General features: G+C 51.9%; 50 protein-coding genes and 1 tRNA gene (2 of these 51 only partly in view). 27 read left to right on the top strand and 24 right to left on the bottom strand.

Annotated elements, in window-relative coordinates:
- The 8 genes from ACIKP9_RS01680 to ACIKP9_RS01645 all read left to right on the top strand — a co-directional run.
- Nucleotides 1–743, top strand: the 3' portion of a protein-coding gene (locus tag ACIKP9_RS01680) for a FecR domain-containing protein (RefSeq protein ID WP_400878456.1). 283 nt of this gene lie to the left of the window's left edge; 743 of the gene's 1,026 nt are visible here — the last part of the coding sequence; the start codon falls outside the window, past its left edge; the stop codon is at nt 741–743.
- A gap of 131 nt (nt 744–874) precedes the next feature.
- Nucleotides 875–3,301 (top strand): TonB-dependent siderophore receptor, encoded by a 2,427-nt coding sequence (locus ACIKP9_RS01675; protein ID WP_400878453.1) that lies wholly within the window; start codon nt 875–877, stop codon nt 3,299–3,301.
- A gap of 130 nt (nt 3,302–3,431) precedes the next feature.
- Nucleotides 3,432–3,935 (top strand): sigma-70 family RNA polymerase sigma factor, encoded by a 504-nt coding sequence (locus ACIKP9_RS01670; RefSeq protein WP_400878451.1) that lies wholly within the window; start codon nt 3,432–3,434, stop codon nt 3,933–3,935.
- A gap of 7 nt (nt 3,936–3,942) precedes the next feature.
- Nucleotides 3,943–4,902, top strand: coding sequence for a FecR family protein (locus tag ACIKP9_RS01665; RefSeq protein WP_400878448.1), 960 nt, complete (start codon nt 3,943–3,945; stop codon nt 4,900–4,902).
- Between the two features lie 105 nt (nt 4,903–5,007).
- The gene (locus ACIKP9_RS01660; RefSeq protein WP_400878445.1) at nt 5,008–7,470 is read left to right on the top strand and encodes a TonB-dependent siderophore receptor; all 2,463 of its coding nucleotides are present in this window, start codon (nt 5,008–5,010) and stop codon (nt 7,468–7,470) included.
- 153 nt (nt 7,471–7,623) lie between these two features.
- Nucleotides 7,624–8,121 (top strand): GreA/GreB family elongation factor, encoded by a 498-nt coding sequence (locus ACIKP9_RS01655; protein WP_400878443.1) that lies wholly within the window; start codon nt 7,624–7,626, stop codon nt 8,119–8,121.
- A gap of 12 nt (nt 8,122–8,133) precedes the next feature.
- Nucleotides 8,134–8,739 (top strand): nitroreductase family protein, encoded by a 606-nt coding sequence (locus ACIKP9_RS01650; RefSeq protein WP_400878440.1) that lies wholly within the window; start codon nt 8,134–8,136, stop codon nt 8,737–8,739.
- Nucleotides 8,740–8,782: 43 nt separating this feature from the next.
- Nucleotides 8,783–10,378, top strand: a complete 1,596-nt coding sequence (locus tag ACIKP9_RS01645; RefSeq protein ID WP_400878437.1) for an ABC-F family ATPase — start codon at nt 8,783–8,785, stop codon at nt 10,376–10,378.
- 75 nt (nt 10,379–10,453) lie between these two features.
- On the opposite strand, the gene ACIKP9_RS01640 is transcribed toward ACIKP9_RS01645, so the two are convergent.
- From ACIKP9_RS01640 to yegD, 3 genes are all read right to left on the bottom strand, one after another.
- A complete protein-coding gene (locus ACIKP9_RS01640; RefSeq protein ID WP_400878434.1) occupies nt 10,454–11,551 on the bottom strand; it encodes a response regulator in 1,098 nt (365 codons plus the stop codon).
- 24 nt (nt 11,552–11,575) lie between these two features.
- Nucleotides 11,576–15,931 (bottom strand): response regulator, encoded by a 4,356-nt coding sequence (locus ACIKP9_RS01635; protein WP_400878431.1) that lies wholly within the window; start codon nt 15,929–15,931, stop codon nt 11,576–11,578.
- A 265-nt stretch (nt 15,932–16,196) separates the two neighbouring features.
- The gene (yegD, locus tag ACIKP9_RS01630) at nt 16,197–17,453 is read right to left on the bottom strand and encodes a molecular chaperone (RefSeq protein ID WP_400878428.1); all 1,257 of its coding nucleotides are present in this window, start codon (nt 17,451–17,453) and stop codon (nt 16,197–16,199) included.
- A gap of 215 nt (nt 17,454–17,668) precedes the next feature.
- Between yegD and ACIKP9_RS01625 the strand changes: the two genes are divergently transcribed.
- The 5 genes from ACIKP9_RS01625 (at nt 17,669) to ACIKP9_RS01605 (ending at nt 22,914) form a co-directional block, all read left to right on the top strand.
- Nucleotides 17,669–18,532 carry a DMT family transporter gene (locus tag ACIKP9_RS01625; RefSeq protein WP_400878426.1) on the top strand — a complete coding sequence of 288 codons (864 nt, stop codon included), beginning with the start codon at nt 17,669–17,671 and terminating at the stop codon, nt 18,530–18,532.
- A 77-nt stretch (nt 18,533–18,609) separates the two neighbouring features.
- A tRNA-Ser gene (locus ACIKP9_RS01620) sits at nt 18,610–18,700 on the top strand.
- Nucleotides 18,701–18,895: 195 nt separating this feature from the next.
- Nucleotides 18,896–19,462, top strand: coding sequence for an FxDxF family PEP-CTERM protein (locus ACIKP9_RS01615; RefSeq protein ID WP_400878423.1), 567 nt, complete (start codon nt 18,896–18,898; stop codon nt 19,460–19,462).
- A 176-nt stretch (nt 19,463–19,638) separates the two neighbouring features.
- Nucleotides 19,639–21,057 carry a membrane-bound lytic murein transglycosylase MltF gene (mltF, locus tag ACIKP9_RS01610; protein ID WP_400878420.1) on the top strand — a complete coding sequence of 473 codons (1,419 nt, stop codon included), beginning with the start codon at nt 19,639–19,641 and terminating at the stop codon, nt 21,055–21,057.
- Nucleotides 21,058–21,153: 96 nt separating this feature from the next.
- Entirely contained in the window at nt 21,154–22,914 is a 1,761-nt protein-coding gene (locus ACIKP9_RS01605) for a cation:proton antiporter (RefSeq protein WP_400878418.1), read from the top strand.
- Nucleotides 22,915–22,960: 46 nt separating this feature from the next.
- Here ACIKP9_RS01605 and serS read toward each other — a convergent pair whose 3' ends face one another.
- From serS to ACIKP9_RS01570, 7 genes are all read right to left on the bottom strand, one after another.
- Nucleotides 22,961–24,256 (bottom strand): serine--tRNA ligase, encoded by a 1,296-nt coding sequence (gene serS, locus ACIKP9_RS01600; RefSeq protein ID WP_400878415.1) that lies wholly within the window; start codon nt 24,254–24,256, stop codon nt 22,961–22,963.
- A gap of 51 nt (nt 24,257–24,307) precedes the next feature.
- Complete coding sequence (locus ACIKP9_RS01595) at nt 24,308–25,630, bottom strand: replication-associated recombination protein A (protein WP_400878412.1); 1,323 nt, start codon at nt 25,628–25,630, stop codon at nt 24,308–24,310.
- Between the two features lie 51 nt (nt 25,631–25,681).
- Nucleotides 25,682–26,908: a FecR family protein gene (locus tag ACIKP9_RS01590; protein ID WP_400878410.1), complete on the bottom strand. Its 1,227-nt coding sequence runs from the start codon at nt 26,906–26,908 to the stop codon at nt 25,682–25,684.
- Nucleotides 26,892–28,223, bottom strand: coding sequence for a surface lipoprotein assembly modifier (locus ACIKP9_RS01585; RefSeq protein ID WP_400878407.1), 1,332 nt, complete (start codon nt 28,221–28,223; stop codon nt 26,892–26,894). The genes ACIKP9_RS01590 and ACIKP9_RS01585 overlap by 17 nt, the downstream gene beginning before the upstream one ends.
- Before the next feature lie 39 nt (nt 28,224–28,262).
- Entirely contained in the window at nt 28,263–28,871 is a 609-nt protein-coding gene (lolA, locus tag ACIKP9_RS01580) for an outer membrane lipoprotein chaperone LolA (RefSeq protein WP_400878405.1), read from the bottom strand.
- 16 nt (nt 28,872–28,887) lie between these two features.
- On the bottom strand, nt 28,888–31,185 hold the full coding sequence (locus ACIKP9_RS01575) for a DNA translocase FtsK (protein ID WP_400878402.1): 2,298 nt from the start codon (nt 31,183–31,185) through the stop codon (nt 28,888–28,890).
- A 152-nt stretch (nt 31,186–31,337) separates the two neighbouring features.
- Nucleotides 31,338–31,541, bottom strand: a complete 204-nt coding sequence (locus ACIKP9_RS01570; RefSeq protein WP_400878399.1) for a hypothetical protein — start codon at nt 31,539–31,541, stop codon at nt 31,338–31,340.
- Nucleotides 31,542–31,872: 331 nt separating this feature from the next.
- Here ACIKP9_RS01570 and ACIKP9_RS01565 point away from each other — a divergent pair, with 331 nt between their 5' ends.
- The 6 genes from ACIKP9_RS01565 (at nt 31,873) to ACIKP9_RS01540 (ending at nt 39,568) form a co-directional block, all read left to right on the top strand.
- On the top strand, nt 31,873–32,343 hold the full coding sequence (locus ACIKP9_RS01565) for a Dps family protein (RefSeq protein ID WP_230346910.1): 471 nt from the start codon (nt 31,873–31,875) through the stop codon (nt 32,341–32,343).
- A 44-nt stretch (nt 32,344–32,387) separates the two neighbouring features.
- Nucleotides 32,388–33,338, top strand: coding sequence for a thioredoxin-disulfide reductase (gene trxB, locus ACIKP9_RS01560; protein ID WP_400878395.1), 951 nt, complete (start codon nt 32,388–32,390; stop codon nt 33,336–33,338).
- A gap of 50 nt (nt 33,339–33,388) precedes the next feature.
- Nucleotides 33,389–33,928 (top strand): Smr/MutS family protein, encoded by a 540-nt coding sequence (locus ACIKP9_RS01555; RefSeq protein ID WP_400878392.1) that lies wholly within the window; start codon nt 33,389–33,391, stop codon nt 33,926–33,928.
- Nucleotides 33,929–34,030: 102 nt separating this feature from the next.
- A complete protein-coding gene (locus ACIKP9_RS01550) occupies nt 34,031–35,332 on the top strand; it encodes a TolC family protein (RefSeq protein ID WP_400878389.1) in 1,302 nt (433 codons plus the stop codon).
- A 17-nt stretch (nt 35,333–35,349) separates the two neighbouring features.
- Entirely contained in the window at nt 35,350–36,468 is a 1,119-nt protein-coding gene (locus ACIKP9_RS01545) for an efflux RND transporter periplasmic adaptor subunit (protein WP_400878386.1), read from the top strand.
- A 13-nt stretch (nt 36,469–36,481) separates the two neighbouring features.
- Nucleotides 36,482–39,568, top strand: a complete 3,087-nt coding sequence (locus tag ACIKP9_RS01540; RefSeq protein WP_400878383.1) for an efflux RND transporter permease subunit — start codon at nt 36,482–36,484, stop codon at nt 39,566–39,568.
- A gap of 64 nt (nt 39,569–39,632) precedes the next feature.
- On the opposite strand, the gene ispF is transcribed toward ACIKP9_RS01540, so the two are convergent.
- From ispF to ACIKP9_RS01520, 4 genes are all read right to left on the bottom strand, one after another.
- Complete coding sequence (gene ispF, locus ACIKP9_RS01535; protein ID WP_400878381.1) at nt 39,633–40,115, bottom strand: 2-C-methyl-D-erythritol 2,4-cyclodiphosphate synthase; 483 nt, start codon at nt 40,113–40,115, stop codon at nt 39,633–39,635.
- On the bottom strand, nt 40,112–40,810 hold the full coding sequence (gene ispD, locus ACIKP9_RS01530; protein WP_400878378.1) for a 2-C-methyl-D-erythritol 4-phosphate cytidylyltransferase: 699 nt from the start codon (nt 40,808–40,810) through the stop codon (nt 40,112–40,114). Before ispD ends, ispF begins: the two co-directional genes overlap by 4 nt.
- Before the next feature lie 42 nt (nt 40,811–40,852).
- On the bottom strand, nt 40,853–41,233 hold the full coding sequence (locus ACIKP9_RS01525; RefSeq protein WP_400878375.1) for a YbaN family protein: 381 nt from the start codon (nt 41,231–41,233) through the stop codon (nt 40,853–40,855).
- A 142-nt stretch (nt 41,234–41,375) separates the two neighbouring features.
- Nucleotides 41,376–42,584, bottom strand: coding sequence for an ammonium transporter (locus ACIKP9_RS01520; RefSeq protein ID WP_400878372.1), 1,209 nt, complete (start codon nt 42,582–42,584; stop codon nt 41,376–41,378).
- A 252-nt stretch (nt 42,585–42,836) separates the two neighbouring features.
- Between ACIKP9_RS01520 and pap the strand changes: the two genes are divergently transcribed.
- Complete coding sequence (pap, locus tag ACIKP9_RS01515; RefSeq protein ID WP_400878369.1) at nt 42,837–44,330, top strand: polyphosphate:AMP phosphotransferase; 1,494 nt, start codon at nt 42,837–42,839, stop codon at nt 44,328–44,330.
- Nucleotides 44,331–44,372: 42 nt separating this feature from the next.
- Here the strand turns inward: pap and ACIKP9_RS01510 are convergent, their stop codons facing one another.
- Entirely contained in the window at nt 44,373–45,044 is a 672-nt protein-coding gene (locus ACIKP9_RS01510) for a hypothetical protein (protein ID WP_400878366.1), read from the bottom strand.
- A gap of 296 nt (nt 45,045–45,340) precedes the next feature.
- Between ACIKP9_RS01510 and ACIKP9_RS01505 the strand changes: the two genes are divergently transcribed.
- The 3 genes from ACIKP9_RS01505 (at nt 45,341) to gluQRS (ending at nt 47,806) form a co-directional block, all read left to right on the top strand.
- Complete coding sequence (locus tag ACIKP9_RS01505; RefSeq protein ID WP_400878363.1) at nt 45,341–46,513, top strand: PilT/PilU family type 4a pilus ATPase; 1,173 nt, start codon at nt 45,341–45,343, stop codon at nt 46,511–46,513.
- The gene (locus ACIKP9_RS01500; RefSeq protein WP_230346892.1) at nt 46,513–46,839 is read left to right on the top strand and encodes a DUF3301 domain-containing protein; all 327 of its coding nucleotides are present in this window, start codon (nt 46,513–46,515) and stop codon (nt 46,837–46,839) included. Before ACIKP9_RS01505 ends, ACIKP9_RS01500 begins: the two co-directional genes overlap by 1 nt.
- A 67-nt stretch (nt 46,840–46,906) precedes the next feature.
- A complete protein-coding gene (gene gluQRS / locus ACIKP9_RS01495; protein WP_400878360.1) occupies nt 46,907–47,806 on the top strand; it encodes a tRNA glutamyl-Q(34) synthetase GluQRS in 900 nt (299 codons plus the stop codon).
- A gap of 4 nt (nt 47,807–47,810) precedes the next feature.
- Here the strand turns inward: gluQRS and ACIKP9_RS01490 are convergent, their stop codons facing one another.
- A complete protein-coding gene (locus ACIKP9_RS01490) occupies nt 47,811–49,499 on the bottom strand; it encodes a diguanylate cyclase (RefSeq protein WP_400878357.1) in 1,689 nt (562 codons plus the stop codon).
- A gap of 173 nt (nt 49,500–49,672) precedes the next feature.
- Between ACIKP9_RS01490 and hslO the strand changes: the two genes are divergently transcribed.
- Nucleotides 49,673–50,554 (top strand): Hsp33 family molecular chaperone HslO, encoded by an 882-nt coding sequence (gene hslO / locus ACIKP9_RS01485; RefSeq protein WP_400878354.1) that lies wholly within the window; start codon nt 49,673–49,675, stop codon nt 50,552–50,554.
- Between the two features lie 13 nt (nt 50,555–50,567).
- Here hslO and ACIKP9_RS01480 read toward each other — a convergent pair whose 3' ends face one another.
- The gene (locus ACIKP9_RS01480) at nt 50,568–51,362 is read right to left on the bottom strand and encodes a TrmH family RNA methyltransferase (RefSeq protein ID WP_400878351.1); all 795 of its coding nucleotides are present in this window, start codon (nt 51,360–51,362) and stop codon (nt 50,568–50,570) included.
- A gap of 79 nt (nt 51,363–51,441) precedes the next feature.
- On the opposite strand from ACIKP9_RS01480, the gene rpiA reads away from it, so the two are divergent.
- Genes rpiA through dhaK form a run of 3 tightly spaced genes read left to right on the top strand, consistent with a single transcriptional unit; the run spans nt 51,442 to nt 53,789 of the window.
- Entirely contained in the window at nt 51,442–52,137 is a 696-nt protein-coding gene (gene rpiA / locus ACIKP9_RS01475; protein WP_400878348.1) for a ribose-5-phosphate isomerase RpiA, read from the top strand.
- Nucleotides 52,134–52,772, top strand: coding sequence for a dihydroxyacetone kinase subunit DhaL (gene dhaL / locus ACIKP9_RS01470; protein WP_400878345.1), 639 nt, complete (start codon nt 52,134–52,136; stop codon nt 52,770–52,772). The genes rpiA and dhaL overlap by 4 nt, the downstream gene beginning before the upstream one ends.
- Before the next feature lie 27 nt (nt 52,773–52,799).
- Nucleotides 52,800–53,789, top strand: coding sequence for a dihydroxyacetone kinase subunit DhaK (gene dhaK / locus ACIKP9_RS01465; RefSeq protein WP_400878342.1), 990 nt, complete (start codon nt 52,800–52,802; stop codon nt 53,787–53,789).
- Between the two features lie 145 nt (nt 53,790–53,934).
- Here the strand turns inward: dhaK and ACIKP9_RS01460 are convergent, their stop codons facing one another.
- The 7 genes from ACIKP9_RS01460 to ACIKP9_RS01430 form a co-directional block, all read right to left on the bottom strand.
- Nucleotides 53,935–54,387, bottom strand: coding sequence for a GIY-YIG nuclease family protein (locus ACIKP9_RS01460; protein ID WP_400878339.1), 453 nt, complete (start codon nt 54,385–54,387; stop codon nt 53,935–53,937).
- Nucleotides 54,388–54,427: 40 nt separating this feature from the next.
- Nucleotides 54,428–55,162: an SEL1-like repeat protein gene (locus ACIKP9_RS01455; protein ID WP_400878337.1), complete on the bottom strand. Its 735-nt coding sequence runs from the start codon at nt 55,160–55,162 to the stop codon at nt 54,428–54,430.
- Nucleotides 55,163–55,297: 135 nt separating this feature from the next.
- Nucleotides 55,298–55,636, bottom strand: a complete 339-nt coding sequence (locus ACIKP9_RS01450) for a tRNA-binding protein (RefSeq protein WP_400878334.1) — start codon at nt 55,634–55,636, stop codon at nt 55,298–55,300.
- Between the two features lie 4 nt (nt 55,637–55,640).
- A complete protein-coding gene (locus tag ACIKP9_RS01445) occupies nt 55,641–55,979 on the bottom strand; it encodes a zinc ribbon domain-containing protein YjdM (RefSeq protein ID WP_400878331.1) in 339 nt (112 codons plus the stop codon).
- A 209-nt stretch (nt 55,980–56,188) separates the two neighbouring features.
- Complete coding sequence (locus tag ACIKP9_RS01440; protein WP_400878328.1) at nt 56,189–56,710, bottom strand: GNAT family N-acetyltransferase; 522 nt, start codon at nt 56,708–56,710, stop codon at nt 56,189–56,191.
- 30 nt (nt 56,711–56,740) lie between these two features.
- The gene (locus ACIKP9_RS01435) at nt 56,741–57,358 is read right to left on the bottom strand and encodes a LysE family translocator (RefSeq protein WP_400878325.1); all 618 of its coding nucleotides are present in this window, start codon (nt 57,356–57,358) and stop codon (nt 56,741–56,743) included.
- Between the two features lie 21 nt (nt 57,359–57,379).
- A protein-coding gene (locus tag ACIKP9_RS01430; RefSeq protein ID WP_400878323.1) for a hypothetical protein crosses the window boundary here: on the bottom strand, nt 57,380–57,671 show its 3' portion. It continues 2 nt past the right edge of the window; only the last 292 of its 294 coding nucleotides appear in the window; the start codon is cut by the window's right edge — 1 of its three bases falls inside, at nt 57,671; its stop codon occupies nt 57,380–57,382.

Raw genomic sequence — 57,671 nt, 5'->3', positions numbered from 1 at the left:
GGAAAACATTACAACTGCTGTCTCTTGCCGGTTTCATCATGGGCAGCGGTTGGGGTGTTCGTAGCTATAGCCCTTGGCAGCGGCTAGTAGCAGATGCGAGCACCCGTGTAGGTGAACAACAATCACTGCAACTCGCAGATGGTACCGCCTTGATGCTCAACACAGACACTGCAGTGCGTATTGATATGACAGGCCAGAAACGCGTCATCAGCCTGCTACGTGGTGAAATCATGGTGACCACGGGCCAAGATGCCAGCTATCCCAATAAACGCCCATTCCTGGTGTATACACCTTTTGGCAAGCTTGAAGCCCTAGGCACTCGTTTTATCGTGCGGCTCACCAACGATGCTGCCCTCGTAACGGTGCAAGAGCATGCTGTCGCACTCTATCCCACTGTTGGCAGTTCCCATATCGTGCAAGCAGGAGAAAGCCAATGGTTACGCGAACATGTGGCAGAACCTTTCATATCGCAAGGCTTTGATGCAGGTAGTTGGGCAGATGGAGTGATCTCAGGAAAAAATATCCGCCTGGTTGACCTGATTGCAGAATTGGCGCGCTACCGCCATGGTTATATTGAATGTAATGATCAGGTAGCTGAGCTACGGGTATCGGGCTTATTCCATCTCAAGGATACAGACCAGACACTAAAATTCCTTGCCCATACCCAACCCATCGCACTCACTTACCGCACCCGCTTCTGGGTCAGTGTGGGGCCTGCACAGACTCATTCCACCCAGCCATAAAAATTTTTCAAAGAAATTGAGGGGATTGGCAATCTCAATCGGCCTACCAGATAGAAGCATTTCATGACTCACTATCTTGTAGAAAGATTCCCATGACTCACAAACACCATTCCCGCAAAGCAGAGCCAACATTGACCAGAACTAAACTGGCGCTTGCCATGCAGAGCGCCATGATTGGCATCACCATTGGCATGACCGCCCTTCCTGGAGTCACTTGGGCTGCCACATCCCAGGAAGCACAAGCAAGCAATACCAATACTCAGGAATACGACATTGCTGCCGGTGCCCTAGACACGGCACTGAACCAGTTTGCCAGAGTCGCTGACATCAACCTCAGCTATGAAGCAACCCTGCTCGAAAAACTCAGCTCAGTTGGTCTCAAAGGCCGCTATACCGTTTCGTCTGGCCTGGCTGCGCTACTGAGTGGTAGCGGCCTCGAGGCCGTACCTCAGACAGGTAGGGGCTACGTCCTACGCAAAGCAACTGTCGTCTCAGGTGAAGCGCAAGGCAAGACCTTACCCACTGTGAACGTAAAAGCCAGCCGGGAGATATCCAGCAGCACTTTGCCTGCTGAATATGCTGGCGGCCAAGTCGCCCGAGGAGGCAAGATAGGCCTACTGGGCAATAAGGACAATCTGGATACTCCGTTCAGCGTCACCCAATACACTGCCAAGCTGATCGAAGACCAGCAAGCACAGAATATTGGTGATGTACTGATCAATGACCCATCCATCCGCAATACGTATTCGCGAGGCTCTGGGCGAGATGAATTCAACATCCGCGGATTTACATTGTTTAACTACGATGCCATGTTCAATGGCCTCTATGGCGTTGCACCACGCGATTCCAGCTCATTGATTGGTATTGAACGGGTTGAGGTCCTGAGAGGCCCTAATGCTTTACTCAACGGCATGGCGCCTGCAGGCTCGGTCGGTGGCGCTATCAATCTTGTGCCTAAACGTGCTGGCGAAACCCCGCTCAATCGTCTCACGGTTTCTTTTATCGACGACAGCCAACTGGCTACACATATTGACGTAGCCCGGCGCTTTGGGTCAGAGCAGCAGTTGGGTTTACGCGTCAATGCCATTACCAGTTCTGGCGATACCCCTGTTGATCACTCCAAAGAAAAACTGGATGCTTTTGCTATCGGTGTCGATTTCAGGAATGAGCAATTGCGCATCGAAGCTGACCTGAATTACCAAAACCGTTTGACGTATGCACGTAGTGGCCTGCTATTCCCTGATACCGGCGTCCAGATTGGCGCTGCACCTGATGCAAAAAGCAATTACCTTCCAAAATGGAGCTACTGGAAAAGTAATCAGTTGTCAGGTGCTACGCGCATGGAGTTTGATCTGACACCAGATTTGATGCTCTATGGCGCATTGGGTGGTTCGCAATATGACTTTAGCAGCCTGCAAACCAGCTGGCTGATGTTAAACGAGCAAGGAGATATCGGGGCACGGCCATCACGCACCAAGCAATATGTCCATACCATCACCGCTGAAGCGGGTGTAAAAGGCAAGTTCACCACGGGCAATGTCTCTCATGAAGCAGTATTGAGTGCTAGTAGCTACGCCATGGAATTTGGCTCATTACTGGTCAGATCAAGTACGATTTTTTCCAATATTTACTCGCCTGCGACCTCTATAGAACCGACTCTTGCACTCGGCGGAAACATTCCCAAAGGCGGTGAATCCAGGCTACGCAGCATTGCCTTGGCTGATACGGCTTCCATGCTGGATAACAAACTTCAACTCACATTAGGTGTACGCCACCAGCAAGTGATTGCTTCCAGCTTCGATGATGCTTCGGGTGCTCGATTGGATCATTATGATCAATCTGACCTGACACCAACGGTTGCTGTCACGATCAAGCCAAGCAATCAACTATCTTTCTATGGCAATTACATTGAAGCCCTGAATCAAGGAGCAGTCGCGCCTCCTGGCACGACCAATGCTGGTCAAATGTTTGGCCCGGCAGCATCCAAGCAACGTGAAGCTGGCGTTAAATATGACTTCGGTCGCTTTGCAACCACACTCAGCGCTTTTGAGATCGAGCGCCCTAGCGGCTTTACCAACCCCTCTACCTTGAGATTTGGCATGAATGGTATACAACGCAATCGAGGAATTGAGCTCATCACCCAAGGTGAAGCAATTGATCATGTACGTATACTTGGTGGCTTTGCCTGGACGCAAGGAAAATTGAATAAAACAGAAAATGGCACCGATGACGGCAACACCGCACCTGCTGTGCCCAAGCTGCAATTCAACCTTGCCGGGGAATGGGATACCGTCTTCCTGCCCGGCCTAACCCTGACAGCACGTATGCTGCACACCAGCCCACAATACGTAGATACAGCCAACACGCAAAAAATTCCCACCTGGAACCGCTACGATCTGGGTGCACGCTATGCATTTGTTGCTGGTAAAACCCCCATCACAATCAGGGGCACTGTAGAAAACGTGTTCGACAAGAACTACTGGCTATCAGCAGCACGTGAAGGCTTGACCGTTGGCGCGCCACGCACAGTCCTGCTCTCCGTTTCTGCCGATTTCTAATCTCAACATCCATCAAGCCAGGGCGCTACACCACAGCACGTAGCGCCCATTCGCATTCTCCTCATCTATACAAAATCCCATCAAAACAATAAAATGAGAAATATTCTCAGTTTTATTCCAGCTCCTATCCATGTCTGCCACCCAGCCGCCAGAGCAGTTGTTTCATCATATCTATCGCGAGCATCATGGCTGGCTGTTAGGCTGGCTACGCCGTAAAGTGAAGCAAAACGAGCAGGCAGCGGATTTGGCGCAAGATACCTTCCTCAGTATCCTCAATGCCAACAATGTGCAAGACATCCTGGAGCCGCGCCCTTTCCTTGCCACAATTGCAAGGCGGCTAGTCGCCAATTACCACAGGCGGCAGGTAATCGAAGAGGCTTATATTGAAGCTCTCGCTGCCCTGCCAGAGGCCCAGGCACCATCTCCTGAGCAACGTGCGCAGGCACTGGAATTACTGCAACAGATTGACCATGCCTTGAATGGCCTGCCGATCAAAGCCAGGCAGGCTTTCCTGCTTGCCCACCTGGAAGGCCTATCCTATGCAGAGATTGCTACAGAGCTTGGCGTATCCATCAGCTCGGTCAAGCAATACCTGACTCGTGCAAACCAGCAGTGCTTTTTCTCGATGTTGTAAATTGCACATGCCTTCTGCGCGTTTTTCACCAGAGGTTTCCAAGGCAGCGGCAGAATGGCTGACACTCAGCATGGATGCCACCTTCAGCACACAAGATGCTGAGCGCTTGCAGCAATGGCGTCAGGCTGCTCCTGAACATGAGCAGGCTTGGCAACATATCGAGAATATCAGCGCCTCCCTGCACGGCATCAATGCGCGGGCAGCCTACAACACCCTCTCCACACTACATACCCCAACCCGACGCTCCACCCTGAAAATACTCGGCTGGTTAAGCCTTGCTACAGGCAGCGGCATACTGGCAAGCAGGACAGAACCATGGCAATTGCACATGGCAGATTACAGCACCGGCACAGGAGAGCAGAAAGAGATTTCCCTGCCCGATGGCACCCAGATCGTGCTGAATACACGCAGTGCCATTGACATTAACTTTACGGCGCACAACCGCATTGTCACCTTATTGACGGGGGAAGTGCTGGTGACCACTGGGCATACCGCACACGAAACCAGGCCTTTCCAGCTGGTCACCATACACGGCAACATTCAGCCTCTGGGCACACGCTTCAACGTCAGGCTGTCACACGATGCAACCCATACCACCGTGCTAGAAGGCAACGTGCGGATTACCTCACAGACAGGCGAACAACAGTTGATCCGTGCGGGTCAACAAGCGAGCTTTACCGCTCATCAAGCACTCCCCGCCTCTACAGCGCCAGCCCAAACCGACGCTTGGCGCAGAGGCTTGCTATTTGCCAATGGCATGCGCCTAAAAGACCTCGCACAGGAGCTGGCACGCTATCGTCCAGGCCTCATCTATTGCGATGAAGCGATATCGGATTTGAGAATCTCGGGCGTATTCACATTGAATGACACCACCCAAGCACTCAATGCCCTGCCAAACTCACTCCCAGTGCATATCATTTATCGCACCCGATATTGGGTAAGGATTGCGGAATTTAAAGGTAGCTAAGCTTGTATGTGATAATTCGCCACACATTTCAAAAAAATACTGCCCGATTCTCATTCTCAAGTGACCTCCCTGATGTAAGCCATCAAAACATGATCAGGGAACCATATGAATCACCACCATTATCGACAACGCACACTATACGTCGCGCTTTTTCTCGTATTCAGCGCCACGACTGCTATCCCCGCACTAGCAGCAGATGTTTCCGAGGCCTCACAAGTCAAGGTTAAGCAATATGACATTCCCGCAGGCGAGCTAGCGACGGCATTGCAAATCCTGGCAAGCGAAGCCGGTGTTACCATCACATTCACGCCAGAACAAACCTTAGGTAAGCAAGCGCATGCCTTAAGGGGACACTACAGCATCGACCAGGCATTTGATGTATTGCTGGTCGGTAGCGGACTTGCCATCAAGAAAAACTATCCCAACCAATACTCGTTAGTACAATCAGGCAGGGCAATGCCCACTCAATCGGACACACTGCCCGAAGTCCGAGTCACGGCCCAAGCAGAATCTGCCAGCTCTATACCTGAAACCTACGCAGGCGGACAGGTGGCCAAGGGCGCACGTCTAGGCATGCTCGGTAACCAAGATATTTTCGACACGCCCTTCAATATCACCGCTTATACCTCCGATCTCATCCGCAACCAGCAAGCCACCAGCCTCGTCGATGTGGTCGCAAACGACCCCTCGGTCCGAGTCACTACCAACGGCCTCACCAGCGCGGCAGGCCAAGGCGATGGCTTCATGATTCGCGGTTTGCGCAGTTATAGCTCGGATGTGTTGTTCGACGGCGTTGCAGGCATCGCCATGATCAATACCATGCCGGTAGAAACCTTGGAGCGAGTGGAGATACTTAAAGGCCCAGCTGCCATGTTAAGCGGCATGGGGCAACGAGGCGGCGTAGGTGGCACGATCAACATCGTGCCCAAGCGTGCGGAAGACACGCCATTAAACCGGCTCACACTTTCGTATCAATCAGATCGACATTATGGCACTCATGTCGATATAGGGCGCCGCTTTGGCGAAATGAAAAAATGGGGAGTGCGCTTTAACGGTATATATCGTGATGGGGAAACGGCAGTGGGCGGTCAATCCCGCGAGTTTTCGGTAGCAACATTGGGCGTAGACTTTCGCGACGAAAACTTACGCGCCTCTATGGATATGGGTTTCCAGAACACAAAAACTCATGCACCAACAGGTGCTGGGGGACTCTACCTGGCCTCGATTTCGAGCCTTAAAGCACCTAATGCAGAAAAACAGATTTCGCAGGATTGGGAATATACCAAAAACAAAGGCGAGTATCTGCTCCTCAAAGCAGAATACGATGTATCTAATGATTGGACAATCTATGGTGGATTAGGAGCTAACTGGAACAAATATCAATGGCTATCCTCTGATATTGCTGTCACAAGTCCAACTGGTGATGCACAGGTCAACCTTTACTACTACCCTGGTTACAGTAATCGAAAAAGCATCCAGGCGGGCATCAGAGGTACTTTGAAGACTGGCACGTTACAGCACCAACTCAATGCCCAGTTTTCTACATTAAGGCAAGAAAGTGGCTATAGTTTTGGCGATGAATATGGCTATGGATATGGCTTCATGAGCTGGTCTACCAATATCTATGCTCCAATCACGGTCAGCAAGCCATCATTAGAAGGATTTTCCTCCAACGTCTCGAAAACTGACACCCTGGAGCTACCCACCTTTGCCTTATCCGACACGGTATCTTTCCTTGATGACCGCGTCACAACCATCATAGGTGTGCGTCACCAACAGGTAAAAGCTAATGGCTATGACCTAGTCAGCAGTGCGAGAACACAGCATTACGACGAAAGCGCCATCACCCCAAGCTTAGCAGTAGTATTCAAGCCTCAAGACAATCTATCGCTATATGCAAGCTACATAGAAGGCTTGAGCCAGGGCCCGACTGCATCTGGCAACGTTACCAATCGTAACGAGCTTTTCCCTCCAATTAAAAGCAAACAACTAGAAACAGGCGTAAAACTGGATTTAGGCAAACTGGGACTGACTGCCAGCCTTTTTCAGATTACGCAGCCCAACGGCATCAATGTAGCCAATAGCATCGGAAACCCCACTTTTAAAGTGGATGGCGAACAACGCAACCGCGGCCTGGAATTGAATATTTTCGGTGAAGTCTTACCTCATGTCAGGCTGTTAGGTGGCGCTGCCTGGACAGATGCCATGCTGACAAAAACTGAAAATGGTACAAATAACGGACACGATGCTCCCGGTGTGCCTCGCCGCCAGGCTAACCTTAGTGTGGAATGGGATCCTACCTTACTGCCCGGCCTTACCTTGTCAGGACGCATGCTTGCCACTAGCCGACAATACATTGATGCAGAGAACCAAGCTAGTATCCCAGGATGGACAAGGTGGGATATAGGTGTTCGCTATACAACACAATCTTGGGGACATCCCGTCACTTTACGCGGAAATATCGAAAATCTCTTTGGCCGCGATTACTGGGCATCAACCATTGATGGCAGTTGGTTGATTCAGGGCTTGCCCCGCACGTTGCTGCTCTCCGCTACAATCGATTTCTAATCCCGACCACGGTACCATGCCTAGCTCAGCGAGGCACGGTACCGCCTATATACTTTCCGGCACACAGAAAGCAAGATTTTACCCCTCCTTGGTATCAAGCACTGAATCACGCGTTACTTGAGTTATAATTCAAGGTTTTATGGGTCATGCGCCATGAGCCGTGGATTTGTGAAAGAGGATGACTTGGAGCACGCTGGCACTGACCTGCCAGAGCGCCCGATCAGCCCACATCCCAATTATGTCACGCCCCATGGTTTCAAACAGTTGCAGCAACAAGCCAATGAGCTTGAACAGGAACGCCTACCTCTAGTCACACGCAAGGAAGACCCGGTAGCTCAGCAAAGACTGGCCATGATAGACCGTGACCTACGCTATGTGCAGACCCGCATTGAATCCGCGATCGTGGTCGATCCATCAGCGCAACCGGTTGGCACAGTGCTATTTGGAGCCAATGTCGAGGTAGAGGATGAACATGGCGACAGTCACAGCTTCATGATTGTGGGGGAGGACGAGGCCGATATCAGCAGCAACCGCGTGAGCTGGGTATCTCCGCTCGCAAACGCGTTGATCGGTCAGAAAGTCGGCGATAGCGTCGTCTGGCACCGACCAGTCGGTGACCTGGAACTGGAAATTATTGCAATTGATTATTGAGGAATATGTACCATGAATGTGATTGAAGCTATTGAAAGCCGCCGTTCGGTCAAAGCTTATGATGCCAGCCACACCATGTCCGAGGCGGAGATTGAAAAGCTGATGTCATTGGCGCTTCTCTCGCCCACTGCATTCAACATCCAAAACTGGCGCTTCGTACTGGTGCAAGACCCAGAGCTGCGTAAACAGGTGCGCGCTGCCAGCTGGGATCAGGCACAGGTGACCGATGCCTCTCTATTAGTTGTCTTGGTGGCGGATCTCAAGGCCTGGGAAAAGGAACCACGCCGTTATTGGCGCAATGCCGACCAGCCAGTGCAGGATTACTTGGTCAACGCTATCGACAATTACTACCGCGGCAAGGATCAGGTGCAACGCGACGAAGGCATGCGCTCCTGCGGCATGGCAGCGACCACGTTGATGTTGGCAGCCAAGGAACTGGGCTATGACTCCTGCCCAATGGATGGCTTTGATTTCGATGCCGTGGCCAAGTTGCTCAACCTGCCTGCCGATCATACGCCAGCGATGTTTGTCGCTATCGGCAAGGGCATTCAGCCGCCAAAACCTCGCGGAGGCCAGCTGGCACTGGATGAAGTGGTCATCCGCAATACATTCAAGTAACACCATCAAACGCAGAACATTGTAGGCTTTTTAGGAAAACACCGTGTTAATCAGTAACAACATCACTATGCAGTTTGGCGCCAAGCCATTATTTGAGAACGTATCGGTCAAGTTTGGTGAAGGTAACCGTTACGGCCTGATCGGCGCCAACGGCTGTGGCAAATCCACTTACATGAAAATCCTGGCAGGTGTACTAGAGCCCACCTCTGGCAACATCTCCCTCGATAACAATGAGCGCATGGCTTTCCTGCGCCAAGATCAGTTTGCCTATGAAGATCAACGCGTCATCGACGTGGTGATGATGGGCCATGAACAAATGTGGAAGGCCAATGTAGAGAAAAATGAAATCTACATGAACCCTGAAGCCACAGAAGAAGACTACATGCGCGCCGCCGAACTGGAAGGCGTGTATGCAGAATATGATGGTTATACCGCGGAAGCACGCGCAGGCGAACTTTTGCTGGGTGTAGGTATCCCGATTGAGCAACACAATGGCCTCATGAGCGCAGTAGCACCAGGCTGGAAGTTGCGGGTATTGCTGGTACAAGCGCTGTTCGCCAACCCTGACATCCTGTTGCTGGATGAACCGACCAACAACCTGGACATTAACACCATCCGCTGGCTGGAAGATGTGCTGAATAATCGTGATTGCACCATGATCATCATTTCACACGATAGACACTTCCTGAATCAGGTCTGTACACACACCGCGGATATGGATTTTGGCAAGCTGACGGTCTACCCTGGCAACTACGATGATTACATGGAAGCTTCGGCCCAGGCCCGTGCACAACAAGCGAAGGATAATGCCAAGGCCAAGCAGCAAATTGCCGACCTGCAAGAGTTCGTGCGCCGCTTCTCCGCCAATGCCTCCAAGGCGAAGCAGGCAACCAGCCGCGCCAAGCAGATCGACAAGATCAAGATTGAAGAATTCAAGCCTTCAAGCCGTCAATATCCGTTCATCCGCTTCGAATATGATGAGCGCGACAAGCTGCACCGCAACGCTGTGGAGCTGAAAAAAGTCAGCCATGGTTTTGATCGCCAATTATTCAACGACGTGGAATTGATTTTTGAAGCCGGTGAAAAGGTCGCGATCATCGGGGAAAACGGCATTGGTAAAACCACGTTCCTGCGTTGCCTGGCGGGTGACTTGGTACCCAATCATGGTGAAATCAAGTGGACGGATAAGGCCAAGCTGGGTTATTTCGCGCAGGATCACGAATACGAGTTTGAGAAAGACCTCAACCTGTTCGACTGGATGTCGCAATTCACGCAACAAGGCGATGACGATCAATCCGTACGTAGCATGTTGGGACGCTTGCTGTTCTCCGGCGAGGATACCAAAAAGTCTGTCAAGGTATTATCCGGTGGTGAAAAAGGCCGCATGCTGTATGGTCAATTAATGCTGGCACGCAGTAACGTGCTGCTGATGGATGAACCCACCAACCACATGGATATGGAATCCATCGAAGCACTGAATACTGCGCTGGATAAATACAAAGGCACGCTATTCTTTGTCAGCCATGACCGCGAATTCGTCAGCTCGCTGGCTACCCGCATCATTGAAATCAAGGCCGATGGCATTATCGATTTCAGTGGCAATTATGAAGATTACCTCACCAGCCAAGGCGTTGAATAATCAGGCCTGAATATTCTGTCTAAATAAAAAAAGGATTGCATCTGCAATCCTTTTTTTATGCTCATCACTGCCTATTCACTTGGGTTTAGTGTATCGATCATGATATTGCTCAGCAATATGCTGGAACTGATCTTTCACAGCAAGAAATGCATCGACAATATCAGGATCGAAATGCGTTCCGCGCCCATCAACAATGGTTTGCACCGCCACATCATGCTCGAATGCCTGTTTATATACCCGTTCACTGATCAAGGCATCGTAGACATCAGCCAGTGCCATCAAGCGTGCCGAAACAGGGATATCTTCACCACGCAGCCCATCCGGATACCCTGAACCATCCCAGTGCTCATGGTGCCACATGGCGATCTCGCGCGCATATTGCAGGAAGTTGTTTTCACGCCCGATCAGCTTTTCTGCCTCAATCAAGGCATTGGCACCCAATTGCGCATGCTTTTTCATGATCTCGTACTCTTCCGCCGTCAATGGCCCTGGCTTGAGCAGGATATGATCGGGAATACCCACCTTGCCAATGTCGTGCAATGGGGCAGATTTGTATAGCAACGCAATCACCGGGGTTGTCAGTTGTGCAGAAAATCGCGGGTGATCGCGCAGCTTTTCCGCCAATAACCGCACATAGTTCTGCGTACGGCGAATATGGTTGCCAGTCTCGTTATCGCGTGTTTCTGCCAGCGATGCCAACGCATAAATGGTCACATCCTGGATCAGTGCGATCTCGCGCGTGCGTTGCTCCACCTGGTACTCCAGGAAACGGCGCTGATCCTTGAGAAAAAGATGCGTCTGGATACGGGCTAATACGATAGGGGGACTGATAGGCTTGACGATGTAATCCACTGCGCCGACATCAAAACCACGTTGTTCATCTTCCATGTGAATTTTGGCGGTCAGAAAAATCACAGGAATATTTTCTGTCACCGGATTAGCCTTGAGCTGTCGGCAGACTTCATAACCGTCAATATCCGGCATCATGATATCGAGTAAGATCAAGTCAGGCTGTGACTGCATCTGCGCTACATTGAGGCCATCCACCCCGCTGGTGGAGACTTTGACTTGATAAAACTCACGCAGCAAGGCATTAATCACCGAGAGATTTTCCGGGGTATCGTCAATGACCAGGATCGTTTGTTTGCTTTTTGTATCCGGTGTATTGTGCATCGCCGTGATTCCTAGGATATTTTTCTAATGAGAAGTTGTTACCAATAATGGCTGCACCAACAGTAAAGCCGCATCAAATTGATAAACGCTGACAAACTCAATCAACCTGCCATATTGCTGCGCAGTCAACATCGACCTTAACTCCGCTGACTGCTGAGTAAGAAAATCCTGCACACTGGCATCTCTTGCTTCCAGATATTGACTTAACTGCTGTAGCAATCGCTGCCGCTCCTGCTGCGTAAGTTGAATCGCCGAGGTTTCGGCAACCGGATGTGCCAATACGTTCGTCACCGCTGCTATTGCCTCCGTCAACGCTACATCAAGCTGCTCCAGTACTAGCCTATCATCCCTTTCTTCGACCAACACCTGCTCAAGTTCTGCAGCCACATCAGCCAAGCCTTGCGCCCCCAAGTTGGCGGCCACACCTTTCAAGTTATGTACCAGCCGGATGGCATCAGCTTGACGATGCTCCAGCAAAGTATTGCGTATCTGCTCCACTGCGCCTTGCTGGCTCTGGCTAAATTGCATTAACAAACGGCGATACAGCTCTTGGTTACCCGCAACACGCCGTAATGCATCCGAAACATTAAATCCTTGAATTTCCAGCACTGTATATTCCCCTGCAATCGATGATGCATTTTCAGCCGCAGACTCATGTTTGACATGAATACAGGCGAGAGCCTGATAGAGCATATCTGGATCAATCGGTTTGGTGATATGGGCTACCATGCCAAGCTCTATGCAGCGCTGGCGCTCTTCCATGGTGGCATGTGCCGTCATCGCCAATATCGGCAAATGATCGAAACTTGAATTGGCTCGAATCTGGCGTGTTGCCTCATATCCATCCATGATCGGCATCTGTAAGTCCATCAATACAGCATCATAATGCACACCTGGCTCACCAAGCTTATCTAGTGCAATCTGACCATGCTCAGCAATCTCGACGATAGCCCCCACAGCCCGCAGTAGTTCAGCAGCAATCTGCTGATTGATTTCATTATCCTCGACTACCAACAAGCGCATGCCTGTGAGGTCATAATGCTCGCCTTGAGGCACATATTCCCAGTTTTCTACGGGTTTACTGTAGATACTGACCAATGTATCAATCAGGGTGGATTGGCTCACAGGCTTGATGAGAAAGCCTTCCAGCTTCAAATCCTCGCACTCCTTGATGATTTCATCACGCCCATAGGCTGTCACCATGATAATGGCAGGCATTTTGCTCAAGCTAGTGTCGTGCCTGATCAGGCGGGCAGCCTCCAGCCCACTCAGGCCGGGCATTTTCCAATCCATCAACACTAGGTCCACAGGCAAGACATGTTGCATATCCCTGACTGTCGCCACGGCCTCCATGCCTGAATTGGCATGGCTGATCTTGCAAGGCAGGAAGCTCAATTGGCTGGCGAGAATGCTCCTGGCCGTGAGGTTATCATCTACCACCAACACATGCAGGTCATTGAGTTCATTGGTCAGGATATAAGGCCTGGCTGGCTGTCCATTGCCGAACCAGGCAGTAAAAGTAAAGGTAGAGCCTTGCCCGGGCATGCTGGTTACCCAAATATCCCCTTGCATCATGCCAACCAGCCGTTTGCATATCGTCAGGCCCAAGCCAGTACCACCGTATTTACGCGTAGTGGAACCATCGGCCTGCACAAATGGCTGGAATAGGCGCGAACAGGTTTCCTCATCCATGCCAATCCCGGAATCGATCACGAAAAACTGCAACTTGATCTGTTGATCATTGGAATCCAGTAGCTGGCAGCGAATGATGACTTCACCGTCGTGGGTAAACTTGATGGCATTGCTGACCAGGTTAAGTAAAACCTGCCCCAAACGTAACGGATCACCGACCAAATTTCGTGGTACATCATCCGCTACATCAAACAACAACTCTAAGCTGGCATCACTCGCAGAATGTGCCAAGGTATTGGTGACACTACTCAATACCTGGTCAAGCGAGAATTCCACCTGCTCAAGATCCATCTTGCCTGACTCGATCTTGCTGAAATCCAGGATGTCATTGATGACAGACAGTAATGAAATGCCTGCGCTGTGGATTTTGGTAACGTAATCACGCTGCCTTGGGTCCAACTCAGTTTTCAAGGCCAAATGTGCCAAACCAATGACTGCATTCATGGGAGTACGGATTTCATGGCTCATATTGGCCAGGAACATCGACTTAGCCAAGGTCGCCTCTTCTGCCATGTCGCGTGCCAGACGCAACTGCTCATCGATTAGGCGTTTTTCCGTAATGTCCTCAAACTGCCACACGCTATGATGCTCAGGATCGTGAATATCCACGGCATGCCCAAAAATCCGGCACCACAATTTGCTATCATCCTTGCGGGTGAATTGATGTTCACCGATATAAGTCTCACCGTGGCGCAACATGTCGTAACTTTTGCCTACCAGGGCAAAATCCTCATCGCTCGAGAACCACTCCCGGGTTGAATGTCCGAGTAACTCACCCGGCTCATAGCCCAACATCACCTCAAATTTGCGGTTGCACTGGATAACGCGACGATTCCTCAACTCCAAGATACCCAATGGAGCAGAATCAAACAAAGCTTTTTGCTGGTCAATGGCAAGGCTCAGCGCCTGCTGAGCTTCACGCTGCGCGGTAATATCAACAATAGATCCGACCAAGCCACCTATCGTCCCATCCGGCAATTTGAAGCCGCTTACCCAATACAGCACCTGATGCATTTTGCCATCGGCAAACCGTAATGACAGGGCTTTATGCACCGTGGCACCCGTCGCGATTACATGCTCATCTTCATCCTGGTAAGCCAGGCGATCCTCATATGGCAAATACTCCATTTCTAGTACTGTCTTGCCAATCATGTGGTCTCGGGAAATACCAAACTCATGCTCATAAGCACGGTTACACCCAAGAAAGCGGCTATCACTGCCCTTGAAGAACAAGGGGCTGGGAATATTATCAATCAGTTGCTGCAAGAACAGGCTTTGTGACCTGATTTCCGCCTCGATGCGTTTGTGTTCAGTCACATCCTCGAGAAAACCGTTATATACCAACTCCCTTAGCAGGGTATGCCTGGGAATGGCACGAGCACGTATCCATCGAAACTTGTCGCCTACTTGCAAGCGGAACTCGCCCTCCCACAACTGCTTATTATCCTTGGCGTGACGCAATGCTAGTAATAAGTCCTGTTTGTCCTCTAGCACGACATGCGCAAAAGCCTCCTGCCAATTCGCCAATATCTGCTGCTCTTTCACCTCAAGCAGTTGGCAGGCGCTGGCGTTCACAAAAGTGAAACGCGCTGGCGTACCATTGCCGGCATGTATCTGGAAAACTCCCACAGGTAAATTGCCTGTCAGGCTATCCAACTGCTCTTGCGACAGTTTGACAGCACGCTGCTCACCCAACATGCGATACAGCAGACCTGCAAGCAACAAGGAGATCAAGATGCCCATCCCAACAATCGCCACTAGCGACCACGCATGTTGATCAGACAATCCTGCATGCGGATGTACCACCAAAGTGCCAGAAAAATTGGCAACATTGAATGGCAGACTGACATCGAATACGCCTGGCTCATAAGCTTGTTTGGGGTCAAGCTGAAGCAAGCTACTATTCTGGCCAATGACTTGCAGGACAGGCAACCGCATACCTGCATGGTCAAGCAGGATGACATCCAGGCCCAGCTTTTCAGCCTGCTGCTCCACCGTATGCAGTAATTGCTGTAGAGACAAGCGACCAGCCACATAGCCAGTAAGGGAAGCCATATTGCGCTCACCCCCTGAAAACACAGGCACAGTGACCATGATCTGGCGAGTATCCATCTGGGTCACCATCACCGTATGCCCATTAGCCACGCCCTGCTCAAGCACCTCAAAATCAGGCATTCCAGCAGTATCTACCCCTAATAAGGAAGGATTGGCCGTTTCCTCAAAAGACATCTCACTATAGAAAATAGGGAAATACTCGGCGCGAACATGGGCGGGAACAAAAGCACCATTGCTAGACTGCTCCAGCAAGCGGAAACCTATCAGCCCATCCTGCGTAGCCGCATCTACCAAGCCTGGTATATCGGCAGCTTTGACCCGAGGCCTCCACTGTAGCTCAGTGAGCATATGACTATGATGGAGCGCCTGCACGGCAAACTCGGCAAACTCTTTGCGACTGACAGATTGACTAGCATTGAATAACCATCCCGTGGCCTGCACAAAGTCTATGGCATGCTGGATTTCAGACTGGATGGAATGCTGGAGTTCTTGACTAGCTGTGTGTACTAGCTCGAACTGACGGGACTGTAGGCTGCTGTTATAAAACTGAGCACGAGCGATGATTGCCGTAACGACCACACCGAGGATAAATACACCTGCGGCCCATGACCACCCATATTTTTTCTTCCCCATAAGCACTTTCGTTCAGTGTAATTGTTATGAAGCATGGGATGCGGGCAAGCCCCCCATGGCTTCTTCGACAATGCTTCTACTGGTACTTAAAGACTAGGCAATCGGATCTCCCCAAATATCCGTGCCCAACGCTCAGATCAGACAACCTATACGATATTCAAGCTGCCGCCTCATTGTGCCAAACGAGTATCCGCAACTTGCAGCAACATATTAGGCCATACCACATATCAATACTCTATATGATTCAACGGGGTGTCATCAAGAACTAAGCAAAATGACGGCTGGCAAATACACTCAAGCCACAGGCAACACTGCCGTGCATATTGCCGGAAACAAATGGCACCTGATCGCCAACCACCTCACGGATCAATTGCTGAATGACCGGCGATACTGCAGACCCCCCGGTGAGATAAATCTTGTCGATACGGGTATCACTCGCCTGGCGCGCGTCATCAATCACCTGACGAATTTTCTCGGTAGAGCGCACAATGGCCTCACGAAAATCCTCGCGTGTCACCTGCACCTGCAAACCATCCTCGACATACGCCAAGTCAAGTGCATCCAACTCAGCAGAAGACAAAGCAATCTTGGTCAATTCTGCACTGCGCACCAAATGGCTACTGAGCTTATCCAGCCATACCTTGTAAAGCCGTTCTCTGGCGACATCTGCCTTGGCATGTATCGGCATTTCAAACCGGGAATAAAATGCCTGCTGGCTCGGGATGCTATTCACGGCAATCGCATCAAATGCCTTGTTATGCAGCTCATCAGTCCCTCGCCCGAACAAAGGCATGATGCTGTACCAACCCAAATTGATATCCAGGTCTACCCCACCAATCCGGTTGCCTGAATAAGCCAGCAGGTCATCGCTACGCTCGCGCTTATCACGATAAGAAGGGCCCACCTTGACCACGGAACAATCGGTCGTGCCGCCACCAACATCCACCACCAACAACACTTCGTCCTGATCAAGCCCCTGCTCATAATCCAGTGCAGCTGCCAAGGGCTCATACATAAATACTATTTCGTCCAAACCAGCTTCGGCAGCAGCATGTTGCATAATCGCCAAGGCTTGCTGATCACCCTGCTCACCACGAATACCGTGATATCGAATCGGTCGCCCAATCACAGCCTGGCGTAAATCATGCCCGTAAAACTGCCTAGCCTGTTCCAGGATATGCGTCATCATCTTGGCAATGATGACCTCAAAAAAGTCCATCTGGTCTTTATTGAGATCGCTCCCTAAAAACACCTTAGGCGACTTCATGAACAAGCCATCCCCAGGATGACGAATATAAGCATCAATCGCCTCGGTGCCATATACCAAGCCCTGCGCATTACCCAACTGTTGGCGAATAGTACGCGACTCGATATCCTCGTTGAGTTCATGCTCGGGAAATGCACGATAAATAGCAGATGGGAGATACACACTCCCCGGTTCAAGCATGGCTTGCACCACCTTGCCAGCCTTGACTACGCCAAGGGATGAGTTCGAAGTGCCATAATCTATTCCACAATGCATCTTTACTACCTGCTGAATGGGCCGAAGCCGTTGAACAAAAGACGAGATTATACGCGTAGCGCTCGCGCATACAGCAGCCAATCCGTCAGGCAACAATCGGCAAAGTAACCTCTTCTGCCATTTGTATTTCATTCAGCAAGCACATCAATGCAAATAAGCCGCGTGATACACTCCTCGCCAATCTTAATTTCGCAGCACACTCGACGCTTCACCACATGACCCAGGACACAAAAGCACAATTTCTTCAAGGCGTCCTTTACATTTGTGGTGCGATTTTCCTCTTCGCAGGCAGCGATGCTCTCTCAAAATACCTGGCCGGATTCTATGCTGTCGTCATGGTGATCTGGGTACGGTATGTCATTCATAGCGGCCTCATGCTTAGCGTGCTATTACCCCGCCATGGCCTCTCTATCTTTAAGACCTGTCGCCCTGGCTTACAGCTATTACGTGGGCTCTGCATGGTTGGCACCAACATGCTGTTCATTTCCGCGCTGCGCTATATACCGCTGGCAGAAGGCACAGCCATTATCTATCTGACACCGTTAATCGTCACCGTACTTTCAGGACCATTGCTAGGCGAGAGAGTCAGGCCATTACAATGGTTTGCTGTTTCCCTGGGTTTTATTGGTGTGTTGGTGATCTTACGGCCTGGAGGTGTGCTATTCACACCTGTTAGCCTGCTGGCAGTAGGTGCGGCTTTCAGTTTCAGCTTCTATCAACTGATCACCCGTAAACTCAATGCGACGGATAGCTCCGCCACCACCAACCTGCTCAGCGGGCTAGTCGGCAGTGCAGCGCTCACCTTTGTTGCCCCATTTTTCTGGCAAACACCCAGCGCATTCCATGCTTTGTTACTGCTGGGATTAGGGATATCAGCATTGCTGAGCCACCTCCTGATGACAGAAGCCTACCACCATGCCAACCCAGCCACTTTAGCCCCGTTCACCTATGGTCAATTGATTTTCGCCGGGCTGATCGGCTACATCATGTTCGGTCACATACCCGACCTCTATGGTTTTCTGGGCATCGCCATCATTTGCGCAAGCGGGATACTGACATTGTCTCAACGGCGCCATTGATCCAGCTAGCAGGATCAATGAGTGCGGAACCCGATAGTTTTACTTAGGCAAGCCCGTAAGCTATAATCCGCGCTCCCGGAGAGGTGGCAGAGCTGGTTGAATGTACCTGACTCGAAATCAGGCATACGTGAAAGCGTATCGAGGGTTCGAATCCCTCCCTCTCCGCCAGTCGCATGCCCGCTTTTTCCAGCTATATCCCTTTTTGTGACAATACATTACAACCTTTAGTCCAATCAGACTATTTAGTCCATTTGCACTATTGAGTGCAATTCATAGATCAAGGAGTATGTGTCTCACAAGCTGACTATAACTTCAATAAACGCTTGATCTTGTGTTTACACTCAACTTTTATAGGGGTTTATCATGTTAGTTACGACTTTCAAAAAAGGTGCTGTTGCACTGGCTTTTGGTTTGACTTCTTTGGCGGCAACAAGCGCTTTTGCTGCGCCGATTGTTCTTCCTGTTACAGATGGCACGGTCCACTTTGGTAATGACTTCTCTGCTGAGGGTAGTTTTACTGATGTATTCCAATTTACACTCACAGACTTTACCGATGTTTCGGGCACAGCAAGTTCGACATATTTGACTCTGGGCAACGTAAGCGTTTTCCAAGGTGTTGATCTTACTAGCGTCGTTTTGGCTAGCTCCGATGCTGTTCATACCTACCTCACACAATCGTTTGCAGGTGGTAGCGTAACAACCGAAACATATACGTTTTCACTGGCAGGCTTAAGTGCTGGCACTTATAACCTGACCATTTCTGGTGTTGCTGGCCTTACTTCCAACGAGTTAGCACAAGCCTCCTACGGTGGCAACATCACCTTCACCGCAGCCGTTCCAGAACCATCCACCTACGGCATGCTGGCTCTGGGTCTTGGCCTGGTTGGTTTTGCTGCTCGTGGTCGCAAGAACGCAAGCAAGTTCGCTTAATAGTATTTGGTTCGATTCAAGGCTGCGGAAACCGCAGCCTTTTTTACGCCTGCCGTTCACCCAACACACGTTTGCAACACTTTTGTGATTGCTATCCCATTGTTTTCAATCACACATCAAGAACTAAACGTTGCTCATACTGGACAAAGACAGCAATCTTTAGGAAACTTGATCGAATGCGTTCACTCGTTATCTTTTTATTAGTGCTGTTGCTGATGGGTTGTAAGGAAGCACCCAAACCGCTTGCAGACCCGCGCCAAACCAAGGAAATCATTGTGGTTACCCACAATGGCCCTAGCACTTACTATTACAGTGGCAATAATCAATATGCCGGGCTTGAGCACGACTTGGTCCGCAATTTTGTGCGGGAGCTTGGCCCGGAATATAGTGTGAAGTTTCTGGTCGTTCATAATATCTCCCAGGTCATCCCTGCCCTGCTCAAGCACAAAGCACATTTTGCTGCTGCCGACCTCACTATTACGAGCACTCGCGAACACTTAGTCAGCTTCACCAAGCCTTACCATCAGGTACAGCAACAAATTGTCTTCAATACCGAACTGTCCAAGGCCCCCACTAAAGTCAAGGATTTGTTCGGCAAGCAAATTACTGTTTCTTCTGGCACCAGTTATTCGGAACGTCTGCAACGCTTAAGGGAAAAAGAGCCTCAGCTTCATTGGACCGAAACCTCTCATGCCAACTCTGATGAGCTAATGGCACAAGTGGCAGAGGGAGAACTAGATTACACGGTTGCCGATGGACACTTGATCTCACTGGTACAAAACTATTATCCCAACCTTGGTGCAAGCCTGAGATTGGGTAAGCCAGAACAGGTCGCATGGGCTTTTCCCAAGACCGGCGATAAATGGCTTTACGACAAGGCCAATGCTTTTTTTGCCCGTATTAGCCAAGATGGCACCTTACGCAACCTCATTGATCGCTACTATGGTCATGCTGACCGTTTGAAACCGGTAGATGTCACGGCCTTCATGCAGCGTTCCGAAACGCTTTTGCCTCAATACAAGCGCTATTTTTATGAAGCACAAGAGCTAACAGGGCTGGATTGGCGTTTGGTGGCAGCCATTGCCTATCAGGAGTCGCATTGGGATAGATTTAACACCTCGCCCACCAATGTGCGCGGCATGATGATGTTGACAGAAGATACCGCTGATCGGCTAGGTGTGACTGACCGACTGGATGCGCGTCAAAGTATCGTCGCCGGGGCACGATATGTGCTTATGCTCAAGGACTTAATCCCGGATACGGTACATGAGCCGGACCGTACCTGGATGGCGCTTGCTGCTTACAACATTGGTTATGCACATTTGCAGGATGCTCGAATACTGGCCAAGCGGCTGAAGCTGAACCCTGATCGGTGGGTGGATGTGAAAAAGGCCTTACCCTTGCTGGGCAAGGAGGAGCATTTCTCCACCCTGAAATATGGGTTTGCGCGTGGTGGCGCACCTGTTGTCTTTGTCGAGTCTGTGCGTACGTATCACAAAATACTTGCACGACGCGAACCAAGGCACACGCCGATATTCCCTAGCTTTGAAGTCGCCGGGCTGAATGGCATCGCCAACGCCCCTAGCCAAGAATAAGCAGCCTTATCAATCGCTATCCTGCCATTGCCGCAGCCAGGATCGTTATAAAATAGAGGCCTGAACCAGCCTCAAGAATAAAGAAAACATACATTTATGCACGCTGCCGCCTTCATACAGGACCTGGCTGTCATCATGCTGGTGGCAGGCATGGTCACCATCATTTTCCACCGCATGAAACAACCGGTGGTGCTGGGCTATATCCTTGCAGGCCTGATCCTTGGGCCTCATACGCCACCATTTTCCATGGTGCAAGACAACCATACGATTGAAATCCTGGCGGAGCTTGGGATTGTGTTCCTGATGTTTTCACTCGGCCTGGAGTTCAGCCTGCGAAAATTACGGGCAGTTGGTGCAACCGCCGTCGTAGCCGCACTGGTGGAAATTGTGGTGATGGTCTGGCTGGGCTACGAAATCGGCACTTATTTTGGCTGGAAGCCCATGGATGCCATCTTCCTGGGGGCTATGCTTGCCATTTCCTCCACCACCATCATCGTCAAGGCGCTCGATGAGCTCAACATGAAGCATGAGCGCTTTGCCCAAATGATCTTCGGCGTGCTGATCGTCGAAGATATATTAGGCATCGGCATCATCGCCCTGCTCTCTGGCATTGCTGCCACGGGGCATGTCTCTACTCTGGATGCGGCCATCACCATCTCCAACCTCACATTGTTCATGGTCGTTGCCTTGGTACTAGGCATCATATTGGTGCCAAAATTGCTGGAATACGTTGCCAGTTTCAAGCGCGATGAAATGCTGCTGATCACCATCCTCGGCTTATGTTTTGGCTTTTGCCTGCTGGTGATCAAGCTCGATTACAGCGTAGCCCTCGGTGCCTTCATGATAGGTGCAATCATGGCAGAATCGCGCCGGATTCGTGCGATCGAGCGGTTGATCATGCCGATTCGCGATATGTTCAGCGCTATCTTCTTTGTCGCTATTGGCCTGATGCTGGATCCCGCCATCATCATGCAACATGCAAAACCAGTGATGGTGGTCATCTTGGTCATCATTTTCGGCAAGATATTCGCCTGCACGCTGGGCGCCATGGCGGCTGGTAATGATGGCCGCACCTCATTGCGCGTAGGCATGGGCTTATCGCAGATCGGCGAGTTTTCCTTCATCATCGCGTCTCTAGGGCTGACGCTTGGCGTCACCAGTTCATTTCTCTATCCCATCGCCGTCGCAGCTTCCGTGATCACCACGCTCACCACACCTTATCTCATCAAGGCAGCTGATCCACTTTCCGGTATCTTGGCCCGCAACATGCCAAGCAAGATATCGCAATTCTTCCGGCTGTATAGCGACTGGCTAGCCTCGAATGACCATGCGCCCGATAGCGATAAAGCCATCCTGGCTGGCATTTACCGCAAGTTGCTACTGCAAGTATTCGTCAACCTGTGCATGGTAAGTGCCTTATTCCTGGCAGCAGCTTGGGTGGTCAATGTGTACTTGGTGGGCCTGCCATCGCCCATGCGTGACATCATGTGGCAACAGGCTGTTATCTGGGGTAGCACTTTACTGCTGGCAACGCCTTTCCTCATTGCTGCATTCAGGAAGCTACAATCGCTGGGCTTGCTGCTGGCAGACCACACGACACAAGGCATGACGGGCAATGATTGCGGTCGCGTGCAGCGCTTTATTGCCAAGACGGTCAATGTCTTGGCAGGGGCGGGCATGATATTGTTGATTCTGGCATTGGGGCACAGCATCATGCCACCGCTGGATGTTTGGGTAATTGTCTTATTGGTAGTCGCCGGGTTGATCACCCTGCTGTGGCGCTGGTTCGTGGTGCTGCACTATCGCATGCAAATTGCCTTGATCGAGACACTGAACCAGGAAAAAGAAGATCACTGAACTGCCACACACATACCGTGTGCGGCAGACTACAGCAACAGCGATATTACTTGGCGCTGATCACTTGCAGGCCACCCATATAAGGGCGCAGCACTTCCGGCACACTCACGCTGCCATCTGCTTGCTGATTGTTCTCCAGCACTGCCACCAGGGTACGTCCGACAGCAAGGCCAGAACCATTCAAGGTATGCACCAGTTCTGGCTTGCCAGCTTCGTTACGGAAGCGTGCTTGCAGGCGGCGTGCCTGGAAAGCCTCGCAATTGGAGATAGAAGAAATCTCGCGATAAGTATTTTGGGCAGGTAACCAGACTTCCAGATCATAAGTCTTGGCAGCACCAAAACCCATATCGCCAGTACATAGCAGCACAACACGGTAAGGCAAGCCAAGCGCCTGCAATACATGCTCTGCATGCCCGACCATTTCTTCCAGAGCGACATAGCTCTGCTCGGGATGAGCAATCTGTACCATCTCCACTTTGTCGAACTGGTGCTGGCGTATCATGCCGCGTGTATCACGACCATAGGAGCCAGCCTCAGAGCGGAAGCACGGCGTATGCGCAGTCAGCTTGATCGGCAAGCTATCCAGCGCCACGATCTCATCACGCACAGTGTTGGTCAGCGTCACCTCAGAGGTCGGGATCAGGTAAAGCGCTTCGTTGCTTTCCCCTTCCTGCCCACCCTTCTGCGCGGCAAACAAATCTTCCTCGAACTTGGGCAATTGACCGGTACCACGCAGGGTATCGGCATTAACGATATAAGGCGTGTAGCATTCGGTATAGCCGTGCTTGTCTGTTTGCGTATCCAGCATGAACTGCGCTAGCGCACGGTGCAGGCGAGCAATCTGGCCACGCATCAGGGTAAAACGCGCACCGGCCAGTTTTGCGCCGGTATCAAAATCCAGGCCCAGCGGCGTACCAACGTCGGTATGATCTTTGATCTCGAAATCGAAGCTGCGCGGCATACCTACGCGGCGCACCTCAACATTGTCTTCTTCAGATTTGCCTACAGGCACGCTTTCATGCGGCAGGTTAGGTACATTCAGCAACAATTGCTGCAACTCTGCCTGAATCGCGGCCAGTCGTTCCTCATCCGCTTTCAACTGTGCGCCCAGGCCTGCGACCTCGGCCATGATAGGTGCCACATCCTCACCCTTGGATTTGGCAATGCCGATCTGCTTGGAAGTGGCATTGCGCTTGGCCTGCAAATCCTGGGTGCGGGTTTGCACGGTCTTGCGCTCGTTCTCCAGCGCAGTAAAAGCATTGGTATCAAGAGCAAAGCCACGAATGGCAAGACGTGTCACGACGTTATCAAGATCATTGCGTAACTGCTGGATGTCTAACATGAAAATTCCTGGATGTGATTGCAAATGTGCTAATGCACGTTGAATATGAAATTATTTTTTCCGCTGTCTGGCGCGGGCTTCGTCATCCAGCGCTCTCAGATGTGCCATTTTTTCGCTGATTTTACCTTCAAGCCCGCGTGGCGTGGGCACATAAAACTGAATTGCCTCAAGATCGTCGGGAAAGTAGTCCTCGCCTGCGGCATAAGCCCCTGGCTCATTATGGGCATATCGGTACTCCTTGCCATAATCCAGCTGCTTCATCAGCTTGGTCGGCGCATTGCGCAAATGTAGCGGGACCGGGCGTGATTTATCACTCGCCACAAACGCCTTGGCCTGGTTATAGGCCATGTAACCAGCATTGCTCTTTGCAGCAACAGCCAGATAAATAACCGCTTGCCCAAGGGCCAGCTCACCTTCAGGGCTACCCAGGCGCTCATAGGTTAAGGCTGCATCGTTCGCTATTTGCATGGCGCGTGGATCAGCAAGCCCGATATCTTCCCAAGCCATACGAATGATTCTTCTGGATAAATAGCGAGGATCAGCGCCTCCATCCAGCATTCTTGTCAGCCAGTACAATGCCGCATCTGGATTAGAGCCGCGCACAGATTTGTGCAAGGCGGAAATCTGGTCGTAGAACGCCTCACCACCTTTATCAAAGCGGCGCAACTTGCTCGCCATGGTCGATTGCAGGAACTCAGCATTGATTTCCGTCACGCCAGCCGCAATGGCGGCATTGAACAAGCCCTCGGCAAAATTCAGCAAGCGCCTGGCATCACCATCGGCATAGCCCAGCACTTGCTCCACAACCTCATCGCTCAATGGAATATCAAGCTGCATTTCCTGCTTGCCACGCTCCAACAGCTGCTTGAGTTCATCTTCGGATAAGGCATTGAGCACAAACACCTGCGCTCGGCTTAACAAAGCACTGTTGACCTCGAATGAAGGGTTTTCCGTGGTCGCCCCAATAAACGTGATCAAGCCACTTTCGACAAACGGCAGAAAAGCATCCTGCTGGCCTTTGTTGAAGCGATGCACCTCATCGACAAACAAGATGGTTTTACGGCCTGACTGCTGCAATGTATGCTCAGCACGCTCCACTGCCTCGCGAATATCCTTGATGCCAGCCAGCACCGCGGATAAAGGAATAAACTCGGCATCGGCAGTATTCGCAATCAACCTCGCCAGCGTGGTTTTTCCCACGCCTGGCGGCCCCCACAGGATCATGGAAGGCAACTTGCCAGAGGTAAAAGCCAGCCGTAGTGGCTTGCCCTCGCCCAGCAGGTGCTTTTGCCCAACCACTTCATCCAGTGATTTAGGACGCAAGCGCTCCGCAAGCGGTGCTTGAGGGGTGATGGGTTCAAATAGTCCGGTCACGATGTGGCTTTCGATAGCGCAATCAGCATCATTTTGAGTAATTCAACATACTTAACGCTCAATGAGGCCGCCCTCAACTCGCTGCAATTCTAGAGATTGATTATTGACTGAGAATGACCTTGAAGGACCAAATACTGGCCCATTTTCGATAACACTAAATTTAATATCTGCATCAGCTAGTTGATGACCATGCAGTTGGCCTTGATTCAGTATTAAATTACAAGGGCTACTACACCCCCGTCCTGACATTAATCCACTCGCCGCTGCAAGACTACCATCACGCCCCAGACTGGTTGTAGCACCGCCTGCTAAAGACACGCTCTCGCCGCTCAACGTCAAGCCAAATGTGGCACTATATTGGGCAAAATTCACGCTCAATGAGCCTGTTGCTTGCAGCATGCCAGCAGAGCTTTCTACTTGAAGAGATGTCCCCGACCACTGCCCCTGCACTCCCGCAAGGTTGTACGCACTGATCAGGCGCTCAGTCGGGTCACCGCCCCAGAGGCAATTACCCCCCAGCCCACCAAGACACGGTCCTCCGCTAATACTCTTGTTATCTCCAAGCACAAACCCTTGGGTTTCTGCCTGTTCGCGTTGTTGATGTTGTTGCGCATCTTCAGGCGTAGCGCCACTCGGGCCTGCCGCCGCCAGCAAGGGCTGTTGCTCGCTATAAGTGGGGCGTATCATTTCCCCGACCTCACCCGCCTGCCCCTTGTAGAGCACCAGGTTGCCCACGTTGTTTTCCATGAATACCGCACCATCGCCTACTTTTACCAATAGTCGTTGCGCGTCGTTAAGCGATGCCGTGAACTCGGTACCACGTATGCCGATGGTAGCTACCGGTGTATCCATGCGGTAATTGGGCTTGTTGGCATGGCCGATCACACCAGTAATCGCACGCAAGCCGCCCTTGATCAGGTGAAAAATGCCGCGCTCGCTGCCGTCTGCCTGACCGTTGAAATGGTATTCCTCAACCCTGAAGCTGGTATTGGGTTGCAAGGAAATATAACCACCGTCGATAAATTTCACCTGCATGCGCCCATCTACGGTTTGCAGGGTTTCACCAGCATCAAACTCGCTGCCCTTGCTGGCAAGCCTGGCTGTACCAGAGGCATCCAAGATCTGGGCATCACCTGCAACAAATTCGACCTTGCCAGCGGCTGCCATCGCCAATGCTGGCATCAGCAGGGAAAAGACTACTAACTTCAATGTCATGCGATACAACTGAATATCTGGACGATACATCACGCCCTCCTTGGCTTTACCAATTGAAATCATGACGTACACTCACTGACAACATATAGCGATCAAAATCATTGATCTTGGTATTTGAATCGTTGCGGATATAGCTCATCTGCGGCCTGATCAACCAGTTGCCGCCCACCAGATAGCGTAAGCCCAGGTTGATATCGTATTGATTATCTTCGCGGGCCTTGAGGAAAAATGGGTCTTCATCATCATGGTAGCGATGCTCGTAACTGAATATGCCATAAGCGACTAGCGATGGCTTGAGCGTCAACTGCCCACCTACTCTTGCGCCATAGAGATCGTTGCTGAGAAAATCGTAGCCAGAAGACCTCACCTTTTCACGGCCAGCATAAGCGCTGGTAAACAGCACCGGCGTTTTATCCCCGGAAAATACGTGCGCCCAGCCGCCACCGAGCACATAGCGATTGGCATCGCGAATCTCGTTATCCGGATAACTGATACGAGACACCTGGGCAAACAGGTTGATCTGGTCCTGGTTGCTGATATCGCGCTGCCACTGCGCGTTAACACCATAAGCGCGCCTGAAACGCTTATCGTCAACCCAAATATTGGCATCTTGCACTGCCATTGTGAAAGTGTCGACAAAGCGCCGATAACGTAAGCCAGCATTCGCATCCAGCGAGCCTATGTCGAATGCTCTTTCTTGATGATTCAAGCGTTGCGATGCATTCAGGCCAGCAAAAGCGGACAAGCCTGTAGTCACAGGCGTACTCACCGACACACCGCCGGCCAGCGTCATGAAATTATCCGAGTTCGCACGGGAAGCTCGCGACAATACCAAATCCAGGTTATTGGCGATGCCTGGCACTGCCACTGAAGCCGCAGTTGTCGCACTGTTGACATTGCTGTCATGCCCCACAGTACCTTCGAGATACGCCGAGTAACTCGTCGTCAGCCCTTGCGCCTTGTCGATAGCGCTCATATACCGATTGATGACTTTGCTGATATCCTCAGGCGGCTGCTGGTTCAATACATTCCTGAATTCAGCACGGGCAGCATCTTGCTCACCGAGCAGGAAATAGGCACGGGCAATGTGCGCACGGGCATGAGCATTATCTGGCTGCAAAGCAAGTACACGTTCCAGCGCAAACACGCCTCGCGTGACATGCCCGCTATCAATGGCAGCCACGCCAAACAACATGTCGTACTCAGGATTACCGGAATGCGCTGATTCCACCGGCTCCAACAATCCATAGGCCGCGGCATAATCGCGCTGGCTGATCAGTTGGCTGGCTTTGTGCAGCAGATCGGCATCCTGCGCCAAGGCAACACTTTCGCCCATCAATAGCCAAGCGGCTCCGACAACGGCCGCCTTGTACAGCATGGTTTTGCTACTGACTATAGACGCTTGAAACACGCTGAATTACTCGCCAACAACATCAGCCCCAGCAGGAGCGACAAACTTGAAACTATCATTGGCAATCGATGGATTACGCTGCAACTTGCTGAACTGAATGCTGGTGGTATGACCAAAACTGTCGTGTAGCTCCATCTTTTGCAGCTCGTCGCCCTTGAAGCCCAGCAAGACCTTATCAAAACCGCTTTCCTCGGCCTTGGGCACGGCCTGTGCCCACTCCAGGCCATCAGAACGACTCACGGTAGTCAGGGTAAAATTACGTTCTGCATCTTGAGCGCCCGCCAATAATGAAGCTGGGCTAGAACCAATTGCCTTGCTCATGACTCGCACTGTCACCTGATTGAGGTCAGGATCAAACAGCCAGACCTTTTCGCCGTCGCCCACAATCTGCTGCACATAAGGCTTGTCGTAATCCCAACGGAACTTGCCCGGGCGCTGCAACTGCATATTGCCCTCGACCTCCTGCACCTTGTTACCCTGTGCATCGGTCACCACCTGGTGAAAATGCGCACGCATGGCACTGGTCGCCTTGAAAAAAGCCTTGAGGGATGCAACGCCATCTGCATGGGCCAAAAACGGCATCACCATCAGCAATGCCCCTGCCATCAATCTCATCTTGTATCTTTCGTGCTTAATCATGATTATTCGGCGCAATCACTTCGCGATTGCCATTGCTTTGCATCGCAGAGACCAGCCCAGCCCGCTCCATTTCCTCAATCAGCCGCGCAGCGCGGTTGTAACCAATACGCAACTGGCGCTGCACCGATGAAATAGAGGCACGACGCGACTTGAGCACGATAGCCACGGCTTCATCATAGAGCGGGTCAGTTTCCCCACCGCTCTCGCCAAGCTCTCCGGCCTCGCTGCCATCTTCGCTACCACCCGTCAGGATGCCTTCAATATAATTTGGCTCACCCTGTTGCTTGAGGTGCTCGACAACGCGATGCACTTCCTGATCAGAAACAAAAGCACCGTGTACACGTTGTGGATCGCTGGTTCCCGGCGGTTGGTAAAGCATATCGCCTTGGCCGAGCAAAGCTTCGGCACCCATCTGATCCAGAATGGTACGTGAGTCAATCTTGCTTGATACCTGGAATGCCACGCGGGTGGGAATATTAGCCTTGATTAAGCCAGTGATGACATCCACGGAAGGTCGCTGGGTCGCCACCACCAAGTGAATGCCGCAAGCGCGGGCCTTTTGCGCCAAGCGTGCAATTGGCTCTTCCACCTTTTTGCCCACTACCATCATGAGATCAGCCAACTCGTCAATCACCACCACGATCAATGGCAATTCGTCCAATGGCTCAGGCTCGTCCGGCGTCAAGCTGAAAGGATGCGGGATGGATGTCCCCTCTTTTTCCGCATCACGGATCTTCTGGTTATATCCGGCAAGATTACGCACACCCAGCATGGACATCAGCTTGTAGCGACGCTCCATCTCGGCCACACTCCAATTGAGCGCATTGCCTGCCTGGCGCATATCAGTAATCACCGGTGCCAGCAGGTGCGGGATCGCATCGTAAACCGACAACTCCAGCATCTTGGGGTCGATGAGGATCAGGCGCACTTTGCTAGGCTCGGCTTTGTACACTAAGCTCAATATCATGGCATTGATCGCCACGGATTTACCTGAGCCTGTCGTACCCGCAACCAGCACGTGAGGCATCTTGGCCAGATCCGCCACTACTGGCTTGCCGGAAATATCCTTGCCCATGGCAATCGCCAGCGGCGAAGTCACGTCTGCGTAAACCTGCGAGCCAAGAATTTCGGAGAGATAGACAATCTGGCGCTTGGGATTGGGTATTTCCAGGCCCATATAAGTCTTGCCGGGGATCGTCTCCACCACCCGCACACTGACCACGGACAAGGCACGCGCCAAATCCTTGGAAAGGTTGGCCACCTGGCTACCTTTAACTCCCGCTGCTGGGTCAATTTCATAACGTGTAATCACAGGGCCAGGTAATGCCGTCACCACCTTGACTTCAATGCCGAAATCCATGAGCTTGCGCTCAATCAGGCGCGATGTGAATTCCAGGGTTTCGGCAGATTGCACTTCCACCACGCCATTTGGCTCATCCAGCAAATGCAAGGGTGGCAAAGGCGAATCAGGCAAGGTCTCGAACAATGGGGTCTGCTTTTCGCGTTGCACCCGCTCACTCTTCACAATCTCGAAAGTCTGCGGCACCTCAATTTGCACCGGAGGTCGATCTTCAGTGCGCTTGCGTTCGCTCACGACAAATTCAGTCCGTTCCTGCTCAGCTTTTTTGCCGAGCTTGCGATCCTGGTAATCCTGCCAGCGCTGGATAACGTAGTGATAGCTAAACTCCAGGCCAGCACCAAATTTTTCCGCAATCGCGATCCATGACCAGCCCGTAAATAAGCTGAAACCCACAGCCAACAGCAATAACAACACCAGTGTGGAACCTGCAAATCCCAGGATAGCTTGTAAGCCAGCATCGACCAGTGATCCCAGCATACCGCCAGCTGCCATTGGCAACTCCACCGCCATGGTATGAAAATGCCCAGCCTCTAATGCAGCAGAAGACAGCAACAACATGGCAAAGCCAGCAAGGTTAAGCCAGATCAATGGCTTACGCTCAGCCTCTACAACCTCGAGGCGCAAGTAAACCAGCCACATGGCATAAAATGCCAGCACAACCCACCACCAGGCAGAGAAACCAAATAAATACAATAAGATATCGGACAACCACGCACCTAGCGCACCACCAGCATTTTGCGTGATATCGCCATCACTAGTGCTATGCGACCATGAAGGATCGGTGCTGTGATAGGTGAATAAAATCAGGGCGAGATAGAGACCAACGACGACAAGCACCAACCACCAGGCTTCCTTGACAATACCAGGGGTGGGTTCAGGTTCGGATTGACGGCGGCTATTGAGCGGCGTGCTTTTTTTCTGGAAAAACAAGATGATTCAGTACCCGGCACAAAATTAAGCTGACCTGATTATATCAGCATCAATCCTGTTTCGGTCTGGCGTACTGATGAGTAGCTGGCAGTGATGCACCCACAGTGACCGAAGCCTGCTTTAGCCACTGTTAGGGATACGAACAAAAGACTTCAGACACAATCACAAAATGCATCAATATTTTTCACCAGCGCACGTCGATTACCTGCGCGACTGATACGATCAAATGCCGCTTCTCTTTCTGCAACATTTTCTGCGGGAACATAATCGGAGTGATGCAAGCGAGTAGCCACGGTATCCATGTGCTGAATGACAGGCGTAGGGCTAGGCTGTGAACGAGCTGCTAATGCCAACATAATGTAAATTTCCTTTTGGGAGATAAAAACGACTTGAACGAAATTGTGTTTCGCTCACTGCGTTGGATGCCATCAGCGTCAGATAGTTCCTACAGCGACCCCAAGGCAGATACTGATTGACTTTAGTTGCCTCAGGCACTCAGCAGATGATTAATCCAGCTTATCAGCCACATCAACACAATCAATTTGCACTCACCTGTGGCGACGCCTACACTAGCGAAACTAAGAATTGCAATGATTGTCTGCTAGAAAACAGGCTTAAGCTCATCCACAACCTTTCCGCATGAAAAAGCTTGCGGATCGCATTTCACCTCAAATAAAGGAGAACAAGATGGTAGACATTGGCATCAGTGAAAAAGACCGCAAGAAGATTGCAGAGGGACTTTCCCGCTTTCTTGCAGATACTTACACCCTGTATCTCAAGACACATTATTTCCACTGGAACGTCACTGGCCCGCAATTCCGTACCCTGCACTTGATGTTCGAGGAACAATACAATGAACTGTGGACGGCTGTGGACCAAATCGCGGAACGCATCCGCTCGCTAGATTTCCCAGCACCAGGCACTTATAAGGAGTTCAGCAAGTTGACTTCGATTGCTGAAACAGACGGTGTGCCTCATGCCCAGGATATGATCAAGGAACTGGTTGCAGGCCATGAAGCTGTCGTGCGTACTGCACGCTCGGTGTTCCCTACCGCAGAAAAAGCCTCGGATGAAGCCACGGCAGATCTGCTGACCCAGCGCCTGCAAATTCATGAAAAAACTGCATGGATGTTGCGCAGCCTGCTGGAAAAACCCTAACATTCTGACTTTCTGAAATATCGCACTCTAGGAGTACTCACCGTATGGCAACAAAACATGCTCGCTTGCTGATTCTGGGTTCCGGCCCGGCAGGCTATTCTGCGGCTGTCTATGCAGCTCGTGCCAACCTGAAGCCTGTGCTGATCACCGGCATCGCCCAGGGTGGCCAGCTCATGACCACAACTGAGGTAGATAACTGGCCTGCCGATGCTGACGGTGTGCAGGGCCCAGAGTTGATGGCACGTTTCCAGAAGCATGCTGAGCGCTTCAACACGGAAATGATCTTCGATCATATCCACACGACCCATCTCACCGAAAAGCCAATCCGCCTGGTGGGCGATTCTGGCGAATACACCTGTGATGCATTGATCATCGCCACAGGTGCATCTGCCAAGTACCTTGGCTTGCCTTCGGAAGAAGCTTTTGCCGGCAAGGGCGTATCTGCCTGCGCAACGTGCGATGGCTTTTTCTATCGCAACCAGGAAGTCGCCGTGATCGGTGGCGGCAATACTGCCGTGGAAGAAGCCTTATACCTGGCCAATATTGCCAGCAAGGTAACCCTGGTACACCGCCGCGACAAGTTCAAGGCAGAAGCGATCCTGGTGGACAAGCTCATGGACCGCGTGAAGGAAGGCCGTATTGTGCTGGAAACCTTCCAGACCCTGGATGAAGTGCTAGGTGATGACTCTGGCGTAACAGGCATGCGCCTCAAGGATGCCAACAACGGCAGCACTAAGGAAATCGCCCTCAAGGGTGTATTCATCGCGATTGGCCACAAGCCCAATACCGATATCTTTGAAGGCCAGTTGGACATGGAAGGCGGCTATATCGTGACCAAGGCTGGGCGTGAAGGTAATTTCACCGCTACCAGCGTACCTGGCGTTTTTGCGGCTGGCGATGTGCAAGATCATATCTATCGCCAAGCCGTGACTAGCGCGGGTACAGGTTGCATGGCAGCGCTGGATGCCGAGCGTTACCTGGACCAATTGTCCTAAATCCCACCCCCGCAGGGCCTCCCTGCGGGCTTCTTTTCTGGTTGCAGTAGATGGCAGATCACGACGACAAGGACGAAGAGAACCGGCTGTTCCTTGATGCAGTCAAGGATGTACGTCCGCTCAAGCCCAGCCGACTGTATCACCAAGCGCCCAATCCCCAACCTATCCCCAAACAGTTTCTGCGTGATGAACGCCAGGCACTGGCTGATTCCTTGAGTGATGGCTATATCCCCGCTCACGAGCTGGAAAGTGGAGAAGAGCTACTCTACTTGCGCGACGGCCACTCTCCCGACATCCTGAGCAAATTGCGCCGTGGGCACTGGGTAGTGCAAGCAGCCATTGATTTGCATGGCATGGTCAGCGACGAAGCCAGGCTCTATGTTGCAGAGTTTCTTGCGCACTGCAAAAAGCGTGGCATCCGCTGTGTGCGCATCATTCATGGCAAGGGCCTGAGCTCACGCAACCGCGAGCCTGTGCTCAAGCATAAACTTCGCAATTGGTTAATGCAGAAAGACGAAGTCATTGCTTATGCACAGGCGCGACAGCAAGATGGTGGCAGTGGTGCTGTTATCGTGTTACTCAAAGCTTGAGAGGCAATAAAATAAAGTTCTTCCGACTGTAAACTAAAGTAGTTATCTCACGTTAGTATGCTTCGCACCGCGTGGTGCTTGTCTGAAAGAGAGAATAACAATATGCAGTTGCGTCATTTGACGTGTGTCGGCATGGTGCTACTAGGGTTGAGCACCCCGACCATCATCCAGGCTGCAGACACCGATGATCTGGGTGCCCTCACGCTGGCAAAAGCAAGTGAGCTATTTAACCGGAACAATCGCGAAGTATTACTCTCCAAACGAGGGGTAGATGGTGCCAAAGCCGACACCCTCACCGCCGCACAACGCCCCAACCCCACCTTCTCCCTTAACTCCAATAATTTCAAGCTCAGCGGCAGCAATGGCGACGGCGGCATCAATGATCGCACGTTGGATACCATCGCCCGCATTGAGCAACCGATTGAGCGCGGAAACAAGCGCGCCCTGCGTATGGCGGTTGCAGACAATGCCTTGCAAGCCAGTGAACTGGATTTACGCGACAGCCTGCGTCAGCAAAAGCGTTCTCTTCATGGTGCCTATTACGATCTGCTTCTGGCACAAGAAACCGAGCGTATCCTGCTGGAAAACCAGGCCTTGTTCGACAATATGCTCAAGGCCGCTGAATTGCGCCTGAAGGCGGGAGATATCGCTGCCACCGATGCCGCACGCATCAGGATTGATGTGCTGCGCGCACAAAACGATCTGCGCCAGGCGCGTGCCGACAAGGAAAAAGCCCAGGTCGACCTTGGTTACTTGATGGGTAAGGAGCAGGAGGCACAACGTATTATCATCGGCGAAACTTGGCCCAGCACCGCTTCCATACTCGCAGAGCTTAATGCCGAGAGCCTAGATCAACGCCCGGATATCCAGGCTGCCATGACGCGCATCCAGATGGCCAATGAAAACCGCAAGCTGGCACAAGCCCAAACCGTACGCGACATCACCATCGGCATGCAGTACGAACACTACCCCAGCATGGGCGGCGGTGGCGGCGGCAATAATAACGGGCGCAATACCATAGGTGCTGGCTTCAGCATCCCCTTGTTTACTGGCTACCAATACCAGGGCGAGATTGCCCGTGCCGAGGTGGATTACACCACCGCCATTGAGGCAGAAGAACGCATACGCGCCAATGCTGCCAGCGAAGTCCAGCGTGCCCGCGCTGATCTTGATGCAGCGATCGAAAAAGTAAACCGCTACGACCAAAACATGATGCAGGAAGCGGAAAAAACGGCACAGGCAGCAGAATTTGCCTATCAGCATGGTGCCATGGGAGTGACCGACCTGCTGGATGCACGCCGTGTATTGCGTGCCTTGCAGCTAGATGCAGCGACCGCACATGCAGACTTTGCCAAATCACTTGCCAACTGGCACGCCGCCTTGAATAGCAACACGACTGAATAATCACGAAAGACTGAAGCATGCAGAAAAAACTTATCTTTGTGTTGCTATCCATTGCCTTCGCCAGCAACACCGCCCTGGCTGCTGAACCTGCTACCCCTGCCAAAGCACCGGTCAAACCTTCTGATGAAATCATCCTTGCCCAGGATGCTCCACAACTAGCCAGCCTCAAGATCGAGACCGTCAGCGAAATCATCGCCCCTGCTGCATCGCCCTTGAATGGCAAGATCATTTTCAACGAGAACTACACCGCCAGGATCAGCTCTCCGGTTGCTGGTCGCGCCCTCAAGATCAGCGCCGAAATCGGCGATAGCGTCAAAGCCGGGCAAACCCTCTTGACCATGGATTCGCCAGACCTTGGCAGCGCGCTCGCGGATGCCCGCAAGGCGCAAGCAGAACTGGCCCTAAAAAAGCAGGCTTATGATCGTAGCCGCATGCTGCTTGATGGCGGCGTGATCCCTAAAAAGGAGTTGGAAGCCAGCAAGGCCGACCTTGACGAGGCGGCTGCAGAAGCCAGCCGTGCCAATGCCCGCATCAATAATCTCGGTGCCAGCCGCAACAGCAGCGAAAGCTATACCGTTCGCGCCCCCTTGGCTGGCATCATTGTAGACAGGCAAGTGAATCCAGGTGGCGAAATCCGCCCGGATGCCGCCAATCCATTATTCATCATTACTGATCCCAATCATCTCTGGGCCAGTATAGACCTGCCGGAACGTGACCTCGGCAAGGTCAGCATCGGCCAGCCGGTTTCAGTAGAGGTTGACGCCTACCCAGGCGAAACATTCACCGGCAAGGTGTTATCCATCGGCGGCATGATAGACCCCACTACACGCCGCATCCCGATTCGTTGCGCCATTGAAAGCAAGGGCAGGCTCAAGCCAGAAATGTATGCCCGCATTACACCGCTCAGCCTGGACCAGCGTAAAGTCATCCGCATCCCCAATAGCGCACTGATTACCGAAGGCCTATACAGTTACGTGTTCGTGGAAACCAGCCCCGGCCATATCAAGAAACGCCGAGTCACGCTGGATGTACAAGGACGTGATTTTGCCACCGTCAAGCAAGGCCTGGTCAAGAACGAGCGTTTGGTGACCTCTGGCGCCATCCTGCTGAATTCCGAACTCGCTGCAGGTAAATAAGGGCCACAACATCATGTTGGAAAAACTGATTACCTTCTCGCTGCAACAGCGCGTCTTCGTGCTACTTGGCACCCTGGCCCTGATCATTTCCGGCTATTTTGCCGTGGATAATATGCCGATCGAGGCGTTTCCCGATGTTGAGGATGTGCACGTTGGCATCGTGACGCAAGTGCCTGGCCTGGCGCCAGAAGAAGTCGAACGCGTCGTCACCTTGCCTATCGAACATGAGATGAGCGGTGTGCCGCACCTCACCCAGATGCGCTCAGTCTCTATCACAGGCCTCTCCGTCATCACCCTCACCTTCTCCGAGAAAACCGACGACTACTTTGCCCGCCAACAAGTGCTGGAACACCTGCAAAGCGCTGACTTGCCCCCAGATTACCAGCCAACACTGGCTCCCCTCTCCACCGCCGTAGGCGAAATTTTCCGTTACTTGGTTGAAGCGCCGAAGGACATGCCGCAACGCGAGATCCGCGCCATCCAGGATTGGCAGATCCGCCCCATGCTACGCACCGTGCCTGGCGTGGCTGACATCACCAGTTTTGGTGGCAGTGTGAAGGAGTATCAGGTCAGGCTTGATCCCTACCTGCTAAAGAAATTCGACATCACCGTCGATCAGGTCAACCAGGCACTGAGCGGCAACAGCAGTAATGTCGGTGGTGGCCTCATGCACCGCGGCGATGAAGATCTGGTCGTGCGTGGCATCGGCTTGTACAAAAGCCTGGACGACATTGCCAATACCGTCATCGACTCACGCGGCGGCAAGCCTATCCTGGTCAGCGATATTGGCCAGGTAGTGATCGGTGACCGCACCCGCTCAGGCATTGTCGCCTTCAATGAAAAGGATGACGTGGTAGAAGGCATCGTCATCATGAACAAGGGCCAAAACCCGGCCCGAGTAATTGATGCGCTGCGCGAGAAAGTCACCGAAATCAATAGCAAACTGCCGCCTGGCGTCAGCATTGCGCCTTTCTATGATCGCACAACCCTGATTGAGCATACCGTGCACACGGTAACGGAAAACCTCATTGTCGGTGCACTGCTGGTCGTCACCATTCTCATCGTCTTCCTGCGCAACTGGCGTGCTGCACTTATCGTAGCCTCGGTTATTCCCTTGTCGCTATTGTTTGCCTTTGTGGTCATGAATATCCGCGGCGTTTCTGCCAACCTGATCTCACTCGGCGCTGTGGACTTCGGCATCATTATTGATAGTGCCGTGGTACTGGTTGAGGCCCTGATGGTGAGGCTTGCCACCACGCAAGTCGACAAGATGCCACAACAGGCAACCTATGGCTGGCGGCTGCACACCTTGCGCCAGACTGCCGTGGAAATGGGCCGCCCCATCCTCTTTTCCAAGGCGATTATCATCCTGGCCTTCCTGCCGATCTTCACTTTTCAGCGAGTGGAAGGCAAGATTTTCTCGCCTATGGCCTTTACGCTCAGCTTTGCCTTGCTGGGCGCTATCCTGCTCACACTCACCCTGGTGCCTGCCTTGCTCTCTTACACCATGCGGCGCGAGGACATGGCGGAAAAACACAGCGGCTGGATGCATAAGCTGCAAGAAGGCTATCGCAACCTATTATTAAAAACCACCGGCATCCGCTGGCCCCTGACCGCTGCCTCTATCGCACTGTTGGTCGTATCCCTATTACTGGCACCCAAGCTTGGCTCAGAGTTCTTGCCCAAGCTAGACGAAGGCAATATCTGGCTTACGATCAGCTTACCGCCATCGACCAGCCTGCTGAAAACCAAGGAAGTCGAGCAGCATGTGCGCGGCATTCTGCAAAGCTATCCTGAAGTACGCCTGGTCGTGAGCCATGTGGGCCGACCCGATGACGGCACAGACCCCAAGGGACCCAACAATATCGAAATCCTCGCTGACTTGAAGCCACATGACGAATGGCGCTTCAAGAACAAAGAAGCCCTGATCGAGAGCATTTCAGCCAAGATACACACGATTCCCGGCATCCCCACCAACTTCTCCCAAGTGATTCAAGACAGTGTGGAAGAAGCGTTATCCGGCGTGAAGGGAGAAATCTCGGTGAAGATATTCGGCTCTGATCTTGCCATCCTTGAGGACAAGGCCGACCAAGTGGTTGATGTGCTCAACAGCATACAGGGTGCCACAGATGTTGCCGCCATCCGCATTTCCGGCAACTCCGAACTTGACATCACCCTGGATAGAGCCAAGCTCGCGCGCTACGGCATGAGCGTCAATGATGTGAATGCCACCGTCCAGACCGCACTGGCTGGCAATGCTGCCAACACGTTTTATGACGGCGATCGCCGCTTTGATGTCACCTTGCGGCTCGACAGGCAATACCGTGATGGTGTGGATGATATTGCCGAGCTTCCGGTGGCCTTGCCAGATAATGCTGGCACCATCCCGCTGGGCGAGATTGCCGATATCAGCATCAAGCAAGGCGCATCACGCGTCAGCCGCGAAGGCGTTTCCCGCATCGTCGCCATCAAGGCCAACCTGATGAACCGCGATCAAGGCAGCTTCCTTGCCGAGGCCATGGACAAGGTCAAGCAGCAGGTGAAATTGCCGCCCGGCTACAGCATCACCTGGGGCGGCCAGTTCGAGAACCAACAACGCGCCATGAAACGCCTGCAAGTGATCGTGCCGCTGTCGCTGATGCTGATTTTCGTCTTGTTGTTCATGGCATTCAAGTCCGTGAAAAACGCTCTGCTGGTGCTACTCATGATCCCTTTCACCCTGATCGGCGGCCTCGCTGCGCTAGGGCTGGCGGGGTTGCACTTATCTGTCTCTGCTGCCGTTGGCTTTATTGCCCTTGCAGGGGTATCGGTACAGAACGGCGTAATCATGGTCGAGCAGATCAAACACTTGATGCGCGAAGGGTATGCCATGAAAAAGGCCGTCATTGAAGGCGCTGTGGCACGTCTCAGGCCCATCATGATGACCGCCCTGATGGCCGGCTTGGGCCTGCTACCTGCAGCACTCTCCCACAGCATAGGCTCGGAAACCCAACGGCCGTTTGCCGTCGTGATCGTCGGCGGCCTGGTCTCCGCCACACTATTCACCTTACTGTTACTGCCTTTGCTCTACCCCTATTTCTCTGAAGAGCGTAGGGATTAAGCCATTCTCAGCAATAAAAAAAGCCCATGGTGTCTACCATGGGCTTTTTTATAAAGTGAATCACTCAAATCTGGTACTTCTGGATCAAACATACCGCCTGCGCTGCAATGCCCTCGCCCCTGCCGGTAAAGCCTAGCTTTTCACTGGTTGTCGCCTTCACATTCACGCAATCAGCGGGGATATCACAGTCATCTGCAATATGTTGCACCATCTGCGCAATATGGGGCGCCATCTTCGGCGCTTCGGCAATAATGGTGGCATCAATATTCACGACGTTGTAATGCCTGGCCTTGAGCAAGGCAACCACATGGCGCAGCAATACGCGTGAATCCGCACCCTTGAAATTATCATCGGTATCAGGGAAATGCTTGCCGATGTCACCCAGCGCAGCGGCCCCGAGCAAGGCATCGCTGATCGCATGCAACAACACATCTGCATCAGAATGGCCTTTCAGGCCCTTGGTAAAAGGAATATCCACCCCGCCAATAATGCACGGACGCCCCTCCACCAATTGATGCACATCAAACCCGTTTCCTATCCTGATCATGTATTGCTCCTTGCATCTGCAAGCAGGATCGCCTCGGCCAACTGCAAATCCTGCGGGTAAGTAATCTTGAGGTTGCGTAACTCGCCTGGCACCAGCTTGGGGCTAAACCCAAGCGCCTCTACGGCTTGCGCCTCATCTGTCGGCACACCACCAGCTTGCTGTAGCGCCTGTTTCAATAAGGCATAGCGAAACATCTGCGGTGTTTGCGCCTGCCACAAGCCATCGCGTGGCTCTGTCTTGGCCACACGTTGCCCAGCATCCGCACGCTTGAGCGTATCCGCCAACGGGATTGCCAACAGACCACCTACAGCATCCTCCTGCAAGCTGTCCAGCAGGCGATCCAGCATTACCATGCTCAAGCCAGGCCGAGCGGCATCATGCACCAATATCCAGTCATCCTCTGCCACCTGGCCTGCAATCGCTTCCAGGCCGTTCAACACCGTAGCGGCACGGGTGGCCCCACCCAGCGCATGCACCACCACTTTGCTGCCGTGATCCACCTCATGTTGTGACCACAAGGCATCGTCTGGCGCGATCACCACATGCACTGAAGTAATACGGGACGCAGACGCAAACAAGGACAAGGCATGATGGATAAGTGGCTTGCCGTTCAAGGGTAAGTATTGCTTGGGCAATGTACCCCCCATACGACTGCCAGAGCCAGCGGCGGGGATCAGGACATGAAATTTCAACATGGGCGGCATTCTAGCATGGGCGAATCACGCTGCCGCAGCAGGCTATTTGCAAGGTACCGGCTCAGGCCGCAATGACAGCCAAAGCGCCACTGTCGCCATGGTGAGGCTGACACCCCACTTTGCCCATAATGGTGCAGGCGAAAACCACAACCCAGTGGCACTGCATGACATCATGAAAATGGCAATACACTTGGCCTTGCGCGACACCGCACCGCGCTCGCGCCAGTCACGAATATGGTGACCATACTTGGGATGATTGAGCAGATAATGCTCCAGCGCAGGCCATCCATGCCCGCCCGCCCATGCGGCCACCAAGACAAAAGGCACAGTGGGCATGATGGGCAAAAAGGCCCCTATCACACCCAATATCAGCGAAATAATGGCCAACAAACGCCATAACAAAATCTTGGTTTGCCTAAGCATACAACACCTGAAATCGACAACAATCCGAAGATACCACGGCGGCCAGTCAAAAGCCCAGCCTCGTCTACGCAAGAGCGCCTACCTCACATAAAAAAGCCCTGCTCAAGGGCAGGACTTTTCTAGTCACACATCCTTGGCCTGACTATTCATCCTGCCCGGCTGCGAGGTTAGGCGTCGCTGCAATTTTGTGGATGGACAAGTCCGCGCCATCATATTCCTGCTCGGCATCCAGCCGCAAACCAACCACCAGCTTGAGTGTGCCATACACAATCAATCCACCAGCCAGCGCAACCACCACCCCCAGTGCAGTGCCTAACACCTGTGATACCAGGCTGACGCCACCCATACCACCCAGCGCAGTGGCTCCAAAGATGCCAGCGGCGATACCGCCCCAGGCACCACAAATACCGTGCAAGGGCCATACACCCAGCACATCATCAATCTTCCAGCGATTTTGTGTCAGGGTAAAAGTCCAGACAAATACAGCACCGGCAACGAGGCCAATCACTAAGGCTCCAAGCGGATTAACCACATCAGAGCCAGCACAGATAGCGACCAAGCCAGCCAAAGGGCCATTGTGCACAAAGCCGGGGTCATTCTTGCCTGCCAGCAAGGCGGCCAGGGTGCCACCCACCATCGCCATCAGTGAATTGAGCGCCACCAGGCCAGTGACCGCATCTACAGTCTGGGCAGACATGACATTGAAGCCAAACCAGCCCACAGTCAGTATCCAGGCGCCAAGCGCAAGAAAAGGGATGCTGGAGGGTGGGAAAGCGTGCAATTTTCCATCCTTGCTGTAACGCCCAATACGCGGCCCAAGTAACAATACGGCGGCCAAGGCAATCCAGCCACCCATGGCATGGACAACTACAGAGCCAGCAAAATCATGATAGGAAGCACCGAAAGCGGCTTCCAGCCAATCCTGAAAACCGAAATGTCCGTTCCATGCAATACCTTCGAAAAAGGGATAAACCAGTCCGACAATGGCAAAGGTTGCTGCCAACTGGGGATTGAACCTAGCTCGTTCGGCAATACCACCCGAAATAATGGCGGGAATAGCCGCTGCAAAAGTCAGCAGGAAAAAGAACTTGACCAACTCATAGCCATGGTGGGCAGAAAGTGCTTCGGCACCCTGCATAAACCCAACACCATAAGCCACACTGTAACCAATGAAAAAATAAGCAATGGTAGACACTGCAAAATCCACCATGATCTTGACCAGCGCATTGACCTGATTCTTGCGGCGCACAGTGCCCACTTCAAGGAAGGCAAAACCAGCATGCATAGCAAGCACCATAATAGCGCCTAGCAATATAAAAAATACGTCGTTTCCTGACTGCATCGTCTCCATCTTATCTCCTAGATTCATCATGCTATTTTTATAGTGCGGTATTTTTAGCAAAAACCAGGCCAACAAATAACCAATTGTTTATTAACAACTTACCCATCAACACAACCACACATCGCACCAAATTAAAACCATCAATCGTGCATTGCACCAATAAAGTGCAATTTTGAATTCACAACTTCCAGTTTTGACACCTATCATTAATTTATGCACCATGAACCGGTCCCAACAGGCTTCTAACCAGAAAGTGACCACATGTTTGAATCAGCCGAGCTTGGCCATAGCATCCCTGATGATCTCTACAAAAAAGAGCTTCCTGCTCTGCGTGAAGCCTTGCTTGACCTTCAGTTCGACTTGGCTGAGGCCAAGGCTTTCCCCGTGCTGATTCTGATTGGTGGTGTGGATGGCGCTGGGAAGGGAGAAACGGCTAACCTGCTCAATGAGTGGATGGATCCACGTCTGATACACACTTGTGCATTTGGTCCGGCAACGGAGGATGAAGCTGAACGCCCGCATATGTGGCGCTTCTGGCGGGAATTACCCCCCAAGGGCAAAATCGGGATTTTCTTCGGTTCATGGTATACCGCGCCGATTTTGGAAAATCTGGCAGGTGGAAAGTTGCGTAAAAAGCTGGATAGCCATCTCAGCGATATTGTACGTTTCGAGCGCATGCTCACCGATGAGGGCGCACTTATCATTAAACTCTGGTTCCACCTTTCCAAAAAACAGCAGAAAAACCGCATTGCCGAATTGGAAGCCAATCCCAAGACTCGCTGGCGCGTCACGGAGCAAGATAAGCAACATCTGAAGCACTATGACGAGTTCCGCACGCTTACTGGCCATATCCTGCGTGAAACCAGCACAGCCAACGCGCCCTGGATGGTGATTGAGGGGTTTGACCCCAACTATCGTAGCCTGACTACAGGAAAATACTTGCTCGACATCATCCGCGCCCGGCTTGATAGCAAAGCCCCCCCGCTACGCAAGGCAGCCGCGCCTGCCCTGGCTCTCAAGCCCGTGGATGATCTCAACGTACTCAACACGCTGGATTTGAGCAAATCCCTGGACAAGGATGACTACGAAGACCAGCTGGAGGAATATCAAGGCAAACTTAACCTGCTCACCCGGCACGAAAAATTCAACCAGCTTTCAGTAATTATTGCTTCTGAAGGTGTGGATGCCGCCGGCAAAGGTGGCGCCATTCGCCGCGTCACCCAGGCGCTTGATGCACGCACCTATAGCATCATCCCTATTTCGGCTCCATCAGATGAAGAAAATGCGCAACCTTATCTCTGGCGCTTCTGGCGACAATTACCGCGCCGTGGGCGCGTGACGATTTTTGACCGTACCTGGTATGGCCGAGTGTTGGTGGAACGAGTAGAAGGTTTTTGCAGCACTCAAGACTGGATGCGTGCTTACGCAGAAATCAATGATTTCGAGGAGCAATTGCTTAACCACGATATCGTGCTAGTGAAATTCTGGCTGCATATAGACCAGAAAGAGCAATTAGCCCGTTTCAAGGCAAGGGAAAACACCGCGTTCAAGCGCTACAAAATCACCGACGAAGATTGGCGCAATCGTGAGAAATGGGACGACTATCAACGAGCAGTCTGCGACATGATAGACCGCACCAGCACAGAGCGGGCACCCTGGACATTGGTAGAATCTAATGACAAGAAATACGCACGCATCAAGATACTCAAGACGATTTTCGAACAGCTAGAGCGCAAGCTTGAAGCGCTGAAGTAGCGTAACCTCAGTAAGGCGAACAGCTATCCAGCATTTACATCCTCAGGCGATATTTTCTGCCCGTTCAATCTGGATGTGCTGGATGGCATCTGGGTCACCGATCCAGAAGTAATAAAACTCCCGCACCACGGCCAGGAATAAGCGCTGGGTAGGCTTCATGGTAAAAACACCTACCGTGGCATCCACCGCATGCCGGTAAACTTTATGGTCGCGCTCTGGTGCGTCGCGTAGCTTGAGTAGGAGTAGTTTCACTAAGCGCAATCGAGTATCGACCAATGCCTGGTCAGCGCCCTCCTGACGCAATGCATGGCTATAAGCCTTGAGTGGCCAAGTATCCGCTACACCAAACTTCTCGTTATCCAGGCGTTGCCACAAGGTTTTGAGATCGTGCTCGACGGGCTGCCACTTCGTTGGGTTAAGCTCAAACTCATGCCCTGCATTCAAGGCAGCAATCGCCTTGATATCCTGATTCCAGAAATGGTAGTACTCGCGTACCACGGAGAGGAAAAATGGCCATTGCTCGCGCTCTACTTCGGTCAACAGCTGCTCAACGGCTTCGCGGTAGACTAGGCCATCTACTGCTTGCCCGGTAATCGCGGGAATCAATGCGAGTAGCCAATGCTCTCGCTCTTTAAGCCCTTCATCATCAACGCCCTTATTCTTGAGCAACCTGAGATAGGCGGTCATGGCTTCGCGTTCGCGGATATCATTCATGGGCTTGGTACAACTCGCTTACGGTCAATTCAGAAAACAGCTCCCAATCGGGATACCATCGCAGTGTAAGCATATTAGCGGCATCCTCCAAATGAAATTTAGGGACTTGATAGTAGGAATACATGACCTCATATCACATCTTATTCCAGTCTTGCTTGCCAATCACCTGCCCAAGAGAAGAAACCACATAGGATGACACTACGTTACCAGCCCAGCCATACATAATGACAGCAACGTTTAACCTCATTTAATATGGCACCTGCCCTTTAAACCTAGCATCACGGATTGGATTTGGCATGAATCAGGAACAAGCCCTGGCCTATATGCATACATTGCTACGCTCGATGCTGGAGAAAAAAGCGTCCGATCTGTTTATTTCCGCAGACTTTCCCCCGGCGATGAAAATAGACGGCAAGATGACGCCAGTCACCCAACAGAAGCTGACAGGCGAACACACCAAAGCGTTTGCCTATGCGCTGATGAACGACAAACAACGCCTAGAGTTCGAGCAAAGCAAAGAGTGTAACTTTGCCATCTGGCCCAAGGAGATAGGCCGTTTTCGCGTCAACGTCTTTATCCAGCAAGAAAAAGTCGGCATGGTATTGCGCACGATCACCACGCAAATCCCACGCTTTGATGATCTGGGCCTACCGCCGGTACTCAAGGAAGTGATCTCGGCCAAGCGTGGCTTGGTGATCTTGGTGGGTGGTACCGGTTCCGGTAAATCCACCACGCTTGCCGCCTTGATCGATTACCGCAATGAAAACAGCCATGGCCATATCATCACCGTGGAAGACCCAGTGGAATATGTCCACGCCAGCAAGAACTGCCTGATCACGCACCGCGAAGTCGGGCGTGACACCAATGATTGGTTTAGCGCACTCAAGAACACCTTGCGCCAGGCGCCTGACGTGATCCTTATCGGCGAAATCCGTGACCGTGAAACCATGGAATTCGCCCTGGCCTTTGCCGAAACTGGCCATCTATGCATGGCGACACTCCATGCGAACAGCGCCAACCAGGCCATAGACCGCATCATCAACTTTTTCCCAGAAGAGCGTCATGCCCAGCTGCACATGGATTTATCGCTTAATTTGCGTGGCTTTATCTCGCAGCGACTAGTCCCCAAGAAAGGCGGAGGACGCTGTGCTGCGATTGAGATTCTGCTCAACTCACCGCTAGTGGCCGACCTCATCCTCAAGGGCGAGACCGGCATGGTAAAGGATGCCATGGCAAAATCGGTCGAGCTGGGCATGCAGACCTTTGATCAAGCCTTGTTTACCTTGTGTGAAGAAGGCCGCATTACCGAAGACGATGCATTACGCAACGCTGACTCCTATAACGAGCTACGCCTGCGCTTCAAGTTGCATGGCAAACACGCCGCTGCCGAAGATAACAACGCACGTGTGGATGCACTATCACTGCATGAAGAAGAACCCGAAGAAGAACCTGACCCACTGACACCATAATGGAACTCTATTTACTCATCATTGCCATCATCGGCGCCTGGTACTGGATAGACAGCATTTCCAGCCGTGAACAAGCCATTGCCTGTGGGCGCGAACTGGCAGAGCGCTGGAACCTGCAACTGCTGGACGAAACCGTTTCGTGCAGCAAGGTATGGTTTGGTCGTAACAGCCGAGGGCGTATGCAATTACAACGTACGTATCAATTTGAAGTCAGTGCCCGCGGCAGTGATCGCCTGTCATGTGAACTGGTCATGCTGGGCCGCCATTTGCAAAGCTGGCATATCCCACCCTATTTGCAACCCGTGCCGTCCAACCCGCTGTATTAGCGCTACATCATCTACATTGGCAGAGCAGCTTGCCTACGAAAAGACATTAACCCAGCCTGTCTCAACGATGTCAGAATTTAGCAACATCAGGGGCCGTTTTGCCCCCTCCCCTACAGGACCTTTACATATCGGTTCGCTTATTGCCGCAGTTGCAAGCTATCTGGATGCACGCAGCAATCAAGGGGAATGGCTGGTACGCATTGAAGACCTGGACCTCCCCAGGCAAATGCCAGGCGCTGCCGACTTGATTTTACGCACCTTGGAAGCCTATGGTTTTGAATGGGATGGCGAAGTGATATACCAAAGCCAACGCGATCACTATTACCAGGATGCCTTGCACATGTTGGCAGCGCGTGGCTTGGTCTACCCCTGCGGCTGCTCACGCAAGGAAATCGCCGATTCTGCCATCCACGGCATTGATGGCTTGGTTTATCCTGGCACCTGCCGCAGTGGGCTGGCCGCAGGCAAACATGCGCGGGCATGGCGTATTCAGGTAGACGATACGCCCATCCATTTCCATGACGCGGTACAAGGAGAAATCAGCCAAGTGTTATCGCGCGATATCGGCGATTTCGTCCTCAAGCGTGCCGATGGATTGTTTGCCTATCAACTCGCAGTGGTTGTCGATGATGAAATGCAAGGCATCACGCATATCGTGCGCGGTGCTGATTTGCTGGATTCGACTCCCCGGCAGATTTTCCTGCAACGAGCACTAGGCTATGCTCATCCGGCTTATCTGCATGTGCCAGTGGCAGCCAATATGGCAGGTGAAAAACTCAGCAAGCAAACACTGGCGCAAGCGCTGGATAGCGATAATACAAGCCATGATTTATGGCAGGCGCTGGCATTCCTGGGGCAAGAGCCGCCAGTCGAACTCCAAACAGATCATCATGCAGCGATATGGCAGTGGGCTTTGTCGCATTGGCAACCTGCTCATATCCTGCGGCAACGCACTATCCTGATCTAGAGCATTAAGGACGCACTGCCATTTCCAGGCGATTACGTCCGGCTGCCTTGGCACGGTAGAGTGCTTTGTCCGCCAGCCTGAGTAGCTCATCTGCCGTGTTCCCATGTACAGGGAAGAAAGCCAGGCCAAACGAGGCCGAAACCTGCCCTAGCGAACGGCCAAAATGCTGTAACTGCAAGGCAAAAATCACTTTGCGCAAATGCTCTGTACGCTCCATCATGATCTCGGCTTCAGTTTCCGGGAAAATCAGCACAAACTCCTCGCCACCAAACCGGCACACAATATCGCTGGAGCGCGAGTTTGATACCAACAAGGCCCCCACTTCGCGCAGCAGGAAGTCACCCGCATCATGGCCGAAGGTATCATTGAAATTCTTGAAATGATCCAGATCGAGAATCACCACACCCAACTGGCGTTGTTTACGCTGGGCAATGGCAAGCTCGCGCTGTAACGACTCTTCCATATACCTGCGATTGAACAATCCTGTGAGTGGATCACGCACCGAGAGGTTACGCAGGGTTTCCTGCATTTTCATACTGGCTAGCGTCAATGCCACCTGGTTAGTGACGGTAGAAGCCAGCTTCAATTGCACATCATCGAAAACCTGCTCATGGTGATTTTCTAAATACAGTACGCCCAATACATTTCCCTGGGCGATGATAGGCACACAAAGACAACAAACGCCTTCCGACACTTGCACATGACGACACTTCAAGGACTCAGGGCGCCCATTCATGGCATGAATTTCCCCTCGCCTCAAAGCCCAACAGTTCTCGGGTTGAAAAACTGGCTCACTTTTGAGGCCTATGCCCCAACTCATTCTTTCCTCAAGTTGGTTGCGCGACTCGCGAAACAGGTAAAGCGCACCAGCATCAACATTGAACAATTGCATGGCAAATTGCCGGATCATGCCCAATGACTCATCAACGCTGCTACAAGCTTGCAGCAAACTACTCAGTTCCCCCATCAAGGCCTGGTTACGCAAGGTGACCTGGTTTTGTCCCTGAATCTCCCGCAATGTCACTTCCAAGCGGCGATGCTGCACGATCTCGCGATACATATGAATCAAGATGAAGCCAAGCATCAATAATAAGCTGATCCCAGTCAGGCCCAGCATATGCTCCCATTCCAGCTCCTTGCTGTTACTGCTATCCATGCGACTGCTCAGCAAGGAGTTTTCATGCCGATGCATCTCTTCCAGCAGGCTTCGTGCCTGCAGCATCAACATCTGCGCTTGATGGCTAAATGCTGTATACGTGGTATTACCCAGATCCAAGCCTTCAATATTACGTGCGGTTTCTTCTAGCAAGGCCTTGGCCACATGTTCAAACTGATTCAGTTTTCTATGCAGATAATGATTGGATGTCAGCGCCTTGAGCTCTTCAATTTCAACACCAAGCAGCCCTCTGGCGTGATTAGTCTGTTGCAAACTTTCAATGTTGTGGCTGACGAAATAGCTGATACGTCCCAGTTCAAGTGCATCAATGTCGGTTCGCAAATGCTCAATCCGGGCAAGCACCTGATAGGTATGTTCCAATAAATTGCGCGAGCCGATCAGTTCATTTGTCAGTCGGTTCATCATCCATAAGAACGAAGGCACCAATGTCAACACAACAATTAGCGCCAGGTGGCGCAATGCCAGCCATTTTTGTAGCTTTGCCCACCACTTTCTCCAACGCTGATTCACTACCATTCAGTTTGCTTTTTCAAATAAATTAAAATAGTCAATTTTTACCTCACTATAGTCAAATTATTTTAGCTGGGCAAGCCAGCTGGCTGTACGATATGTGCAATCCTTTCTTCGAGATTTAGCACAAATGGTATCATTCCATCTTAGCCATCCGCGTTTTAAAGTCTAAGATATCCATGCAAATCAGCGACCAACTGCACCGTTTCCTATTTGAAAGCACTCCCGTCAGAGGCAATATTGTTCACCTGGACGATAGCTTTACCCAGGCCCTGCAGCACCATCATTTTCCTGCGGTGCTGCGCCAATCGCTTGGCGAATTGATGGCAGCCAGTGCATTGCTAGCCGCCACACTCAAGCTGCAAGGCGGTGCCTTGATTTTGCAGGTACAAGGCAAAGGCCCACTCAAGCTGTTGGTTGTGGAGTGCACGGCTGACTTAGGCGTTCGCGCCACGGCCAAATGGTCTGACGATCTCAATGACATGAGCTTCAGCGACATGGTCAGTGACGGACATTTCGTCATTACCCTCGACCCACGCGATGGTGGGCAGCCTTATCAGGGGATTGTGCCGGTCGAGGGAAATAGCATCGCCGAGATATTGCAGAACTACATGCAACGCTCGGAACAGATTGATACACGTATGTGGCTTGCCTGCGATGGCAAAAGTGCTGCGGGCATGCTGCTGCAGAAGTTGCCAGACCAGCCCGATGCAGCCGACCCAGATGCCTGGAATCGTATCGCCATGCTTGCAGATACCGTGCAAGATGAAGAACTGCTTAACCTCGCTGCTGTTTCATTGATCAAGCGTTTATTCAATGAGGAAGATGTGCGCCTGTTCAAGGAGCAAGCACTGAAGTTTCACTGCAACTGCTCACGTGAAAGCGTAGGCAACATGCTGCGCATGCTCGGTGAAGAAGAAGTCGCAGAGATTTTGGCTGAGCAGCATACGATTGATATCAACTGCGACTTCTGCAACACCGAATATCATTTTGACCAGGTAGATGCCGAACAATTGTTCAGCGCGGAAATCGTCCTACCCGGCAACAACGTCCGCCACTAAATATTCATCAAGCTTAATCACTGCCCCGAGTAGAAGCCGCCTTTTGGCGGCTACGCTCAAACAGGCACACCGCCGTTGCCGCAGCGGCATTCAGTGACTCCACCTGCCCTATCATAGGAATACTCACTTGTTGGCTTGCTGCCGTGATCAATGCCTCGCTCAAGCCAGCGCCTTCATTGCCAATCACGAATGCGGTTGGCTGCTGCAAATCCATGCCATAGAGCGAAGTGCCCGCCAGTGTAGTCGCCAGCGTCTGCCCGCCAAATGCTTGTGTTACCTCCACCAGGTCCGCACGCTCGACGATAGGCAGCACAAACTGCGCGCCCTGGCCGCCACGTAAAGCCTTGGGCGACCATGCATCGGTGCAGCCCATGGAAAGATAAACACCTTCCACCCCAGCCGCTGCCGCAGAACGCAGCATGCTACCCAGGTTGCCTGGGTCCTGGATATCTTCCAGCATCAGCACAAAATCTGCTTGCTCCGGCATTGGCAAACTCGGAATATCAACCAGGGCAAGAATCCCTGTCGGCGTTGCCACGGGCGATAGCTCGGCAAACATCAGGGTCGTGAACATCACGGTGGGCACATCGGATAACTCCTGTAACAGCGCCCCCACCTCATACGTGGATTCACCTTCTGCCGTGATCAACAGCTTGGGCAGGCCAAAGTGCTCAATATAGGCCTGCAGCAAATGTACGCCATCCAACAAGGTTTCATTGTTTTTGCGGCGCTCCCGCGTATTGTCAGCCAGCTTTTTCAATTGCTTGAACAGACTGTTATCGCGGGAGGTGATATGTTTAAATGTCATGAAAAATCGCATTCAGCACAAGATGCGGGCCATTTTACCGCATCCGCACAAAAACACCCGTCCCGACGGAGGAGACCCCATGAACGACAAACAGCTCGTCGCCATCCAGGCGGCACGCCATGTGCAAGATGGCATGGTGGTAGGCCTGGGTACAGGCTCAACCGCGAATTACTTTATTGAGGAACTGGCACGCCGCCATCGTGAAGAGGGCCTGCGCATTACCGCCGCTGCCAGCTCGGTGGCCAGTACTATCCAGGCGCGCGAGCAAGGCTTGCCACTGGTTGCACTGGAGCACTTGGGCACACTGGACCTTTATGTAGATGGCGCTGATGAAGTCACCAGCAACCTTGCACTCCTTAAAGGGCGCGGTTACGACCTGGTGCGTGAAAAGCTCTTGGCACGTGCAAGCAATCGCTTCATTGTACTGGTCGACAAAAGCAAGCTGGTAGGTCACCTTGGAGAAAAATTCCCTATCCCGGTCGAAGTCATTCCCTTTGCCTGGCAACTGGTTCAGGCATCTTTGCAACAGTTAGGTATCGCAAGCAGCCTGCGGCAGAATGCCGCCAAAGATGGCTGGGCCATCACATCGCATGGCAGCCTGGTACTCGAGCTGACGCTACCCAAGACATTGCAGAGCAGAGAACTCAACCAATTGCTCAACGATATTCCAGGCATTGTTGAACATGGCGTTTTCGAGGAGCTGGCTGATGCCGTATTTGTTGCCGATCAAGGCCAAGTGGAAGAAATCTGGAAGACAGCTGAGCATAGCCAATGAGAACTGAATTTATCCTTGCAGCCATAACCGCAGTCAACGATGCCGTGCTCAATAGCGAGGCAGAACTGGAGTCGCTGGATCGCGAGATCGGCGACGGCGATCACTTCATCAACCTCAAGCGCGGATGCGCCACCCTGCTCGCCATGCGTGAAGAGCTTGCGCCACTACCGCCTGCCGACGTATTGCAACGCATCGGCATGAAACTGCTATCCACCATAGGCGGAGCCTCGGGCCCGCTGATCGCCACCTTCTTCATGACCATGGCCAAGGTGGAAAAAGCTGGCGACATCAGCACGCTAGCCGAAATATCCGCTGCCTTCACTGCCAGCGTCGAAGCCATCAAACAGCGCGGTAAAGCCAATGCTGGCGAAAAAACCATGCTGGATACCCTGATCCCGGTAGCAAACACGTTTAGCAGTCTCACAGCGGTAAACGCCGAACCGACCCAGGTATTCGATGCCATTCAGCAGGCCGCCGAGCAAGGCATGCTGTCGACCAAGGACATGATCGCCACCAAGGGCCGCGCCGCCTTCCTCGGCGAGCGCGCCATTGGCCATATCGACCCAGGCGCACGCAGCAGCCAGATCATCATCCACACCATTACCGAACTGGCAAAACAGCACCAGGCTGCCTGAAGCCAGCGCAAAGGAGGAGAGAAAAACATGAAAAAATTCATCAACAACGTCGACGACATCCTCACCGAAAGCCTGAGCGGCTTTGCTGCGGCGCATTCGGATATCGTCAGCCTCAACCTGGAACCGCACTTCTTTACCCGCAGGGAAAAAGCAGAAAACAAGGTCGCCATCATCTCCGGCGGCGGCTCGGGCCATGAGCCGCTGCACAGCGGCTATATCGGTTATGGCATGCTGGATGCCGCTTGCCCAGGCCACGTGTTCACCTCACCATCCCCAGATCAGATGTTGGCAGCAGCTGAAGCCGTACACGCTGGCAAGGGTGTGCTGTTCATCGTCAAGAACTATGCCGGAGATGTCATGAACTTCGAGATGGCAGCTGAAATGCTGCCGTTCGAAAATGCTACCGTGCTCACCAGCGACGATGTCGCGGTGGAGAACTCCACCTACACCACCGGTCGCCGCGGCGTGGCTGGCACCGTCATCGTCGAGAAGGTCGTCGGTAGCCTGGCCGAGACCGGGGCCGACCTTGCCGCCTGCAAGGCGCTCGGTGACAAAGTCAACAGCCGCACCGCCTCCATGGGCGTCGCCCTCACCAGCTGTACCGTACCCGCAGCGGGCAGGCCTACTTTCGATATTGACGAAACAGAACTGGAAATGGGCGTCGGCATCCACGGCGAACCTGGTCGCAGGCGCGAAAAAATGAGAAACGCCGACGCCATCGTCGCAGACCTGGTCGCCGCCATCCTGGAAGACCTCAAGCCAACGCAGGGCAGCGAAGTCCTGCTCCTGATCAATGGCTTTGCCGCCACCCCGCTCATGGAGCTATACCTGCTCTACAACAGTGCAGCCAAGCTGCTGCAAGCGCATGGCCTGGTTATCAGCCGTTCGCTGGTAGGCAACTACACCACCGCCCTCGACATGGCGGGTGCCTCCATCACCGTCACCCTGCTTGATGATGAAATCAGGCAGCACTGGGATAGCCCGGTGCATACTGCCGCATTACGCTGGCAGTGCTAACCGAGACTCATAAAATAAAGATGCCGCGAGCGACATCTTTATTTGGATTTATGTTTGCAATGAATTATGAAGAAGGTTAGGGGTTTAGGATTTCATACAGTGCAATACCCATTGGTTATTGCACCCTAGGTGAGCTACGATAATTTTATTTGTTGTTGCTACCTTGCTTACCAAAAGCTGGTCGTAATCGGTCAGAAATATCATCTTCTATAATTTGAAGAACCTCATTAGAAACATCATATTGTCTAATAATTATCTTGTACTCACCTCTAAACCAATGATGCAAATGGAGCGCATACGTTCCCTTGTGCCCCTGCCCCATGTGCTGCTCAATTCTCTTCTTAACATCAGTTGTTGATGAACCAACATACATAATGGATGAAGGAGAATTCAACTTTGCACATGCCCTCTCCTTTTTTTGTTTGTAGCGAGAAAAATCTAAAAATGTCTGTTCAGGATTACCATTTATTTCTTCAATTATATATATCGCCTTGTCCCCGAAACTGAGCGCTGAAAGATCATTCCCTTCAAACTCTTTTATGGACTTTGCTACCTTTGCTGCTTGGCAGTTCGCTATAAGTTTATCAATGTAAGACATTTGAAATCACCGCTAATCCCTGAATGAATTGTTAAAGAGGCTATCGCGCAAAGAATTTATCGACCCCAAGCAATCGTGCCGCTCCATTTGCATGCTTTGATTTTGAGATGATATAACCAACGATTGTGCAACGAATCATTAACCCTAGTTCATCGGAATGACCAGAGTGCTTTAGCCCCAAGAATAGGTTATTTAAGCCGTCCGTAATCTGATCATCAGCCGATCCTGGTTGGATTCTATTAAGACCTCCTGAATAGATAGACTTCTTAATACCCGTTCTTTCTATAAATCTATGAATATATGGATGATCGCTTGTGCTAGCAGCATCCAACTCATATTCAATAACAGAGTCTGTTACTCCGTACTGAAGGCAAAGAGCACTGTAGAGCCTGCAGCCCACCATCATCAGAAGGTGATTGGGTGCATCCTCAGTAGGAAGTTGTGCAGCGAATATAGCGAGAGCTGTCGTGCCAAAAGACGTATCTTCAGCTTTGTCGATCCATGTGGAAAACTCTTTAGCCTGCGGATGTCCATTATTACCTGCTTTGCGGAAGCAGCTGATGGCAAAATCTATGTCATAGGGACTAATGCTTGCGCCACCGTTTATGAGGGCCAAATTGTATAGAGCGGACACATGCCCACTAGCTGCTGCCACCCTAAAAAATTTGTCAGCATCATAAAAGTTGCCATTCTGTAGACACCACACCCCTTTGGAGTAGTCATCTTCTGTTTCTTTGATTTTGCTTTTAAAGAATGGATTGCTAAACAGTGCCATCTTCATTTTCCCCGAGTTCGCCGAATTACTTAATGTAAGTGCCTAAATATAATTTATACCGCCTAAAATTTTTCAGGATAATATTTCAATTCCATTATTGAGTCAGCGCTTCTAAACACACTGACTCAACTTTACTCAAAGCAACTTCGTCCCCTTAGGCACCACCTTATCCGGCACGCACAAAGCTACCGCGCCATTCTCATCATGAAAGCCAGTCACCAGGCATTGTGATTGGATCGGGCCGATCTGCCTCGCCGGAAAATTGACCACCGCGACCACTTGTTTGCCTATCAATTCAGCAGGCTGGTAGTGCGCAGTGATCTGGGCGCTGGATTTCAGCACGCCGATCTCAGGGCCGAAATCGACATGCAGAATGTAGGCTGGCTTGCGGGCGGCGGCGAATGGCTCGGCGGAAACCACTTCGCCCACGCGCAGCTCCACCTTGAGAAAATCCTCGAAGCTAATTTCGTTCATGGGCTTAGGCCTTTTTCACGAACTCCGATTTCAGCTTCATCGCGCCGATGCCATCGATCTTGCAATCAATGTTGTGATCACTATCCACCAAGCGAATGTTTTTCACCTTGGTGCCAACCTTGACCACCAGCGATGAACCTTTCACCTTGAGATCCTTGATCACGGTGATGGTGTCGCCATCTTGCAGCAGGTTGCCATTGGCATCCTTGACGATAAAGTCACTACTTGTGGATTCGTCACTGGTAGCGCTCCATTCATGCGCGCATTCCGGGCAGATCAATAATTCACCGTCCTGGTAGGTATATGCGGAACTGCATTGTGGACAATTGGGTAATTCGCTCATTACTAACACCTATTCAAATCATGGTTATATGGAGGCAGTGCTGCGCTTATCTCGCTAGTTAGGACACTGGCGGTCATCGGCTGTATTGCCGTTTTCTGGGAATTATCTCAAATCGAACTGGGAAAGCCCAATAATTCAGCTCATTGTGGATTGCAAAGATGCGTTATTTCTCTACGCCTTCTCATACCCACCCACCTCTATGAGGCGATTTACACTGGCTTGCTCATTTCCATCACAATCAGATCCTCTCGCTGAGGTACGCCCACCCCAGCATAGAGAGGATAAGGCTCACAATGTCCGGTCAGGGCATAACCCCTACGCTCGTAATAAGCCTGTAGCTCTGGCCTGGAGGACAACACCAGCATTTTTAGGACATGGGCACCATATTGCTGGGTAGCAAGCACTTCGGCAGCTTGCAGCATGGTCTTGCCCAATCCTTGGTTCTGGCTACTCGGCAAAGTGGCCAGCATGCCGATGTAACAAGCCAACCCTGCTTGCTCGATATGCACACAAGCCAGCAAACCTTGCTTGCCACGCATGACCAATATACTTGAGCCTGCCCGGAAAAGCGCTCGTACCTGTGCAGGCGATATCCGCAGGCCTGATACCAAGGCTGCTTCGTGTGTCCATCCGTGGGTATGCCCTTCTGGGCGGTATGCCTGGTTAACCAAGGCAGCAATAGCATCGGCATCCAGCGCACTTGCTTGGTCTATGCAGGTAAAGCCATCCATCGGTGTGAGCACTCCTTTGCAAAGCTGCGATTATGCATGATTCAGTGCCAACCTAATGCCAAACGCAATCAGGGTGACCCCAGCTACCCGCCTACCCCATACCGATACACCTGATCTTTTGCTTAAACGCTGGGCAATCTTGCTCCCCAGCCATACCAGCAGCACTTGATAAAACAAGCACACCAGCGTGACATGCAACATCATGATCAGCAATGTGCCTACGGAAGCATCTGGTTTGAGAAATAGAGGAAAGAAGGAAAAGAAAAATAGCACAGCCTTGGGGTTGGTCATGCAAACTGCAAATGCACGACGCCAATATGCACCCTCACGACGCGTGAGCATCTTGGGTTCGATAACCGCATATGCCCTCGTGCGTAACAGTTGCATCCCTATCCAGCACAGATAGCCAGCCCCCAGCCACTGCAAAGATGAAAACAACAAGGGATGAGCCTGCATCACCGCAGCCAGCCCTGCGACGGCCGCGACCATCCAGACCATGTCACCCAACAGGGTACCTGCAACCGCTGCCATGCCAGCCATATGGCTACGCGCCGCCGCGTTTAAAATCGTAATGGTGCCTGGGCCTGGAATCATCTGATAAACAAGGATAGCGGCAATAAAGCTTGGATAATGCTGGATGTCGAACATGATCAGTATTCAAAAAAACGCTTACTCAGGAGTGGTTGTTTCAGGCTCATGTGTATAGGTGAGCTGGCAATAATATGGGACATGTTCCTCATGCTGGAGGAATGCACATCCACGCTTGATCTCATCAATGATCAGGCTACAACGATTGGCAGCATGACAGGGTGGATGCGTTGCCGGGCTCACATTTCTGCACCATTGCACCAGTATATCTGCTTGCTGCTTTCCTGCCTCGCTTTCACAATCTGCGCCTCCCGCCATTGCATTCAATAGCGGAAAACCAAGGCCGATGACCAAAATAATAATGTTAGCTCTC

The organism is Methylobacillus methanolivorans, from assembly GCF_044751345.1.
GTDB lineage: Bacteria > Pseudomonadota > Gammaproteobacteria > Burkholderiales > Methylophilaceae > Methylobacillus > Methylobacillus methanolivorans.
This window is presented reverse-complemented; position numbering and strand designations above follow the sequence as displayed.

What these genes read in the sequence shown, in the direction of transcription:
- ACIKP9_RS01670 (WP_400878451.1), top strand. Translation starts at nt 3,432, where the DNA reads ATGTCTGCCACCCAGCCGCCAGAGCAGTTGTTTCATCATATCTATCGC.
- ACIKP9_RS01665 (WP_400878448.1), top strand. Translation starts at nt 3,943, where the DNA reads ATGCCTTCTGCGCGTTTTTCACCAGAGGTTTCCAAGGCAGCGGCAGAA.
- ACIKP9_RS01660 (WP_400878445.1), top strand. Translation starts at nt 5,008, where the DNA reads ATGAATCACCACCATTATCGACAACGCACACTATACGTCGCGCTTTTT.
- ACIKP9_RS01655 (WP_400878443.1), top strand. Translation starts at nt 7,624, where the DNA reads ATGAGCCGTGGATTTGTGAAAGAGGATGACTTGGAGCACGCTGGCACT.
- ACIKP9_RS01650 (WP_400878440.1), top strand. Translation starts at nt 8,134, where the DNA reads ATGAATGTGATTGAAGCTATTGAAAGCCGCCGTTCGGTCAAAGCTTAT.
- ACIKP9_RS01640 (WP_400878434.1), bottom strand. Translation starts at nt 11,551, where the DNA reads ATGCACAATACACCGGATACAAAAAGCAAACAAACGATCCTGGTCATT.
- ACIKP9_RS01635 (WP_400878431.1), bottom strand. Translation starts at nt 15,931, where the DNA reads ATGGGGAAGAAAAAATATGGGTGGTCATGGGCCGCAGGTGTATTTATC.
- yegD (WP_400878428.1), bottom strand. Translation starts at nt 17,453, where the DNA reads ATGCATTGTGGAATAGATTATGGCACTTCGAACTCATCCCTTGGCGTA.
- ACIKP9_RS01625 (WP_400878426.1), top strand. Translation starts at nt 17,669, where the DNA reads ATGACCCAGGACACAAAAGCACAATTTCTTCAAGGCGTCCTTTACATT.
- ACIKP9_RS01615 (WP_400878423.1), top strand. Translation starts at nt 18,896, where the DNA reads ATGTTAGTTACGACTTTCAAAAAAGGTGCTGTTGCACTGGCTTTTGGT.
- mltF (WP_400878420.1), top strand. Translation starts at nt 19,639, where the DNA reads ATGCGTTCACTCGTTATCTTTTTATTAGTGCTGTTGCTGATGGGTTGT.
- ACIKP9_RS01605 (WP_400878418.1), top strand. Translation starts at nt 21,154, where the DNA reads ATGCACGCTGCCGCCTTCATACAGGACCTGGCTGTCATCATGCTGGTG.
- serS (WP_400878415.1), bottom strand. Translation starts at nt 24,256, where the DNA reads ATGTTAGACATCCAGCAGTTACGCAATGATCTTGATAACGTCGTGACA.
- ACIKP9_RS01590 (WP_400878410.1), bottom strand. Translation starts at nt 26,908, where the DNA reads ATGATTTCAATTGGTAAAGCCAAGGAGGGCGTGATGTATCGTCCAGAT.
- ACIKP9_RS01585 (WP_400878407.1), bottom strand. Translation starts at nt 28,223, where the DNA reads ATGCTGTACAAGGCGGCCGTTGTCGGAGCCGCTTGGCTATTGATGGGC.
- lolA (WP_400878405.1), bottom strand. Translation starts at nt 28,871, where the DNA reads ATGAGATTGATGGCAGGGGCATTGCTGATGGTGATGCCGTTTTTGGCC.
- ACIKP9_RS01570 (WP_400878399.1), bottom strand. Translation starts at nt 31,541, where the DNA reads ATGTTGGCATTAGCAGCTCGTTCACAGCCTAGCCCTACGCCTGTCATT.
- ACIKP9_RS01565 (WP_230346910.1), top strand. Translation starts at nt 31,873, where the DNA reads ATGGTAGACATTGGCATCAGTGAAAAAGACCGCAAGAAGATTGCAGAG.
- trxB (WP_400878395.1), top strand. Translation starts at nt 32,388, where the DNA reads ATGGCAACAAAACATGCTCGCTTGCTGATTCTGGGTTCCGGCCCGGCA.
- ACIKP9_RS01555 (WP_400878392.1), top strand. Translation starts at nt 33,389, where the DNA reads ATGGCAGATCACGACGACAAGGACGAAGAGAACCGGCTGTTCCTTGAT.
- ACIKP9_RS01550 (WP_400878389.1), top strand. Translation starts at nt 34,031, where the DNA reads ATGCAGTTGCGTCATTTGACGTGTGTCGGCATGGTGCTACTAGGGTTG.
- ACIKP9_RS01545 (WP_400878386.1), top strand. Translation starts at nt 35,350, where the DNA reads ATGCAGAAAAAACTTATCTTTGTGTTGCTATCCATTGCCTTCGCCAGC.
- ACIKP9_RS01540 (WP_400878383.1), top strand. Translation starts at nt 36,482, where the DNA reads ATGTTGGAAAAACTGATTACCTTCTCGCTGCAACAGCGCGTCTTCGTG.
- ispF (WP_400878381.1), bottom strand. Translation starts at nt 40,115, where the DNA reads ATGATCAGGATAGGAAACGGGTTTGATGTGCATCAATTGGTGGAGGGG.
- ispD (WP_400878378.1), bottom strand. Translation starts at nt 40,810, where the DNA reads ATGTTGAAATTTCATGTCCTGATCCCCGCCGCTGGCTCTGGCAGTCGT.
- ACIKP9_RS01525 (WP_400878375.1), bottom strand. Translation starts at nt 41,233, where the DNA reads ATGCTTAGGCAAACCAAGATTTTGTTATGGCGTTTGTTGGCCATTATT.
- ACIKP9_RS01520 (WP_400878372.1), bottom strand. Translation starts at nt 42,584, where the DNA reads ATGGAGACGATGCAGTCAGGAAACGACGTATTTTTTATATTGCTAGGC.
- pap (WP_400878369.1), top strand. Translation starts at nt 42,837, where the DNA reads ATGTTTGAATCAGCCGAGCTTGGCCATAGCATCCCTGATGATCTCTAC.
- ACIKP9_RS01510 (WP_400878366.1), bottom strand. Translation starts at nt 45,044, where the DNA reads ATGAATGATATCCGCGAACGCGAAGCCATGACCGCCTATCTCAGGTTG.
- ACIKP9_RS01505 (WP_400878363.1), top strand. Translation starts at nt 45,341, where the DNA reads ATGAATCAGGAACAAGCCCTGGCCTATATGCATACATTGCTACGCTCG.
- ACIKP9_RS01500 (WP_230346892.1), top strand. Translation starts at nt 46,513, where the DNA reads ATGGAACTCTATTTACTCATCATTGCCATCATCGGCGCCTGGTACTGG.
- gluQRS (WP_400878360.1), top strand. Translation starts at nt 46,907, where the DNA reads ATGTCAGAATTTAGCAACATCAGGGGCCGTTTTGCCCCCTCCCCTACA.
- ACIKP9_RS01490 (WP_400878357.1), bottom strand. Translation starts at nt 49,499, where the DNA reads ATGGTAGTGAATCAGCGTTGGAGAAAGTGGTGGGCAAAGCTACAAAAA.
- hslO (WP_400878354.1), top strand. Translation starts at nt 49,673, where the DNA reads ATGCAAATCAGCGACCAACTGCACCGTTTCCTATTTGAAAGCACTCCC.
- ACIKP9_RS01480 (WP_400878351.1), bottom strand. Translation starts at nt 51,362, where the DNA reads ATGACATTTAAACATATCACCTCCCGCGATAACAGTCTGTTCAAGCAA.
- rpiA (WP_400878348.1), top strand. Translation starts at nt 51,442, where the DNA reads ATGAACGACAAACAGCTCGTCGCCATCCAGGCGGCACGCCATGTGCAA.
- dhaL (WP_400878345.1), top strand. Translation starts at nt 52,134, where the DNA reads ATGAGAACTGAATTTATCCTTGCAGCCATAACCGCAGTCAACGATGCC.
- dhaK (WP_400878342.1), top strand. Translation starts at nt 52,800, where the DNA reads ATGAAAAAATTCATCAACAACGTCGACGACATCCTCACCGAAAGCCTG.
- ACIKP9_RS01460 (WP_400878339.1), bottom strand. Translation starts at nt 54,387, where the DNA reads ATGTCTTACATTGATAAACTTATAGCGAACTGCCAAGCAGCAAAGGTA.
- ACIKP9_RS01455 (WP_400878337.1), bottom strand. Translation starts at nt 55,162, where the DNA reads ATGGCACTGTTTAGCAATCCATTCTTTAAAAGCAAAATCAAAGAAACA.
- ACIKP9_RS01450 (WP_400878334.1), bottom strand. Translation starts at nt 55,636, where the DNA reads ATGAACGAAATTAGCTTCGAGGATTTTCTCAAGGTGGAGCTGCGCGTG.
- ACIKP9_RS01445 (WP_400878331.1), bottom strand. Translation starts at nt 55,979, where the DNA reads ATGAGCGAATTACCCAATTGTCCACAATGCAGTTCCGCATATACCTAC.
- ACIKP9_RS01440 (WP_400878328.1), bottom strand. Translation starts at nt 56,710, where the DNA reads ATGGATGGCTTTACCTGCATAGACCAAGCAAGTGCGCTGGATGCCGAT.
- ACIKP9_RS01435 (WP_400878325.1), bottom strand. Translation starts at nt 57,358, where the DNA reads ATGTTCGACATCCAGCATTATCCAAGCTTTATTGCCGCTATCCTTGTT.